Source organism: Paractinoplanes bogorensis, assembly GCF_018829635.1.
GTDB lineage: Bacteria > Actinomycetota > Actinomycetes > Mycobacteriales > Micromonosporaceae > Actinoplanes > Actinoplanes bogorensis.
The window spans coordinates 397,781-453,196 of record NZ_JAHKKG010000005.1; the positions used below are offsets into that span (position 1 = coordinate 397,781).

Annotated in this window: 56 protein-coding genes and 2 riboswitches (2 of these 58 only partly in view); of the genes, 30 read left to right on the plus strand and 26 right to left on the minus strand. The window is 70.9% G+C overall.

Features of this window, described 5'->3' with window-relative positions; genetic code table 11:
• The 5 genes from KOI35_RS17230 to KOI35_RS17250 form a co-directional block, all read right to left on the minus strand.
• Window positions 1–167, minus strand: partial view of a galactose oxidase early set domain-containing protein gene (locus KOI35_RS17230; protein WP_215788470.1) — the beginning only. It extends 1,933 nt beyond the left edge of the window; 167 of the gene's 2,100 nt are visible here — the first part of the coding sequence; its start codon is at window positions 165–167; its stop codon lies beyond the left edge, outside the window.
• The gene (locus KOI35_RS17235) at window positions 164–1,390 is read right to left on the minus strand and encodes a glycosyltransferase (protein ID WP_215788471.1); all 1,227 of its coding nucleotides are present in this window, start codon (window positions 1,388–1,390) and stop codon (window positions 164–166) included. Before KOI35_RS17235 ends, KOI35_RS17230 begins: the two co-directional genes overlap by 4 nt.
• Window positions 1,387–2,964 carry an ArnT family glycosyltransferase gene (locus KOI35_RS17240; protein WP_215788472.1) on the minus strand — a complete coding sequence of 526 codons (1,578 nt, stop codon included), beginning with the start codon at window positions 2,962–2,964 and terminating at the stop codon, window positions 1,387–1,389. The genes KOI35_RS17235 and KOI35_RS17240 overlap by 4 nt, the downstream gene beginning before the upstream one ends.
• Window positions 2,961–4,226 (minus strand): glycosyltransferase, encoded by a 1,266-nt coding sequence (locus tag KOI35_RS17245; protein ID WP_246613250.1) that lies wholly within the window; start codon window positions 4,224–4,226, stop codon window positions 2,961–2,963. The genes KOI35_RS17240 and KOI35_RS17245 overlap by 4 nt, the downstream gene beginning before the upstream one ends.
• Before the next feature lie 383 nt (window positions 4,227–4,609).
• A complete protein-coding gene (locus KOI35_RS17250) occupies window positions 4,610–5,569 on the minus strand; it encodes an N-acetylglucosamine kinase (protein WP_246613251.1) in 960 nt (319 codons plus the stop codon).
• A 96-nt stretch (window positions 5,570–5,665) separates the two neighbouring features.
• On the opposite strand from KOI35_RS17250, the gene KOI35_RS17255 reads away from it, so the two are divergent.
• From KOI35_RS17255 to KOI35_RS17295, 9 genes are all read left to right on the plus strand, one after another.
• Window positions 5,666–6,583, plus strand: coding sequence for a MurR/RpiR family transcriptional regulator (locus tag KOI35_RS17255; protein WP_308121043.1), 918 nt, complete (start codon window positions 5,666–5,668; stop codon window positions 6,581–6,583).
• Window positions 6,580–7,332 (plus strand): sugar isomerase domain-containing protein, encoded by a 753-nt coding sequence (locus tag KOI35_RS17260; RefSeq protein ID WP_215788474.1) that lies wholly within the window; start codon window positions 6,580–6,582, stop codon window positions 7,330–7,332. The genes KOI35_RS17255 and KOI35_RS17260 overlap by 4 nt, the downstream gene beginning before the upstream one ends.
• A gap of 15 nt (window positions 7,333–7,347) precedes the next feature.
• Window positions 7,348–8,766, plus strand: a complete 1,419-nt coding sequence (gene ngcE / locus KOI35_RS17265; protein WP_215788475.1) for an N-acetylglucosamine/diacetylchitobiose ABC transporter substrate-binding protein — start codon at window positions 7,348–7,350, stop codon at window positions 8,764–8,766.
• Window positions 8,766–9,656: a carbohydrate ABC transporter permease gene (locus tag KOI35_RS17270; protein ID WP_215788476.1), complete on the plus strand. Its 891-nt coding sequence runs from the start codon at window positions 8,766–8,768 to the stop codon at window positions 9,654–9,656. The genes ngcE and KOI35_RS17270 overlap by 1 nt, the downstream gene beginning before the upstream one ends.
• A gap of 28 nt (window positions 9,657–9,684) precedes the next feature.
• Window positions 9,685–10,566 (plus strand): carbohydrate ABC transporter permease, encoded by an 882-nt coding sequence (locus KOI35_RS17275; protein WP_215788477.1) that lies wholly within the window; start codon window positions 9,685–9,687, stop codon window positions 10,564–10,566.
• Between the two features lie 43 nt (window positions 10,567–10,609).
• Window positions 10,610–11,824, plus strand: coding sequence for a glycosyl hydrolase (locus tag KOI35_RS17280; RefSeq protein WP_215788478.1), 1,215 nt, complete (start codon window positions 10,610–10,612; stop codon window positions 11,822–11,824).
• A gap of 480 nt (window positions 11,825–12,304) precedes the next feature.
• A riboswitch (glycine riboswitch) is annotated at window positions 12,305–12,398 on the plus strand.
• Between the two features lie 3 nt (window positions 12,399–12,401).
• Window positions 12,402–12,490, plus strand: a riboswitch (glycine riboswitch).
• A gap of 122 nt (window positions 12,491–12,612) precedes the next feature.
• Window positions 12,613–14,145: an L-serine ammonia-lyase gene (locus tag KOI35_RS17285; RefSeq protein WP_215788479.1), complete on the plus strand. Its 1,533-nt coding sequence runs from the start codon at window positions 12,613–12,615 to the stop codon at window positions 14,143–14,145.
• A 68-nt stretch (window positions 14,146–14,213) separates the two neighbouring features.
• Window positions 14,214–15,380 (plus strand): lysylphosphatidylglycerol synthase transmembrane domain-containing protein, encoded by a 1,167-nt coding sequence (locus KOI35_RS17290; RefSeq protein ID WP_308121044.1) that lies wholly within the window; start codon window positions 14,214–14,216, stop codon window positions 15,378–15,380.
• Window positions 15,381–15,399: 19 nt separating this feature from the next.
• A complete protein-coding gene (locus KOI35_RS17295; RefSeq protein WP_215788480.1) occupies window positions 15,400–15,711 on the plus strand; it encodes a DUF2834 domain-containing protein in 312 nt (103 codons plus the stop codon).
• Here KOI35_RS17295 and KOI35_RS17300 read toward each other — a convergent pair.
• Window positions 15,708–16,559 (minus strand): tetratricopeptide repeat protein, encoded by an 852-nt coding sequence (locus tag KOI35_RS17300; protein WP_215788481.1) that lies wholly within the window; start codon window positions 16,557–16,559, stop codon window positions 15,708–15,710. The genes KOI35_RS17295 and KOI35_RS17300 overlap by 4 nt on opposite strands.
• Window positions 16,560–16,882: 323 nt before the next feature.
• Window positions 16,883–18,799, minus strand: a complete 1,917-nt coding sequence (locus KOI35_RS17305; protein ID WP_215788482.1) for a zinc metalloprotease — start codon at window positions 18,797–18,799, stop codon at window positions 16,883–16,885.
• Between the two features lie 219 nt (window positions 18,800–19,018).
• On the opposite strand from KOI35_RS17305, the gene KOI35_RS17310 reads away from it, so the two are divergent.
• The 10 genes from KOI35_RS17310 (at window position 19,019) to KOI35_RS17355 (ending at window position 28,099) form a co-directional block, all read left to right on the plus strand.
• Complete coding sequence (locus tag KOI35_RS17310; protein WP_215788483.1) at window positions 19,019–19,297, plus strand: MSMEG_0570 family nitrogen starvation response protein; 279 nt, start codon at window positions 19,019–19,021, stop codon at window positions 19,295–19,297.
• A complete protein-coding gene (locus KOI35_RS17315; protein WP_308121045.1) occupies window positions 19,294–20,565 on the plus strand; it encodes an MSMEG_0569 family flavin-dependent oxidoreductase in 1,272 nt (423 codons plus the stop codon). Before KOI35_RS17310 ends, KOI35_RS17315 begins: the two co-directional genes overlap by 4 nt.
• Window positions 20,565–21,365, plus strand: coding sequence for an amidohydrolase family protein (locus KOI35_RS17320; protein ID WP_215788484.1), 801 nt, complete (start codon window positions 20,565–20,567; stop codon window positions 21,363–21,365). The genes KOI35_RS17315 and KOI35_RS17320 overlap by 1 nt, the downstream gene beginning before the upstream one ends.
• Window positions 21,366–21,403: 38 nt before the next feature.
• Entirely contained in the window at window positions 21,404–21,916 is a 513-nt protein-coding gene (locus KOI35_RS17325; RefSeq protein ID WP_203376340.1) for an MSMEG_0572/Sll0783 family nitrogen starvation response protein, read from the plus strand.
• A gap of 5 nt (window positions 21,917–21,921) precedes the next feature.
• Window positions 21,922–22,974, plus strand: coding sequence for an MSMEG_0568 family radical SAM protein (locus KOI35_RS17330; RefSeq protein ID WP_215788485.1), 1,053 nt, complete (start codon window positions 21,922–21,924; stop codon window positions 22,972–22,974).
• Window positions 22,975–23,353: 379 nt separating this feature from the next.
• On the plus strand, window positions 23,354–24,715 hold the full coding sequence (locus KOI35_RS17335) for an MSMEG_0567/sll0787 family protein (RefSeq protein ID WP_308121046.1): 1,362 nt from the start codon (window positions 23,354–23,356) through the stop codon (window positions 24,713–24,715).
• On the plus strand, window positions 24,712–25,527 hold the full coding sequence (locus KOI35_RS17340; protein WP_246613253.1) for a carbon-nitrogen hydrolase family protein: 816 nt from the start codon (window positions 24,712–24,714) through the stop codon (window positions 25,525–25,527). Before KOI35_RS17335 ends, KOI35_RS17340 begins: the two co-directional genes overlap by 4 nt.
• Window positions 25,527–26,351 (plus strand): carbon-nitrogen hydrolase family protein, encoded by an 825-nt coding sequence (locus KOI35_RS17345; RefSeq protein WP_215788487.1) that lies wholly within the window; start codon window positions 25,527–25,529, stop codon window positions 26,349–26,351. Before KOI35_RS17340 ends, KOI35_RS17345 begins: the two co-directional genes overlap by 1 nt.
• On the plus strand, window positions 26,348–27,394 hold the full coding sequence (locus tag KOI35_RS17350; protein WP_215788488.1) for an MSMEG_0565 family glycosyltransferase: 1,047 nt from the start codon (window positions 26,348–26,350) through the stop codon (window positions 27,392–27,394). The genes KOI35_RS17345 and KOI35_RS17350 overlap by 4 nt, the downstream gene beginning before the upstream one ends.
• Before the next feature lie 513 nt (window positions 27,395–27,907).
• Complete coding sequence (locus KOI35_RS17355; protein WP_215788489.1) at window positions 27,908–28,099, plus strand: hypothetical protein; 192 nt, start codon at window positions 27,908–27,910, stop codon at window positions 28,097–28,099.
• Window positions 28,100–28,136: 37 nt separating this feature from the next.
• Here the strand turns inward: KOI35_RS17355 and KOI35_RS17360 are convergent, their stop codons facing one another.
• Entirely contained in the window at window positions 28,137–29,255 is a 1,119-nt protein-coding gene (locus KOI35_RS17360; protein WP_215788490.1) for an alpha/beta fold hydrolase, read from the minus strand.
• A 118-nt stretch (window positions 29,256–29,373) separates the two neighbouring features.
• On the opposite strand from KOI35_RS17360, the gene KOI35_RS17365 reads away from it, so the two are divergent.
• Window positions 29,374–30,327 (plus strand): LysR family transcriptional regulator, encoded by a 954-nt coding sequence (locus tag KOI35_RS17365; protein WP_215788491.1) that lies wholly within the window; start codon window positions 29,374–29,376, stop codon window positions 30,325–30,327.
• Here KOI35_RS17365 and KOI35_RS48955 read toward each other — a convergent pair.
• Window positions 30,312–30,974, minus strand: a complete 663-nt coding sequence (locus KOI35_RS48955) for a CPBP family intramembrane glutamic endopeptidase (protein ID WP_215788492.1) — start codon at window positions 30,972–30,974, stop codon at window positions 30,312–30,314. The two genes, KOI35_RS17365 and KOI35_RS48955, sit on opposite strands and share 16 nt — an antisense overlap.
• Window positions 30,975–31,025: 51 nt before the next feature.
• On the opposite strand from KOI35_RS48955, the gene KOI35_RS17375 reads away from it, so the two are divergent.
• Complete coding sequence (locus tag KOI35_RS17375; RefSeq protein WP_215788493.1) at window positions 31,026–31,736, plus strand: helix-turn-helix domain-containing protein; 711 nt, start codon at window positions 31,026–31,028, stop codon at window positions 31,734–31,736.
• On the opposite strand, the gene KOI35_RS17380 is transcribed toward KOI35_RS17375, so the two are convergent.
• Genes KOI35_RS17380 through KOI35_RS17395 form a run of 4 tightly spaced genes read right to left on the minus strand, consistent with a single transcriptional unit; the run spans window position 31,720 to window position 34,554 of the window.
• A complete protein-coding gene (locus KOI35_RS17380; protein ID WP_215788494.1) occupies window positions 31,720–32,160 on the minus strand; it encodes a globin domain-containing protein in 441 nt (146 codons plus the stop codon). The two genes, KOI35_RS17375 and KOI35_RS17380, sit on opposite strands and share 17 nt — an antisense overlap.
• Before the next feature lie 5 nt (window positions 32,161–32,165).
• Window positions 32,166–33,269 carry an o-succinylbenzoate synthase gene (gene menC / locus KOI35_RS17385; RefSeq protein WP_215788495.1) on the minus strand — a complete coding sequence of 368 codons (1,104 nt, stop codon included), beginning with the start codon at window positions 33,267–33,269 and terminating at the stop codon, window positions 32,166–32,168.
• Complete coding sequence (locus KOI35_RS17390) at window positions 33,266–33,895, minus strand: MurR/RpiR family transcriptional regulator (protein ID WP_215788496.1); 630 nt, start codon at window positions 33,893–33,895, stop codon at window positions 33,266–33,268. Before KOI35_RS17390 ends, menC begins: the two co-directional genes overlap by 4 nt.
• Window positions 33,892–34,554 (minus strand): GNAT family N-acetyltransferase, encoded by a 663-nt coding sequence (locus tag KOI35_RS17395; RefSeq protein WP_215788497.1) that lies wholly within the window; start codon window positions 34,552–34,554, stop codon window positions 33,892–33,894. Before KOI35_RS17395 ends, KOI35_RS17390 begins: the two co-directional genes overlap by 4 nt.
• 100 nt (window positions 34,555–34,654) lie before the next feature.
• On the opposite strand from KOI35_RS17395, the gene KOI35_RS17400 reads away from it, so the two are divergent.
• On the plus strand, window positions 34,655–35,731 hold the full coding sequence (locus KOI35_RS17400) for a M20/M25/M40 family metallo-hydrolase (RefSeq protein ID WP_215788498.1): 1,077 nt from the start codon (window positions 34,655–34,657) through the stop codon (window positions 35,729–35,731).
• On the opposite strand, the gene erm is transcribed toward KOI35_RS17400, so the two are convergent.
• Complete coding sequence (erm, locus tag KOI35_RS17405) at window positions 35,706–36,494, minus strand: 23S ribosomal RNA methyltransferase Erm (RefSeq protein WP_215788499.1); 789 nt, start codon at window positions 36,492–36,494, stop codon at window positions 35,706–35,708. The two genes, KOI35_RS17400 and erm, sit on opposite strands and share 26 nt — an antisense overlap.
• 228 nt (window positions 36,495–36,722) lie before the next feature.
• Between erm and KOI35_RS17410 the strand changes: the two genes are divergently transcribed.
• From KOI35_RS17410 to KOI35_RS17420, 3 genes are all read left to right on the plus strand, one after another.
• Window positions 36,723–37,004 (plus strand): hypothetical protein, encoded by a 282-nt coding sequence (locus tag KOI35_RS17410; RefSeq protein ID WP_215788500.1) that lies wholly within the window; start codon window positions 36,723–36,725, stop codon window positions 37,002–37,004.
• A 215-nt stretch (window positions 37,005–37,219) separates the two neighbouring features.
• Window positions 37,220–37,642 (plus strand): hypothetical protein, encoded by a 423-nt coding sequence (locus tag KOI35_RS17415; protein ID WP_215788501.1) that lies wholly within the window; start codon window positions 37,220–37,222, stop codon window positions 37,640–37,642.
• 114 nt (window positions 37,643–37,756) lie between these two features.
• The gene (locus tag KOI35_RS17420) at window positions 37,757–38,650 is read left to right on the plus strand and encodes a DUF5995 family protein (RefSeq protein ID WP_215788502.1); all 894 of its coding nucleotides are present in this window, start codon (window positions 37,757–37,759) and stop codon (window positions 38,648–38,650) included.
• Here the strand turns inward: KOI35_RS17420 and KOI35_RS17425 are convergent.
• Genes KOI35_RS17425 through KOI35_RS17435 form a run of 3 tightly spaced genes read right to left on the minus strand, consistent with a single transcriptional unit; the run spans window position 38,647 to window position 40,533 of the window.
• The gene (locus KOI35_RS17425; RefSeq protein WP_215788503.1) at window positions 38,647–39,282 is read right to left on the minus strand and encodes a PH domain-containing protein; all 636 of its coding nucleotides are present in this window, start codon (window positions 39,280–39,282) and stop codon (window positions 38,647–38,649) included. The two genes, KOI35_RS17420 and KOI35_RS17425, sit on opposite strands and share 4 nt — an antisense overlap.
• 14 nt (window positions 39,283–39,296) lie before the next feature.
• Window positions 39,297–39,725 (minus strand): MmcQ/YjbR family DNA-binding protein, encoded by a 429-nt coding sequence (locus KOI35_RS17430; RefSeq protein ID WP_215788504.1) that lies wholly within the window; start codon window positions 39,723–39,725, stop codon window positions 39,297–39,299.
• 22 nt (window positions 39,726–39,747) lie between these two features.
• A complete protein-coding gene (locus KOI35_RS17435) occupies window positions 39,748–40,533 on the minus strand; it encodes an SDR family NAD(P)-dependent oxidoreductase (RefSeq protein WP_215788505.1) in 786 nt (261 codons plus the stop codon).
• Window positions 40,534–40,615: 82 nt separating this feature from the next.
• Between KOI35_RS17435 and KOI35_RS17440 the strand changes: the two genes are divergently transcribed.
• A complete protein-coding gene (locus tag KOI35_RS17440) occupies window positions 40,616–41,224 on the plus strand; it encodes a TetR/AcrR family transcriptional regulator (protein WP_215788506.1) in 609 nt (202 codons plus the stop codon).
• Here KOI35_RS17440 and KOI35_RS17445 read toward each other — a convergent pair.
• A complete protein-coding gene (locus KOI35_RS17445) occupies window positions 41,221–42,156 on the minus strand; it encodes a DUF2332 domain-containing protein (RefSeq protein WP_215788507.1) in 936 nt (311 codons plus the stop codon). The two genes, KOI35_RS17440 and KOI35_RS17445, sit on opposite strands and share 4 nt — an antisense overlap.
• Before the next feature lie 127 nt (window positions 42,157–42,283).
• Between KOI35_RS17445 and KOI35_RS17450 the strand changes: the two genes are divergently transcribed.
• Window positions 42,284–42,742, plus strand: a complete 459-nt coding sequence (locus KOI35_RS17450; protein ID WP_215788508.1) for a MarR family winged helix-turn-helix transcriptional regulator — start codon at window positions 42,284–42,286, stop codon at window positions 42,740–42,742.
• Window positions 42,739–44,310, plus strand: coding sequence for an MDR family MFS transporter (locus KOI35_RS17455; RefSeq protein ID WP_215788509.1), 1,572 nt, complete (start codon window positions 42,739–42,741; stop codon window positions 44,308–44,310). Before KOI35_RS17450 ends, KOI35_RS17455 begins: the two co-directional genes overlap by 4 nt.
• A gap of 218 nt (window positions 44,311–44,528) precedes the next feature.
• Here KOI35_RS17455 and KOI35_RS17460 read toward each other — a convergent pair whose 3' ends face one another.
• Window positions 44,529–45,377 (minus strand): NAD(P)H-binding protein, encoded by an 849-nt coding sequence (locus tag KOI35_RS17460; RefSeq protein ID WP_215788510.1) that lies wholly within the window; start codon window positions 45,375–45,377, stop codon window positions 44,529–44,531.
• A gap of 365 nt (window positions 45,378–45,742) precedes the next feature.
• A complete protein-coding gene (locus KOI35_RS17465) occupies window positions 45,743–46,711 on the minus strand; it encodes an iron-containing redox enzyme family protein (RefSeq protein ID WP_438870607.1) in 969 nt (322 codons plus the stop codon).
• Window positions 46,712–46,811: 100 nt separating this feature from the next.
• Between KOI35_RS17465 and KOI35_RS17470 the strand changes: the two genes are divergently transcribed.
• Window positions 46,812–47,060: a CDGSH iron-sulfur domain-containing protein gene (locus tag KOI35_RS17470; RefSeq protein WP_215788512.1), complete on the plus strand. Its 249-nt coding sequence runs from the start codon at window positions 46,812–46,814 to the stop codon at window positions 47,058–47,060.
• Here KOI35_RS17470 and KOI35_RS17475 read toward each other — a convergent pair.
• The 5 genes from KOI35_RS17475 to KOI35_RS17495 all read right to left on the minus strand — a co-directional run bounded on the left by KOI35_RS17475 (window position 47,028) and on the right by KOI35_RS17495 (window position 53,037).
• Window positions 47,028–48,029 carry an aldo/keto reductase gene (locus tag KOI35_RS17475; protein WP_215788513.1) on the minus strand — a complete coding sequence of 334 codons (1,002 nt, stop codon included), beginning with the start codon at window positions 48,027–48,029 and terminating at the stop codon, window positions 47,028–47,030. The two genes, KOI35_RS17470 and KOI35_RS17475, sit on opposite strands and share 33 nt — an antisense overlap.
• Window positions 48,030–48,082: 53 nt before the next feature.
• The gene (locus tag KOI35_RS17480; protein WP_215788514.1) at window positions 48,083–49,564 is read right to left on the minus strand and encodes an AMP-binding protein; all 1,482 of its coding nucleotides are present in this window, start codon (window positions 49,562–49,564) and stop codon (window positions 48,083–48,085) included.
• Window positions 49,565–49,584: 20 nt separating this feature from the next.
• On the minus strand, window positions 49,585–50,796 hold the full coding sequence (locus KOI35_RS17485) for an acyl-CoA dehydrogenase family protein (RefSeq protein WP_215788515.1): 1,212 nt from the start codon (window positions 50,794–50,796) through the stop codon (window positions 49,585–49,587).
• 40 nt (window positions 50,797–50,836) lie between these two features.
• A complete protein-coding gene (locus KOI35_RS17490; protein WP_215788516.1) occupies window positions 50,837–51,652 on the minus strand; it encodes a MaoC family dehydratase in 816 nt (271 codons plus the stop codon).
• Window positions 51,653–51,714: 62 nt separating this feature from the next.
• Complete coding sequence (locus KOI35_RS17495; RefSeq protein ID WP_215788517.1) at window positions 51,715–53,037, minus strand: 3-oxoacyl-ACP reductase; 1,323 nt, start codon at window positions 53,035–53,037, stop codon at window positions 51,715–51,717.
• A 65-nt stretch (window positions 53,038–53,102) separates the two neighbouring features.
• Between KOI35_RS17495 and KOI35_RS17500 the strand changes: the two genes are divergently transcribed.
• A complete protein-coding gene (locus KOI35_RS17500; protein WP_215788518.1) occupies window positions 53,103–54,371 on the plus strand; it encodes an acetyl-CoA C-acetyltransferase in 1,269 nt (422 codons plus the stop codon).
• On the opposite strand, the gene KOI35_RS17505 is transcribed toward KOI35_RS17500, so the two are convergent.
• Window positions 54,291–55,416: the 3' portion of a putative bifunctional diguanylate cyclase/phosphodiesterase gene (locus KOI35_RS17505; protein WP_246613254.1), read on the minus strand. 1,166 nt of this gene lie beyond the right edge of the window; only the last 1,126 of its 2,292 coding nucleotides appear in the window; the start codon falls outside the window, past its right edge; the stop codon is at window positions 54,291–54,293. The genes KOI35_RS17500 and KOI35_RS17505 overlap by 81 nt on opposite strands.

The window sequence follows — 55,416 nt, forward strand, 5'->3', positions numbered from 1 at the left end:
CCGTCGGCGCCGATCGCCTCCAGGCCGCCGTTCGCGACCAGGTTGGCGCCGGCCCGCGCGGGCAGCGTGGGCGAGATCAGCACGAGAAGCAGAGCCAGGATCAGCGTGACACCGATGTCACGACGATTCCGGCGGCTCAGCCAGGGTTTGCTCTCCAACCGAATCATGGGCGCCGTGCCTTGTAGATCAGGCCGTCCAGGATCAGGAAGCGGACGACGAACGAGATCAGCAGAGTGAGCAGGTTGGCGATCAGGACGCCGATGTGCAGACCCGAGACGAGCAGGGCCAGCAGAGGTACGCGCAGCAGAAGATCGGCATTTCCCAGGACGAAGAAGCGACTGAACCGGCCGGCGAAACTGCGATGCTGACGCCGGTCGCGGTAGAGCAGCGTGTCGGTCAGCGCGAAGTTCCAGCCGACCGCGACCAGGTTGGCCACGATCGCCGCGGGGACGTAGTGCACCCCGAGCACCGCGTGCAGGAACCACAACGCGGCCTGGTTGGGCAGCAGACCGGAGACGCCGATCATCGCGAAGACCAGCATCCGGGCCCGCTTGGCGCCGAACCGCAGGATCGCCAGGTGCTTGAGGAAGCGGAAGCCCTCGGACAGGCTCGACTTGGACTCGCCGGCGTGGCGCGGCTGGAACGCGTACGGGACCTCGACGATCCGGCCCGGACGGTTGCGCACGATCAGCTCGAGCAGGATCTTGTAGCCGAGCGGGCGCAGTTCCTCGGTCTCGAGCGAGCTCGTGCGGATCGCGAACAGACCGCTCATCGGGTCGCTGACCTGGATCAGGTTGTTCCGGAAGATCACCTTGGTGAACAGGGTGGAACCGCCGGAGACCAGGCGCCGGTAGCCGCCGTCAAGGCCGGCCCGGCTGCTGCCGCCGCCCGCGTAGCGGCTGCCGACGACCAGGTCGGCGCCGTCGCGGCGGCCGGCCGCGATCAGGGTGGGCACGACCGAGGGCGGGTGCTGCAGGTCGGCGTCCATGACGACGATCCACTCGCCGCGGGCGGCCCGCATGCCCTCGACGACCGCGCCGCCGAGGCCGCCGGTCGCGTGCTCGCGATGCAGCACGGTGACCGGGATCGGGCAGGTCTCCTGCAACGACGCGATGACGGCCGGCGTGTCGTCGGTGCTGTCGTCGACGAAGATGATCTCGGTGTCGTCGGCGGGCAGGGCGGCCGCGAGCCGTTCCAGCAGGGCTTCGACGTTGTCGCGCTCGTTGTAGGTGGGCACGACCACGGTCTGGCGCAGCGTGGTGCCGACCGGCAGCTCGCCGATGGTGCCGCGCAGTGCCGCCCGTACGGGAGCCGGCGCGACCGAGGCCGTGACGGTGGCGGTCGGTTCGGCTGAGCTTGGTTCGGCGACCGTGATATCGGTGATCGTCATGCGGACTCCTTGTTGACGCGGCGGATCTCGATGAGGCCGTCGGCCGGGCCGAACGACGCGATCACGGTGGAGTTTCGGAGCAGAGCCGTCACGGTCGGCAGGGTGCCGGGATCCTGCCGGACAGCCGGGGTGGAGACGATGTAGTCGACGTCGCGCCACCCGCCGGGCAGGCGGGCCGCCACCTCGGAGTCGAGGTCGAGCTTGTAGAACCAGATGACCCGGTCGGACGGGTAGCCGGCATTGACGCAGTCGAGCCAGAGCACGTCGTCGACGACCACGGTCGAGGGTGGCTGCGCTCGCAGATAGTGGGCGGCTTCCACGTACGCCGCATTGTCGTTCGCGGTCAGCGCTCGCCGGTCGCCGATGTACCAGCGCGGGGCGACCACGACCGCCACCAGCACCAAGGCCAGCGCGGCGGCGGCCGGCGTGGCCCAGCGCCGGGCCCGGGCCCCGGTCGAGCCGGTCGCGTCGGGCGCCGGCTTCCCCCAGGCCGAGATCCGGGCGAAGACGAACGCCAGCACGCCGGCGATGGCGATCGCGAAGAACGGCAGCACCTGCACCACGTACATGGCGGGCAGATAGCCCCCGGGCCGCAGCGCGACGGCGATCAGGATCGCCCCGGCCACGGTGACCGGCCGCAGCCGGCGCAGGAACAACCCGGCCACCGTGGCCACCGAGCCCGCGACCAGGAGCACGCTGTCGTAGTAGAGCCACGAGTGCAGCAGCTCGTTGGCGCCCGAGCCGGCCGCGAAGATGCTGCCCGAACCGGACCGCGAGCCGAGCTGGAACTGGATGGCGCCGAACAGCGACACGTGCCCCTCACCGGGGAACAACTCGCCGCGCAGCAGTGCGTAGAGCGGATAGAAGCAGCCGACCAGGACGAGACCGCTGGCGAAGGCGCCGAACGCCCACGGGCGGGTCGTGCTGCGGGCCGTGTTCTGCCACATCGCGACCAGCACGGCGGGCAGGATGACCAGGATCGTCTCCTTGGACAGCACCCCGATCGCGGCGGCCGCCCCGGCCGCTGCGTAGTGCCACAGGTGTTTGCGCGGCGACAGGGCCAGGGCCAGGGCGGCCAGGATCCAGACGACCGCGAAGCTGTCCAGGTAGATCTGCCGGCCCATGGTCAGGAAGAGCGGCGACAGCCCGTACGTGAGCAGACCCACCGCGGCGGCCCAGCGCGGCAGTCCGATGCGCCGGCCGACGACGTAGACGAGCAGCAGACCGGCCGCCTGCAGGGGCAGCATGGCGATCCGGCCCGCGGCCACGGCGAGCAGGCTCGGGGCGACCCAGGCGGGCAGCCACGAGAACGCGGCCAGCTGGATCCAGGCGAGCGGCGGATGGTCGTACCAGTAGGTGTAGTGGGCCAGGCCCTGACCGTTCTGCACCGCCCACGCCTGGGCGAGGTAGGTGCCCTCGTCGTCGCTGGCCGTCGGGAACCCGGTGATGTTCCAGGCCAGCAGCGCCAGGACCAGCGTGGTCAGGCCGACGGCGATGGTGAAGTCGGTGCGGTCCTTGCGCGGCGGGGTGACGACCGGCGGCGGCGTTTCGCGGACGAGCTCGAGGACGGTCATGCGGCGACCTTCTGGGGAGCGGCGGGAAGGTGAGCGCCGACGTGCGCCGTCAGCTCCCAGTTGCGGCGACCGGTGTACTCCCGCCACACGGCCCGTAGTGCGGCTGTGGACAGCACCAGGGCGTACGGGAAGGAACCGAGGACGAGTTTGAGGTAGTGGTGCCAGCGGATGCGCAGGTCGTACTGCTGCCCGAAGTCGTGCAGGCCGACGATCTGGAACATCAGCGTGGCCGCCATCGGCAGCACCGGCAGGAACGTGATCAGCGCGACGAAGACCGGCAGTTGCGCCCAGATCGCGATGGCCACACCGACCGGGATGACCACGCCCGAGAACGCCTGAAGGAACGGGCTGGTCAGCGTGTAACGGGCCAGCATGCGTGCCCGCCAGGTGGGCAGCCGGCGCCACTCGCCCTTGCGCAGCACCTGCAGGAAGCCCTGGTGCCAGCGGGTGCGCTGCTTGAGCAACGCGCCGACCGAGTGCGGCGTCTCCTCGCGGGTGACGATCGTGGAGTCGTACGCGACGATGACCTTCTTGCCCCGGCTGGACAGCCGCACGCCGAGATCGCAGTCCTCGGCCAGGCACGTGCCGTCCCAGCCGTTGGCCTCGCGCAGCACGTCGGCGCGCACGAAGACGGTGTTGCCGCCGAGCGGGATGAAGCCCTTCTTGGCGTGCAGGTGCAGCCGGCTGCGGAACCAGAAGAAGTACTCCAGGCAGTTGTGCAGGCTGTACCAGCTGGAGTGGAAGTTGATCAGCTGGACGCCGCCCTGCACCACGTCGGCGCCGGTGGCCCGGAACGCGTGGTCGACGTGTTCGAGCAGCAGCGGATGCACCTGGTCCTCGGCATCGAAGACCCCGACCACATCCCCCCGTACGTACGGAAGCGCGGTGTTCAGGGCCCGGGGCTTGTTCTTCTGCTCGTTGTGGTCGGTGACGACGAGGATCCGCGCCGGTGCGGTGGCCGCGACGCGGTGCGCCACCTCGGCCGTCTCGGGGTCGTCGTGCCCGACGATGATGATGATCTCGAACGCCTCGTGGGTGGAGCGCAGCAGCCGCTCGACCGTGTGCTCGAGGACCGCCTTCTCGTGGCGGGCCGGCAGCAGCAGCGAGAACGTCAGGTGCTGTTCCCCGTCGGGCGGGGCGAATCGGGTGCCCGCCAGGGTTTCCGGCGTGCGCCAGGCGTGCATGGTCCACCACAGCGTGACCGCGGCGAAGACCGCGAGCACCAGCGACACGAGAATCATGATGACGGCAGCCAATGCCATGGCTTCTTCCTCGGATTGTCAGGCCGGCCCACACCACCGGACGGAAAGACCCTAACCGGATTCGCCTCGTACCTATCAAGTGGACTGTCGGCCCTTTTACAGCTCGATGGAGAGCGTTTTCCGGCCGGAAATAAAGGCGCAACATCAATTCCGGCATGTCCACCTGATCCCGGCCGATCGCCCCGCTGTGACGTGCGTCAACGCCATAGCGCACAACGGAATCCGGGCGCAACGAGCCGTTCCGCCGAATCATTGGGTCCGATGTGTTACGAGCGTGAGTCCACAGGCGACTCACAGTTCCGGGCCGGAAACGTCACCGGGAATGGCAGTAATGCGGGCCACAAATAAAGCGAACGTCCGGGGAAATCGCGGTGCCGGGCAATTCAGGACAGCAGTGACCGGTGCAGGGAAACCGGTGGAAGATCGGCGACCGGGCGGGCGGCGAGCCAGGCCGCCCCCGCGGCCGGGTCGCGGCTGGGAACACAGTCGACACCTCGGCCGCGCAGGATCGCCCGCACACCGTCCCGGACCGGGGTCCCGGCCGCCAGAAGTCCGCCGGCAAGCACGACCGGGCCGCCGGCGCCGAGCTCGTCGAGCGTCCGGACCAGCTCGGCCGCGGCGGTGGAGGTGATCGCTCGCGCGTCCGGGTCGGCGTCGCGGGCGAGCGCGCACACCAGCGGGGCCAGCGCGTCGATCTCGGCGAACGGCAGCGCCTGGGCCCAGCCGATCAGCGCGTCCGATGTGGAGACCCCGACCCGGGCGGCGATCGCGGCGGCCAGGGGTGATGACCACTTCCGGACAGCGCAGCGCAGGGCCGCCAGCCCGATCCAGCGCCCCGAACCGAGATCGCCGAGCAGCCAGCCGTGGCCGTCGACCGTCCGCACCACCTCTTCGCCCCGCACCTGAGCGGCGATCGCGCCCGTCCCGGCGATCAGCACCGCGCCCTCGGCGGCCGGGCTCCCCGCGGCGAAAGCGGTCACCACGTCGCCGACCACCACCATCGGGCAATCAAGATCAAGAGCTTTCCAGGCTTTCCCGTACGCGGTGAGCCCGTCCCCGTTCGTCAAGGCACTCGTTCCGGCCACGCCGAGCACACCTCGCGCCACCCGTTGCGGCGGTAGTTCGCCGAGCGCCGCCCGCACCGCCTCGCCCATCGCGGCGGCCGCCCTCGACGGTCCCGTCGTCAGTGGATTGCCCGCTCCCGCCTGTCCACGCCCGACGATCTCGCCGTCCACCGTGGCCACGACGGCCTTCGTCGCCGTGCCGCCGGCGTCCACACCCACCACGAGGTTCATGCCCGCTCGCATGCCGGCTCCCATGTCGGCTCCCGTGTCGGCTCCCATGCCAAGAAATCGAAACATAGGTAACAGTTATTGACTAGAGCCATCGGCGGTCGTAATTTTCATCGACAACAGCACTCGATGAAAAGGATGTCCGACGTGACCGGTGAGAGTGGAGGCCTGCTCGGCCGCCTGCGCATGGAGGGCCCGCAGATGCCCGAGGCCCTGGCGCGCATCGCCGAGACCATCCTGGCCGACCCCGAGACGGCCGCCCACGCCAGCATCGTCGACCTGGCCGAACGATCCGGCACGTCGACCGCCACGGTCACCCGGTTCAGCCGCACGCTCGGCTTCAAGGGCTACGCCAACCTGCGGGTCGCGATCGCCACCGAGACCGGCCGGGCCGAGCAGGCCCGCTGGGAGACCGACATCAGCGGCGACATCGCCCCCGACGACCCCCTCGCGGACGTGCTCGGAGTGGTGACCGCGGCCGACACCCGGGCCATCCAGGGCACCGCGGCCGGGCTCGACGTCACCGCGGTCGAGCGGGTGGCCGAAGCCATCGCCGGGGCCGGGCGGGTGGAGATCTTCGGGCTCGGGTCGAGCGGCACGTCGGCCCGCGAGATGGCGTTCCGGCTCGAGCGGATCCGGGTGCCGGTGTGGCACCGCACCGATTCGCACACGGCGCTCACCAATGCGGCCCTGCTGCTGCCGGGAGACGTCGCGATCGGGTTGAGCCACTCCGGGCGTACGCGGGAAGTCATCGAAACGCTCGCCGAGGCGGCCGACCACGGCGCGCTCACCGTGGCCGTCACCAGTTTCGGCCGGTCACCGCTGGCCGAGATCGCCGACGTCGTGTTCACCACGGCGGTGCAGGAGACGACGTTCCGGCTGGCCGCGCTGTCCGCGTTGCACTCGCAGCTGCTGGTGCTCGACCTGATCTACGTGGCGGTCGCGCAGCGCACCTACGAGCGGACGGCCGACGCACTCGAGCTGACCGTGCGCGCGGTCGACGCCCACCGCCTCCCCGAGAAGATCCCCTCGCGCAAGCGCGGGCGTGCGAAAGGACAACCGTGAGCGTCACCAGCAGCGAGTATCTGTCGAGAATCCAGGCCGCCGTCGCCCACGTCGGCGGCGGCCAGGACCCGGAGAAACGGGCCGCCGCCGAGATCCTGACCGAGGCCGTACGGAACGGGGGAGTGATCCAGGCCTTCGGCTGCGGGCACTCCGAGGCCCTGGCCATGGAGATCGCCGGCCGGGCCGGGGGACTGGTCCCGACCAACCGGATCGCCCTGCGCGACATCGTCCTCTACGGCGGCTCGCCGATGTCGGAGCTCGCCGACCCGATGGTCGAACGCGGCACCGAAATCGCGCACCGGCTCTACGAGCTGGCCCCGATCAAGCCGGACGACGCGTTCGTCATCGCCTCCAACTCCGGCATCAACGGCGCCGTCGTCGAGATGGCGCTGCTGGTCAAGGAGCGCGGGCACAAGCTCGTCGCGATCACCTCGGCCGAGCACTCGGCCGGTGTCGCGTCGCGGCACCCGAGCGGCCGCAAGCTCGGCGAGATCGCCGACGTGGTGCTCGACAACGGCGCCCCCTACGGCGACGCCACGATCCCGCTGCCCGGCGGCGGGGCGGTCGGCGCCGTCTCGTCGATCACCGCGGCCCTGCTGGCTCAGCAGATCGTCACCGAGGTGGTCGCCCGCCTGATCGACGCGGGGATCACCCCGCCCGTCTACCTGTCGGACAACGTGCCCGGCGGCAAGGAACACAACGCAGAGATCGAGGCGCGGTACGCCGGGCGCATCCGGCGCACCGCATAGGAAGAGAGCCCTGTGATGAACCCTGAATCCCAGCTCAGACCTTATCCCACCCGACGAACCCTCCTTCGTACGGCCGTCACCGCGGCGGTCGCCGTCCCGGCCCTGGCCGGGTGCGTGACGTCCAGCTCCGACTCCCCGTCCGCAGTTTCCGAGGGAGCCGAGAAGACCGCCGACAACCCGCTCGGCGTGAAGGCCGACGCGCCCCTGGAAGTCGTCGTGTTCAAGGGCGGTTACGGCGACGACTACGCGGTGCAGGCCGAGAAGGCGTACACCGGGAAATATCCGCAGGCCAAGGTCGACCACAAAGGTCTGCAGAAGGTCGGCGAGGCGATGCAGCCCCGCTTCGTGGCCGGCACCCCGCCCGACGTCGTCGACAACACCGGCGCCGGACGGCTCGACATCGCCACCCTGGTCGGCGCCTCGCAGGTGAACGACCTGGCCGACCTGCTCGACGCCCCCAGCCTCGACCAGCCCGGCAAGAAGGTCCGCGACACGCTGCTGCCCGGCGTGGTCGAGGACGGCACCTTCGCCGGCCGGACCGTCGCGCTCAACTTCACGTACACGGTCTGGGGTGTCTGGTATTCGAAGTCGTTCTTCGCCTCGCGTGGCTGGACCTTTCCGACCTCGTGGGCGGAGATGCTGACCCTGTCGGCCGAGATCAGGAAGGCCGGCGTCGCACCCTGGACCTACCAGGGCAAATACCCGGAGTACATCAATGACCCGCTGCTCTCCATGGCGGCCAAGGCGGGCGGGACCGACCTGATCAAGGCGGTCGACAACCTGCAGCCGGGTGCCTGGAAGCAGGAGGGGCTCGTGCAGGCGGCGACCGCGTTCGCCGAGCTGGCCGGGCGCGGTTTCCTGATGAGCGGGTCCGAGGCGCTGTCGCACACCGAGGCCCAAGCCGCGTGGTGCCAGAGGAAGGCCGCCTTCATCCCGTGCGGGTCGTGGCTGGAGAGCGAGCAGAAGGGCGTCGCGCCGGCCGGCTTCGACATGGTGATGGGCGCGGTCCCGGCACTGGGCCCGGGCAAACTGCCGGTGAGCGCGGTGCAGGCCGCCAGCAGCGAGTCGTTCCTGGTGCCGGCCAAGGCCAAGAACGCGGCCGGCGGCAAGGAGTACCTGCGCCTGCTGTTCTCCAAGGGCTCGGCCACGGCCTTCGCCAAGGCCAACAGCACGCTGCCGTCGGTGGCCGGGGCGACCGACGGGCTCACCCTCTCGTCCGGGCTGGGCTCGGTCCGCGACGCGGTCACGGCGGCCGGCACCGACACCTTCACCTACCGATTCCGTACGTGGTACGCCCCGCTCGCCAAAGCAGTCGACGACGCCACCGGCGAACTGGTGAACAAGCGCCTCTCGCCGGCCGACTGGTCCACGCGCATCCAGAAGGCGGCCGACGCCCTCGCGAAGGACTCGACGATCACGAAGTACGAACGCTGATGCGGCACGGCCGCTGGCGGTTCCTGCTCGGCGCGCTGGTGCCGGCCCTGGTGCTGCACGTCGTCTTCGTGCTGTCGCCGTACGCGCAGGCGTTCTACCTGTCGCTGACCGACTGGACCGGGGTGGCCGGCCAGGCGTCGTTCGTCGGGGCGGACAACTACGTCCGCCTCGGCGGCGACACCCTGTTCCTCGACGCCGTCCGCAACAACCTCGTCCTGCTGGCGGTCTTCCCGCTGGTGACGATCGCGATCGGGCTGTTCCTGGCGTCGATGCTGCGCCAGTCGTCGTCGCGGCTCGGGGCGGGCTACCGGATCGTCTACTTCTTCCCGCAGCTCCTGTCCCTGGTCGTCGTCGCGGTGTTGTGGAGCTTCGTCTACAACCCCAACACCGGCTTGCTCAATTCGGGACTGCGGGCGGTCGGCCTCGGTGGACTGGCCCGGTCGTGGCTGGCCGAGCCGTCGTTCGCACTGCTGTCGGTGGCGGCCGTATTGGTGTGGTCGTCGGTCGGGTTCTATGTGGTGCTGTTCAGTGCGGCCATCGAGGGTATTCCGGCGGAACTCTTCGAAGCGGCGAAGCTCGACGGGGCCGGGCGGTGGGCGATGTTCTTCCGAGTGACGTTGCCGTTGGTCCGCGAATCGGTGCAGGTCGCCTTCGTCTATCTGGGAATCGCGGCGCTGGACGCCTTTGCCGTCGTGCAGATCATGACGGTGGGGCCGGGCGGGCCGGACGGTGCCACCGAAGTCATCGGATTGTCGCTCTACCGGACCGCTTTCTCGTACGGGAAATTCGGCTACGCCTCGGCCATGGGGGTGGCGCTGTTCTTCGCCACACTCACGCTCGCGGTGCTCGCCCTCCGTTCCGGCCGCCGCGAACGGTTGGAGCTGGCATGACACTTCTCCGGTCTCTTGGCGGCGCGGCATGACTCTTCTTCGTTCGCCGTCCGCGTCCGCCACCTCAATCCCGTCCGCCCCGCCCGCGCGGACAAACCCCAATCCACTCCCGCACATCGCGATGTTCTGCTGGGCCGTGGTGACCGCGTTGCCGCTGCTCTGGGCCGTGGTGAGCTCGTTCAAGACCGACGACGAGATCCTCAATACCCCGTGGTCGCTGCCGTCTTCTTTAGAGGTGGACAATTGGGTTCGCGCGTGGACGGCGGCCAGCATCGGGCGCTATTTCCTGAACAGCCTGATCGTGGTCGGGGGAGCGCTGATCCTCACCATGCTTCTGGGTTCACTGGTGGCGTACGCGCTGGCCCGTTATGAATTTCGCGGCAACCGGCTGATCTATTACGTGTTCGTCGCCGCCATGTTCTTCCCCGTGTTCCTGGCACTCGTCCCGCTGTTTTTCGTCGTGCAACAACTGGGCCTGCTCGGCACCTATCCCGGACTGATCCTCGTCTACACGGCGTACGCGGTGCCTTTCACGGTTTTCTTCCTGCATTCGTTCTTCCGCACGCTGCCCAGCGAGATCGCCGAGGCCGCCTTCCTCGACGGCTGCTCGCACGGCGCGGTGTTCTTCCGCGTCATGCTGCCGCTGGCCCGGCCGGGCCTGTTCGCGGTCGGCATCTTCAATTTCCTCGGGCTCTGGAACCAGTATCTGCTCCCGCTGGTTCTCAATCCCGACCCGGACCGGTACGTCCTGGCGCAGGGTCTGGCCGCCCTGTCGGTCAGCCAGGGGTATCGCAGCGACTGGAGCGGCCTGTTCGCCGGCTTGACGATCGCCATGCTGCCGGTGCTCATCGCCTACGTCGCGTTCCAACGGCACATCCGAGCCGGAATGACCGCCGGCGCGGTCAAGTAGTCCCCTCTTTCCCCGTTCCTCTTCATATCGGAGGAGTCTGTCCATGAAGATCGACAAGCGTCGATTCGCTTTACTCGCGGTGCCGATCCTGGTCGCCGCCGGGGTGGTCGCGGTGTCGGCCGCCCCCGCCTCGGCCGCCGACTGCGGCTACCTGTTCGACGACTTCCACTACAACTCTTCAGCCGACCCGGCGCTGACCGCCAACGGCTGGACCCCGCGCAGCTACCAGGGCGGACCGGGCGTGCCCGGCGCAAACTGGTCGCCCAACAACATCACCTTCCCGAGCAGCGGCGGCCAGAAGGTGCTGCAGCTGACCGCCTCCACCGACGGCACCGGGGCCGGCACCAACCACGCTGAGCTCTACTCGACCCAGAAGCGCTACCTGGAGGGCACGTACGCCAGCCGGGTCCGCTTCACCGACACGCCGGTCAGCGGCAACGACGGCGACCACATCAACCAGACGTTCTTCACGATCAGCCCGCTCAACGGCGACCTCGACCCGACCTACAGCGAGCTCGACATCAGCGAGTACCTGCCCAACGGCGGCTGGGGCGAGCAGGGCCCGATCAACTACCAGACCACGTGGTACACCTATCGGAACGAGCCCTGGTACGCCGACAACGTGCACTCCGAACAGCGCAGCAGCCTGGACGGGTGGCACGACCTGGTGGCGCAGGTGGCCAACGGTCACGTCATCTACTACATCGACGGCGTGCAGGTGGGCGACCACTCGGGCAAGTTCTTCCCGCGCCAGACGATGACGATCAACTGGAACCTGTGGTTCATCGACACGGCCACCCACTCCGGCGGCCTGTCGACCTACATCGAACAGGTCGACTGGGTGCTGTTCGCCAAGAACCAGGTGATGTCGCCGGCCCAGGTCACTTCGGCAACCTCGGGCTACCGCACGGCCGGCCGCACGTTCGTGGACACCGTCGCCTCAACTGGCGGCTGCACCACCACTCCGCCGACCACTCCGCCCACGACGCCGCCGACCACTCCGCCCACCACGCCGCCGACCACTCCGCCCACCACGCCCCCGACGACCCCGCCCGGCACGACCTGTGCGAACTCGCCGAACTGGGCGTTCAGCTCGGTCTACCTGGGCGGCAACGTGGTGAAGCACGAGAAGAGCAAGTACGGCGATCCGAACGGCCCCAAGTCCGGCGAGGGCGTCCACCTGTGGCGGGCCCGCTACTGGACCCAGGGCTCCGAACCGGGTTGGACCGAGCAGTGGCAGGACTTGGGCCGCTGCTGACCCCAGCCCGCGGGTTCAACCCCCATCGTGTTGAGTGAGCACTCACATACGCCGGCTCGGGCCGTGGGGAGTGAGTACTCGCAAACGCCGGCTCGGCCGTGGGGAGTGAGTACTCACATACCCTCGGCTCGGCCGTGTTGAGTGAGCACTCACATACGCCGGCTCGGCCGTGGGGAGTGAGTACTCACATACCCTCGGCTCGGCCGTGGGGAGTGAGTACTCACATACCCTCGGCTCGGCCGTGGGGAGTGAGTACTCACAAACCTCGGCTCGGCCGTGGGGAGTGAGTACTCACAAACCTCGGCTCGGCCGTGGGGAGTGAGTACTCACAAACGTTGGCCGGTCGTAGAGAGTGAGCACTCACTAACCGGTGGGGGCGGTTAACCTGGAGGAAGCGGGGTGTTGTCCGCCCCGCTTCCTCACAAGCTGTTGACCCGTTCCCGGCGGCGTCGATAGCTTGCGGAGACAACTGCAGACGCCTTGGCCACGTCGGGAGAGTCCCCTTCGAGATGGGGGCGCCGAAGGAGCAACTTCTCCCTCAGAATCTCTCAGGCACCCAGACCGCCGTGGCCGGCAACTCTGGAAAGCCGGGCTGCCCCTGAGCCCGCGCCCACGGTGCAAACCGCCCATCCGTGGCGGTGAAGCTCTCAGGCCCCCATGACAGAGCGAGGGAGAGCGTCCCGGCCCGTCGGCCGGTTCGTTCGCTTCACCCCGACGCCCCCGCGTGCTGCCTGCCGCCTGTGCTGGCAGCTCGCACCTCGCCGCTCGTCATGAAGGAGGCCGCTCTGATGGCCGTGTCCGTGTTCGACCTGTTCTCGGTGGGCATCGGCCCGTCCAGCTCCCACACGGTCGGCCCGATGCGCGCCGCCCGCATGTTCGCCGACCTGCTCGGCACCCACACATCAGCGCATGACGCCTCGTCGGGCGACGCCGAAGCGCATGACGCGTCGTCGGGCCACGCCGGAGCGCACGGCGCCTCGTTGGGCGACGCTGGAGCGCACGACGCGTCGTCGGGGCACGCCGGATCGCATGACGCGTCGTCGGGCGACGCTGGAGGGCATGACGCCACCTCGGGCACCGGGGCGGCAGCGACGGCGGGACGTGTGGTGCTGGTGCGGGCTGAGTTGTTCGGGTCGTTGGGGGCCACCGGGCACGGGCACGGCACGCCCAAGGCGGTGCTGCTCGGCCTCGAAGGCTCGGATCCCGAGACGGTCGATGTGGGCACCGCGGATGCGCGCGCCGCGGCCATTCACAGCCGTGGCGCGCTTACTCTGCCGTCGGGTGGGGACGTTGCCGTTGACCTGGTGTTGCACCGTCGGCGGACGCTTCCGGGGCATCCCAACGGCATGTCCTTCACCGCGTACGACTCGGCGGGCGCGGAAGTTCTGCAGAAGACGTACTACTCCGTGGGTGGCGGGTTCGTGCTCGACGAGACGGGGTCGATCACGGCCGACACCACCGTGCTGGCGCATCCGTTCTCTACAGGGGCCGACCTGCTGGCCCTGACCAAGGAGACCGGGCTGTCGATCTCGCGGCTCATGCTCGAGAACGAGACCGCGTGGCGTCCGTCGGCCGAGATCCGTACCGGATTGCTGGAGATCTGGCGGGTCATGCGGGAGTGCGTGGCCGCGGGGCTCGAGGCCGAAGGCGTGCTGCCGGGCGGCCTCAAGGTGCGCCGGCGGGCCGCGGCCACCGCCCGGCAACTGCGCGCCGCGGGTTCGCCCTCGGAGCACGCGATGGAGTGGCTCACCGCGTACGCGATGGCCGTCAATGAGGAGAACGCGGCCGGCGGCCGGGTCGTCACCGCGCCCACGAACGGCGCGGCCGGGATCATTCCGGCGGTTCTGCACTACTACGTGAGCTTCGTCCCCGGGGCCGACGACGAGGGCGTGGTGCGGTTCCTGCTCGCGGCCGCGGCGACCGGACTGCTTTTCAAGGAGAACGCCTCCATCTCCGGCGCCGAGGTCGGCTGCCAGGGCGAGGTGGGCAGCGCCTGCGCGATGGCCGCGGCGGGCCTGGCCGAGGTGCTCGGCGGCACCCCGGAGCAGGTGGAGAACGCGGCCGAGATCGGCATGGAGCACAACCTGGGCCTGACCTGCGACCCGGTCGGCGGGCTGGTGCAGATCCCGTGCATCGAGCGCAACGGCATGGCCGCCGTCAAGGCGGTCACGGCGGCCCGGATGGCGCTGCGCGGCGACGGCCGGCATCACGTCTCCCTCGACAAGGTCATCAAGACCATGAAGGAGACCGGGGCCGACATGAAGGTCAAGTACAAGGAGACGGCCCGCGGCGGTCTGGCCGTCAATGTCATCGAATGCTGACCGAAAGTTCGTGACTCGCACATCACAACGGGTGGCCAGGGGTTGATCCCGTTTGCCAGGATCACCGAGTGCCTCGTACCCGGTCTGAGCTGCGGCCGCCCCCGCGCGAACCCGGCGTGCCCGGCACCGCTCGGCGCCGCCGCTTCTTCCCCGCGATCCCGGCCCAGCGAAAGCCCACGACCCCGGCCCAGCAGAAGACCCCGACCCGGCGACAGCTGTGGTGGTCGCGGCTCCGGTTGCCGCTGCTCGTCGTCGTGGGTCTCGGCCTGGCCGCGTACGGGCTGCAGGGCCGCTTCCCCGACCCGCGCGAGTTCCTGCGCGCGCTGACCGGCGCCGACTACTGGTGGGTGACCGCCGCGCTGGCGCTGCAGTTCGTGTCTCTGGCCGCGTTCGCCTGGCAGCAGCGGCAGATTCTGCGAGCTTTCGGCGTACGCGTCGGCCTCCGTTACGCCTTCGCGGTGACCCTGGCCCGCACCGCGGTGTCGATCTCGATGCCGGTCGGGTCCGCCGTGTCGGCCGGATACGCCGTCCGGCAGTACCTGCGCGCCGGCGCCTCGAAGGAGATCGCCGCCGCCCAGATGATCGTCTCGGGGCTGGCCTCGATCGGCGGCCTGGCCCTGCTCTACGTGGTCGGGGGCGCGGCCGTGCTGACCCGCGACCCGCACCTGCTGGCCGGCCCGCAGCCGCTGATCGTGGTGGGCGTCCTGGCCGTCCTGACCGGTGTCGCGGTGGTCGGCGGGCGCCGCCTGATGCGCCGTCCGGCCGGTCCGGCGCGTCCGGTCGGCGGCAACCGGGTGGCCGCGTTCGTCCGCCGGGTCCTCACCTCGGCCCGGGAGGCCTGGCAGGCCGGCGCCTCGCTACGGGCCCGTGAGTGGATCACCGGCACGCTCTACTACGCCGTCAACTGGCTCACCGACCTGCTGTGCCTGGTCGCCACCTGCCACGCCGTGGGCCTGCCGGTCGGACTGACCACCCTGGCCGGCATCTATCTGGGCGTACAGATCGTCCGGCAGATCCCGCTCACCCCGGGCGGCGTCGGCGTGATCGACACCGCCCTGGTCGCGGGCCTGACCGCCGCCGGGGCAACCGCCGTGACGGCCGCCGCCGCCGTGGTCATCTACCGCGTCATCTCCTGCTGGCTGCTCCTGCCGGCCGGCGGCATCGCCGCCCTCTGGCTGCGCCGCGACCAGCCCCCGGTGCGGCCTGGTCCGGGGCGGCACGAGCCCGCCTCGTAGCGGCGACGATGATGTCCCGATGAAGTTCGTCTACGGGCTGCTCGCCCTCGTCGGCCTGGTCGGCACCTGGTATTTCAACCTCAGCTACACCGGCGGGGCGTACGTCAGCGACTGGTTCGCCAACGACGCGAGCTCGTCGGCCGCGGTCGACATCCTGGTGGTGTTCGTCGTCTGCACGTTCTTCTACTTCCGCGAGTCGCACCGGCTCGGCTGGCGCTGGTGGGTCCCGGTGGTCTTCACCGTCGGGTCCCTGGCCATCGCGGTCGCCTTCGCGTTCCCGCTTTTCCTGGCGGTGCGCGAGCACGTCCGGTCGAAGCGGGCGGCGATCTAAGGCTTACGACGGCGGTGGGCGGCCCGCGAGGCGTCCGGGCGGGGCATCCCACCCATGCGCAGCAGGACGCCCCGGCGGGTCTCGGCGGCCACCCGGGTCTGCGGGTGACTGTTGCCGAGCGAGCCGACCAGCCGCTCGACCGTGTCGTCGAGCAGCTTGCGGGCCGGCAGCAGCGCGCCCGCGGCGATCAGTGAGCGGGCCAATTCGTGGGCGCCGCGCAGGGTGTCCGGGTGGTCGGGGCCGAGCGTCTCGCGCCACCCCGAGTGCAGTTCGGCGGCGATCGTCCGGGCCGGGCGCGCCTTCCCGCGGTGGAGCAGGCTGACCACCAGCCGGCAGGCGGCGGCCCGGAGCGCGGGGTCGGTGCTGTGGGCGGCGTCCGAGGCGATCAGATGCGGGGCCAGGGCGGCCCAGCGCGGCCAGCTGACCGGCTCGTCGACCACGTCGGGCACGGCCGCGGCGACGAGCATTCCCGCGTACGCCCGGCACACCCCGGCCGCCTCGTCGCCGAGATCGCGCCGCACGGCTTCCCGCACCGGCTCGGACGTCCGCAGCCCGTGCCCGCCGCGCTCGACCAGACGTGGTTCGACCAGCGCCGCGACCACGCTGTTGAACTGCAGCGGCGCGATCCCGCCGAGCGGTTCGGGCAGCCGGCCGAGCGACCGGGTGAACACGTCGACCGGCACCGGGGCCGCGTGCAGCACCGAGCACAGGCACAGCAGTTGCGCCGCGGCCGGATTGTGCTCGCCGAGCACCTCGATCGCCGCGCCGATGTCGCCGGACACGGGTTCGGCGTCGCGCTGCCGGGGGACGGCGGTTCGGGTGGCCGGATCGGACTGGGGCGCCTTCATGACGGCGACCTCCTCGGGCGCGACGGGCGTACGCAAGCGTTATAGCCCGCCCGAGGCCGCCGAGCTGCCCCCGCCCGTACGGGAAAATCGGGGTAAAGCCGGGCCTGCGCAGGTGAGAAGCCGGGACGCCGGCGAGCACAAAGGAGCGTCTTCCCCCGTACGGGTGAAGGGTCGTTCCGCCGGATCGAGGCCGCAGGCGCGGCGCCGGGAACGTGCAACTGCCCGACGCGCGGCCGGGGACCGACGGCGCTGCGGGCGCGGATCGTGCTGTTGTAGGGGACCGCCGCGCCGGGCGTGTGAACCGGCGCGGCGGTACCTGACTGTTACGGCTGGGCGCGGGGGCCCTGCGGGTCGAGCGTGTCGATGAACTCGTGCGGGCTCTTCACGTCGGGCTTCGCCCGCTCGGACTTGGCCTCGGCGGCCATGGTCCGGGCGGCCGAGGACGGGTCGACGCCCGACTTCTTGGCGGCCGAGTAGACCTTGTAGTAGGCGGTCTCGGACAGGGCGTACGCGGCCCGGTAGTCGTGCTTGGCGAAGGCGAGCTTGGCCAGGCCGAGCAGCGCGTCGGCGGCGGCCAGGTCACCGCGGGCCTTGCCGGCCGGGATGGTGGCGGCCAGCCGGTTCGCGCCCTCCCAGTAGGCGGCGGTCAGGAACCGGTCGCTGTTGTCCCGGTCGAACTGCGAGAAGTCCCAGTTGACGTCGATGTAGCTCATCATCGAGTTGTTCTCGTCGCCGGCCCAGGCGTAGAAGAACTCGCCGCTCGGGCCGTAGCCGACCCCGGTCTCGCTGTCGTAGCCGTCGTGCGGGTGCGACATGCCCAGGTGGTGGCCGACCTCGTGGATCGTCGTGGTGGTCAGGCCGTAGCCGCTCTCGACGATGCTCTGCGACAGGAAGTTGAACACGTACGACTGGGTGCCGGTCTCCCAGTCGTCGTCGGCGAAGCCGAGCAGCGGCGGGTCGACGTCGGGCGGCAGCACGTAGTTGAAGACGGGCAGCTCGTAGTCGACCTTGTTGCCGTCGTCCTTGGTCCGGGCCAGGTTCTCCTTGTTGTAGAGGAAGAGGTTGGCGTCGGCGGGCAGGCCGCTCTCCGGGTAGCAGGCCTCACCGGTGACGGCGAAACCGTCGTAGCAGGCCCGGTTCTTGGCGTCGAAATTGAAGTCCTGGTTGTCGTAGTCGACCCGGTTGCGCCAGCGCAGCTCGGACAGCTCCTTCACGACCAGGTCGGGCTTGGTGTACTGGGCCGACGCGTCGACACCGGGCCAGCCCTCGTACGTGTTGCTGTCGATGTTGATCGATCGCGGTGGCTCGGCCGTCGGCAGCTCGACCGGGTACAGCGGCGACGTCGTCATCAGCAGGTTCATCGCGACGTAGCGGGTCAGCTTGCCCAGGTCGCCGGCCAGTGCGGCCGGGGAGCGGAAGCCGTTGGCCGCGTACTCCCAGATCGGCGGCATCCGGTAGTCGGCCTCGCCGTCCCCGTCGACGTCGGCGTTGGTCACGTCGTAGTTCGCGGTCCACGACTCGGGGCCGGCCGACAGGTCGTGGAACCACACGCGGCGGGTGGCGCCGAGACCGGTCTCCTCGTCGTCGGCGGTGGTGCCGCCCCACGCGATCATCTTGCGGCTGTCGCGGTTGGCGCCGAAGTCGTAGCCGGTGTCCGGGTCGGGCTCGCCGGTCTTGCTGTAGACGTGGAACTTGAAGTCGGACCGGCCGTACCAGTTGATGAAGAACACGGTGTTGCGCCGCGTGTCCACACCGGACGGCGGATTGAAGGCCAGCCACTTCTCGACGCTCGGCGCGTCGATCAGGTTGTTCTCGGTGATCGTCCGGGTCTTGCCGGCCTGCGCGTTGTAAGCCGTCTGGTACTGCGTCAGCGGCGCCGGCTTGGCCAGCTTGCCGAGCTGCTTGAAGAACTTGTTCTCGTACGCGGTATCGGCGTACTTGAGGCGGTAGTCGTACTTGTAGGTGATGCCGAGCTTCTCGGTCACGCCGTAGGAGAGGCGGGAGCGTACGACGGGCTCGTACTTCTTGGCCAGCTCACCCTTGAAGGCGGCGGCACCGGCCTGGGCCGGCTCGTAGCCGACGAAGACCACGTTGACCGGCACGGTCTCGGTGAGCTTCGGTTGCCCGCCGGGCGTGAGGAACTGATAGCGGTAGCTTGGCGCCGCCGCGCCGGCCGGGGTCGCGGACGCCCCGACCAGGGCGGCGACCAGCAGTGCGATGAACGCGCCTCTCCGTTTCATCCGCACACATAACCATCTACACATGACGATGTGAAGACCGGCGTCGAATTCCCGGTGATCGCAGCACACTCGTAACCGGCCCGTCATACGCCGCCGCCGTGAGGACTATCTAACGGTTGCTTGTTCCGGACGAAACCTCGGCGAAACCCGGGATTCCTTGACTGGGCCCCATCACCAGCCGCCCGACCTGGGCGGACGGGCCGGTGGAGGGGTTACGCCATGCCGGAACGCTTTGTGTTGGTGCGCTGGCCGGACGGCGTGGCGCAACGGATCTACTCACCCTCGACAGTGGTCGAGGACTTCTTCTCGGCGGGGCAGCGGATGCCGGTCGGCGAGTTCGTCGCCACCAGCCGGCAGGCCCTGACCGAGGCCTCGGAGCGTGTGCGGCAGGCGTACGGGTTCCCGTGCGGGAACGCCGCCCGCAGCCTCGCCGCGGTCGAGGCGCGCGCCGCCACCCAGCCGGCCGGCGACGTGCTCGTCGAAGGGATCGAGCCGTGATCGCCGTCGTCGGGGGTGGGCAGGCCGGGCTCAGCATGAGCTGGCACCTGCGGCAGCGCGGCCTCGAGCACGTGGTGTTCGAGCGCGACCGCGTCGGGCACGAGTGGCGGGACCGCCGGTGGGACTCGTTCTGCCTGGTCACGCCGAACTGGCAGTGCCGCCTGCCGGGGTACGCCTACAGCGGCGACGACCCGGACGGGTTCATGCCGGGCTCCGAGGTGGTCACGTTTCTGGAGAAGTACGCGGCCAGCTTCGACCCGCCGTTGCGCGAAGGCGTGGAGGTCCAGCGCTTACGGCGTACGGGAAACGTGTTTGAACTCCGCACGAGTGACGGGGTTGTCACCGCGGACCAGGTGGTCATCGCGACCGGCGGCTATCACCGGCCGGCGATGCCGCGGCTGGCCGAGAAGTTCCCGGGGAGCGTCCCGCAGGTGCACTCGTCGCAGTACCGCAGCGCGGACCATCTGCCCGCCGGGGAGGTGCTCGTCGTCGGGACCGGGCAGTCCGGCTGCCAGATCGCCGAGGACCTGCACCTGTCCGGGCGCACGGTGCACCTCGCGGTGGGGAGCGCGCCCCGGGCCGCCCGCCGCTACCGGGGTCGCGACACCCTCGCGTGGCTCGAGGAGATGGGCCACTACGACAAGAACGTGCACGAGTTCGGCGACGCGGACGAGGTGCGGTTGCGGGCCAACCACTACATGACCGGGCGTGGTGGCGGGCGCGACATCGACCTGCGCCGGTTCGCGACCGAGGGGATGAGCCTGTACGGGCGGCTGCTCGACGTGGCCGGCGGCGAGGTCACCTTCGCCGGCGACCTCGCGCGCAACCTCGACAACGCCGACGCGGTGGCCGAGGGGATCAAGGACGCGATCGACGCGTACGTGCTCCGGGCCGGACTGACGGCACCGGAGGAGACGCGGTACGAGCCGGTGTGGACGCCCGGCGTACCGCCGTCCTCCTTGCCGGTGGCCCGGATCAGCGCCGTCGTGTGGGCGACCGGCTTCCACCGTGATCACCGTTGGATCGAGGTGCCGGTCTTCGACGGCCGTGGCTATCCGACGCACGACCGCGGGGTCACGAGCTGCCCGGGGCTCTATTTTCTCGGGTTGCCGTGGCAGCACACCTGGGGGTCGGGGCGGTTCGCGGGAGTGGCGCGTGACGCCGAGCATCTCGTACGGCAGATCGGCCGGGCCCAGGTTGCCGACGGCGTGAGCTGGCTCGCCGGGACGCCGACCGAGACCTATCCGGATCTGGAATGGGCGGCCTGATGTACGACGCTCACCGGCACCTCGGCGTGCTGCCGGCCTATCCGTTCTACGGCGGGCCGCCGGTGCATCCGGACGTCACCGCGCGGGCCACCATCGATGACCTGATCAAGGATCTCGACCGGGAGGGGACCGCGCGTGCCCTCGTCCTGCCCAACTACGGGGTGCCCGATCCCGCGGTGGCGTTCGGGTTCAACTCGCTGGTGGTCGAGGCGGCGCAGAAGGACGACCGTCTCCGTTGCGGGCTCTGGGTCTCCGCTCTGTCTCGAGACGCTTCCCTGACCGCTGAGGCGTTGCGTCTGGCCGGCGAACCGGGCGTCCGGGCCCTCAAGATCAGCTTCCTGCTCGGCGGGAACATCGACGACCCCGGGCTGGAACCGATCTTCGCCGCGGCCCGGGCGCATGACCTGGTCGTCCACGTGCACACCTCGCCCGGGGCGGCGTCCGACATCGACCAGGTCGGGCAGCTCGTCGACCGGTACGGCGACGACGTGAAGATCCACCTCGTGCACTTCGGCGGGGGGATGAGCGGCCACATCAAGCTCATCGGGGGTCGTTTCTTCGACTGGATCGCCGCCGGGAAGCAGGTCTACACCGACCTGTCGTGGGCGATCGGGTTCGCGCCTCGGTGGCTGGCCGACGAGATCGACCGGCGGGGGATCGGGCACGACCGGGTGCTGTTCGCCTCGGACGAGCCCTGGGGGGACCACGCGGGGGAGTTCGCCCGCCTGCACGCGGCGGCGGCCGGTTCCGAGCTGCGCTCACACGTTTTCCGGACCAATTTCGAGTCGCTCTACACCTGACCAGTTTCGAGTCGCTTCACACCTGACAGGGAGAAACCATGACCGACCTGACCGATCTCGAGCAGAAGAGCCTCAACGAGATCCCGCACCCGGCCCTGGCCGAGGGATCGAGCATCTACGGCGGCACCAAGGTCTTCCCCGACTACAAGGCCGAGGAGGGGCAGAGCTACTTCACCCTCGTGCACGGCATCGCGCACGAGTCGTCGGTCAGCTTCGTCGCCGTCCTGCAGGCCACCCGCGCGCTGCGCAAGGGCTTCGAGTCGGCGATCTACTTCTACGGTCCGGGCTCGCTCAACTGCCTGGCCACCCGGGGCTTCCCGACCACCGGCAACTCGGCCTTCCCGGGCGAGCACAACATCAACAACTCGCTCAAGACGTTCATGGCCGAGGGCGGCAAGGTGTACTGCTGCCGGTTCGGGCTGTCGCTGCACGGCGCCCGCGAGGAGGACCTGATCGAAGGCGTCATCCCGACGCACCCGCTCGACGTGCAGGACGCGCTCATCCACTACGCACGCAAGGGCGCGATCATCAACTCGACGTACATGTTCTGATCACGATGTCTCTCGACGTTCGAGCCGACCTGGCCGTGCGCGGCGTGCGGGTGCCCACACCCGTGCGCCGGCCGGCCGGGGCCGGTCCCAGCGACGACGGGCACCTGGTGGTGGACGGGGGCAACGCGGCCCTGCCGATCAACCCCCAGAGCCCTTATTCCGTACGCGATGACAAGCTCTGGCTCGGCGAACAGGACACCGGGCTGTCGCTGTCGGTGGTGCACCGTCCCCGGTTCTACGACCTGTCCACGGCGGACGGTATTCCGTACGAGAAAATTGCGCGTCTGCACGGTAAGGACGTTCTGGCGACCACGGTCGTGCAGACGTGCATCCGTTACGCCGAGGACCAGCGGTGCCGGTTCTGCACGATCGAGGAGTCGCTGCGGTCCGGGGCCACGGTCGCGGCGAAGACACCGGCCCAGCTGGCCGAGGTCGCGGCGGCCGCCGTCGAGCTGGACGGCATCCGGCAGATGGTGATGACGACGGGCACGACGGCCGGGCCCGACCGCGGTGCGCGCAATCTTGTCCGTTCGGTGCGCGCGGTGCTCGAGCGCGTGCCCGGGCTGCCGATCCAGGTGCAGATCGAGCCGCCGGGTGATCTGGCCGTGATCCGGGAGCTGCGGGACGCCGGGGCGGTGTCGATCGGCATCCACGCCGAGTCGCTGGACGACGCGGTCCGGCTGCGCTGGATGCCCGGCAAGGGCGCGGTGCCGATGGCCGAGTACGAGGAGGCCTGGGACTACGCGGTCTCGGTGTTCGGGCGCAACCAGGTGTCGACGTACCTGCTGATCGGCCTCGGCGAGGACCCGGACGAACTGGTCGAGGGTTGCCGGCGTCTGATCGCGCGTGGGGTCTATCCGTTCGTGGTGCCGTTCCGTCCGATGAACGGCACGCTCGCCCGCCGGGACGGCGTTCCCGGTCCGGCGCCGTCGCTCGTGCGCGACGTGTCCGCGCGGGTGGCCGCGTTGCTGCGCGAGGCGGGCATGCTCGGCGCCGACCAGGCCGCCGGCTGCGCGGCGTGCGGCGCGTGCGGCGTACTCCAGGCGGCCGGCGGATGAGCGAGCGTGCGCGGATGCGCAGTCGCCGTGCGGTTCGTGGTCCGGGTGGCGGGCGGATGAGCGGGTGTGCGCGGATGCGCAGTTGCCGTGCGGTTCGTGGTCCGGGTGGCGGGCGGATGAGCGGGTGTGCGCGGATGCGCAGTTGCCGTGCGGTTCGTGCTTCGGGTGGCGGGCGGATGAGCGGGTGTGCGCGGATGCGCAGTTGCCGTGCGGTTCGTGCTTCGGGTGGCGGGCGGATGAGCGGGTGTGCGCGGATGCGCAGTCGCCGTGCGGTTCGTGGTCCGGGTGGCGGGCGGATGAGCGGTTGTGCGCGATTGAGCGGTCAGTGGGCTGTGTGCGGATGCTCGAAGGTGAGCGCTGCGGTCAGTGGGGGTGTGCGGTGACTGATCTCGTGCCGGCGTTGCTCGGCGCGCCGCGGTTTCTGATCGAACCTGCGCGTTCGCTCACCGACTATCACCGGCTGCGCCGGAAAGTGTTCGTGGACGAACAGGGGCTGTTCGCGGGCAGCGACCTGGACGATCGGGACGGCGATGCGCGCACGATAGTGCTCGAGGCGCGCAGTTCCGACGGTGCGTTGCTCGGCGGGGTGCGGCTCGGGCCGGTGAGCGACGGACCGGACATCGGCTGGTGGCAGGGCGGCCGACTGGTGGTCGACCCGGCTGTCCGGGGCGCTCAGCGGATCGGGCCCGCGCTCGTGCAAGCCGCGTGTGCGGCGGCGGAACAGGCCGGTGCGCTGCGGTTCGACGCGACGGTGCAGAGCCGGTTCCGGCGGATGTTCGAGCGGCTGGGCTGGCAACCCGTGCGGGCGGTGACCGTCGCGGGGCGGCCGCACCACCTGATGCGCTGGCCGGTCGGGCGGATCGCGGGATTGGCGGCGGCGACCAAGAATCCGCTCGGTGGGCTGCTCGACGGGCTCAACCCGGGTGGCGCGGGCTTTGTCGGGGACGACGGAGCGCCCGTACCGGGGTCGGACCTGATCGCGGCGTGCGATGCGATCCTGCCGTCGATGGTCGAGCGGGACCCGGACTGGGCCGGATGGTGCGCGGTTCTGGTCAACCTGAACGACCTGGCGGCCATGGGGGCCGAGCCGGTGGGACTGCTCAACGCGGTCGGGGCGCGGGATGCCACGGCCGCGGCGAAGGTGCTGGGCGGGCTGCGGCGGGCGGCCGAGGCGTACGGGATCCCGATCCTGGGCGGTCACACCCAACTCGGAGTGCCGGCGGCACTGTCGGCGACCGCGCTCGGGCGGGCCGCCGCGCCGGTGCCGGGCGGCGGCGGGCGGGTCGGGCATCGGGTCCGGCTTACGGTCGACCTCGGCGGTGGATGGCGGCCGGGCTACCAGGGGCGGCAATGGGACTCGACATCGTGGCGGGAACCGGGCGAGCTCCGGCAGATGCAGGGGTTCGTGGCGGCGGCCCGACCGGCGGCGGCCAAGGACGTGTCCATGGCCGGGATCGCCGGGACGCTCGGCATGCTGGCCGAGGCGAGCGGGTGCGGGGCGGTGCTCGACGTGGACGCGGTGCCCCGGCCGGCCGCGGCGACGATGGGGGACTGGCTCACCTGTTTCCCCGGGTTCGCGATGCTCACGACCGGGCCGCAGCGCCCGGCACCGACCGGACCGGCGGTCACCGCCGAGTGCGGCGAACTGATCGCCGGCACCGGAGTCAGTCTGCGCTGGCCGGACGGAGAAACCACGACAGCGGTTCCGGGTGGCGTCACAGGAATGGGGGCAGCGGCATGATCACAGTGGCGGCGGTCGCGGAGGCGTTCGACCGCGACCTCGACGAGGACTTCCACCGCATCGAGAAGCTCGTCGCGGCGGCGCGGGCCGACGGCGTACAGCTGCTGGCTCTGCCCGAGGCATGTCTCGGGGGCTATCTGGCCGACCTGAACGGGAGGGCCGAACTGCCCCCGGCGCTGCGCCTGGACGGGCCGGAGATCGGGCGGCTGATCGCGCTGGCCGGTGACATGGTGGTGTGCGCGGGCTACTGCGAGGACGGCGGCGACGGGGCCCGCTACAACAGCGTCGTGTGCGTCGGCGACGGCCGGGTGCTCGGCAACCACCGCAAGGTGCACCAGCCGCTGCGCGAGGACGCCAGTTATTCGTCCGGCGAATCGTTCACCGCGTTCGACACGCCGGTCGGCCGGATCGGGCTGATGATCTGCTACGACAAGGCCTTCCCGGAATCGGCGCGCTCGCTCGCCCTGGACGGCGCGGACATCATCGTGTGCGTCTCGGCCTGGCCTGGTTCCCGTACGAACGCACCCGCTCGCCTCGAGGACGACCGGTGGACCCGGCGGTTCGACCTGTTCGACCGGGCCCGCGCGCTCGAGAACCAGGTCGTGTGGCTGTCGGCCAACCAGTCGGGCACGTTCGGGTCGCTGCGGTTCGTGTGCAGCGCGAAGATCGTCGACCCGGGCGGGGACGTCCTGGCCACCACGGGATGCGCGCCCGGGATGGCGGTGGCCACCGTCGACGTGGCCGAGTCGCTGACCGCCGCCCGCCGTTACATGGGACACCTGCGCGACCGCCGGCCGGCGGCGTACGCCTGATGGCCGTCACCCGCATCGCGGCCGCGGCGGCCCACTTCGGGCGGGACCTCGGGCACGACGTCGGCCGGATCTCCAAGCTGATCGGTGATGCGCGCGCCGCCGGGGCCGGCCTGCTCGTGCTGCCCGACGCCGCGCTCGGCGGATACCTGGCCGACCTGCGCCACCCCGACCCGGCCGCGTTCCCGCCCGCCCTCAAACCGGACGACCCGATCTTCGAGCAGATCGCCGCGGCCGCCCGCGACATGGTCGTCTGCGTCGGTTTCTGCGAGGCCGACGGCGACGAGCGCTACAACGCCGCGGTCTGCCTGTCCGGCGACGGCGTGCTCGGCCGGCACCGCAAGGTGCACCTGCCCGCGGCCGAGGGGATCGCCTACCGGGCCGGTGACACGTTCGCCGCCTTCGACACACCGGTCGGGCGGGTCGGCATGCTCATCGACTACGACAAGACGTTCCCGGAGTCGGCGCGCACCCTGGCCCGCGACGGCGCCCAGATCGTGGCCTGCCTGTCCGCGTGGCCGGCCAGCATCACCAACGCCGCCCCGAAGATGTCGCAGGACCGCCAGTCCCGCCTGTTCGACCTGTACGACTGCGCCCGCGCGGCCGAGAACCAGGTCGTCGTGGTGTCGTCCAACCAGACCGGCGCCGCGGGCGGGATGCGCTTCCTGGGCCAGGCCAAGGTGGTCGGCCCGGCCGGCAACGTGCTCGCCCGCACCTGGGCCAAGGCCGGGCTGGCGGTGGCCGAGCTGGATGTCGCGCTCGAGATCGCCCACGCCCGCCGCGTGCTGAGCCACCTCGACGAGCTGCGCCCCGGAGCCTACCGATGAGGATCGCGCTGCTCACGTATTCGACCCGGCCGCGCGGTGGAGTCGTGCACACGCTGGCGCTCGCCGAGGCCCTCGCCGCTCTCGGGCACGACGTCACGGTGTGGACGCTCGGGCGCGGCGGCGGGTTCTTCCGGCCGGTCGACCCGCGCGTGCGCCTCGCCGTGGTGCCGTTCCCCGACGAGGCGGGCGAGACCGTCGGCGCGCGCATTCTGCGATCGATCGCTGTGTTGCGAGAGGCTTTCACCCCTTCCGCGTACGACGTCGTGCACGCCCAGGACTGCATCAGCGCCAACGCCGTGGACCGTTGTGTCCGCACCGTGCACCACATCGACCAGTTCACGACCCCGGAGCTGGTCGCCTGCCACGAACGCGCAATAACCCGTCCGCACGCGCACATCTGCGTGTCCGCGGCCGTGGCCACCGAACTGCGCACCGGCTGGGGACTGAGCGCTACGGTCATCCCGAACGGCGTCGACCATGCGCGTTTCGCCGCGGCGCCGCCCCTCGTCCGGGAAAGCCCCTATCTCCTGTCCGTGGGCGGCATCGAACCGCGCAAGGGATCGCTCGACCTGCTGCGTGCCTATGCGCGAATGCGCACTTCGTTGCCCGCGCTGCAACTGGTGATCGCGGGCGGGGAGACGTTGTTCGACTACCGCTCGTACCGCGCGGAGTGGGACAGCCTGGCGGCAACGCTCGAGGTGCGTCCGGAGGTGCTCGGCCCGGTCGACGACGCCGAACTGCCGTCCCTGATGGCCGGCGCGGCCGCGTTCGCGTTCCCGTCGACCAAGGAGGGCTTCGGGCTGGCCGCCATGGAGGCGCTCGCCGCGGGCGTGCCGGTGGTGGTGCGTGACCTGCCGGTGTTGCGCGAAGTGTTCGGGGAAGCTGTCCGCTACGGACAAGGCCCGGACACGTTCGCGCAGTCCCTGATCGAGGCCGTCAAAGAGCCCGACCCCGTACGCCGTGACGCCGGCCGTTTGTTGTCCGCCTCGCACACGTGGGAGTCGGCCGCCCGCCGCCACGTCGAGTTCTACGCCTCGCTCTGAGCTTGGGCGGCCGTACACAACACGATCGTGCGGAGCTCGACGCGGCACAGGCGAGGTACACACCGTTGGCACTCAGTGCCAAGTTGAACCGGGCGAGCCCCTTCCGACGCCCTGGCCGGCCTGCCCGACGACACCGTCCGCACGGCCTGGACCGGCGAGGCGGGCGACCTCACGATCTCCTTCGCCAGCGGCACCGTCCTGCTGATCTGCCCCGACCCCGACGTCGTGCCGGATCAGCGCGGACTGATACGTCGGAGCGTGCTGCAGTGCTCCCCTGATCGGGGCGCGCACGTTCGAGCGGCTGGGAGAGTCGCTGCCTGGAAGGAGTCGATGAGCACCTCACAACCCTCAACCTCAACGTGAGGTAGATGTTGAGGTCGAGGGTTGAGGGTTGGCGCGTTTCCGCAGTTCAGGACGGTCAGCGAGCGGTTCAGGCGAAGCGCTGGTCGCAGTTCAGGACGGTCGGCGAGTGGGTCGGGTGAAGCGCTGGTCGCAGTTCAGGACGGTCGGCGAGTGGGTCGGGTGAAGCGCTGGTCGCAGTTCAGGACGGTCGGCGAGTGGGTCGGGTGGAGCGCTGGTCTGCGGTTCGGGACGGTCGGCGAGCGGGTCGGGTGGAGCGCTGGTCTGCGGTTCGGGACGGTCGGCGAGCGGGTCGGGTGGAGCGCTGGTCTGCGGTTCGGGACGGTCGGCGAGCGGGTCGGGTGAAGCGCTGGTCTGCAGTTCAGGACGGTCGGCGAGCGGGTCAGGCGAAGCGCTGGTCGATCCAGGAGGCGACCCGGTTGGTCGAGTCGATCACGGCCTGGTCGTGGCTGCGGCCGGGCAGCTTGTCGTAGCGGACCGGTGCTCCCTTGAGCTGGTCCTCGACCAGGATGTCGGTGAAGGCGGCCGGCACGATCTCGTCGGCCGTGCCCTGCACGATGAACGCGGGCGCGGTCAGCGGCGTCCGGCCCGGCTCGACGTACTGGTAGAGCTTGTCGACCCACGAGTCCGGCAGGGCACCGCCCTTGAGGAGTTTGAGCGGCGGGGCGAAGGCGGTCAGCACCTCGTTGAGGCAGCCGCGGCGGAGCACCGGCTCCTTGTCCTGGGCGGCGGCGGTGAGCACCGTCTCAGGACGGAACGAGGGCTCGACCGCGTTCAGGCCGTAGAGGGCCATCGCCATGAAACCCTGCCCGGCGGTGTCGGGGATGGCGGCCGCCAGGGCGCGGGTCTGGCTGGTCGGGGCGATGCTGACCGTGCCGCGCAGCTGGAGGTCGCCGTCGTAGGCCGAGGCCAGCTGGTTGGCGAACAGGGTGCCCTGGCCGCCCTGCGAGTGGCCGTCGACGACGTACTGCTTGGACAGGTAGTCGTCGAGTTCGCGGGCGGCGCGCACGCTGTCGATGATTGATCGGGCCTCGCTCGCGCCGATCAGGTAGGGGTGCGGGCCGGGCGTGCCGAGTCCGGGGTAGTCGGGGGCGGCGACCGTCCAGCCGCGCTCGAGCAGCGACGCGATCGCGATCCGGGCCTCGGGCCAGAACACGTCGTCGTTGGACGACGGCGCGCACTTGTCGCTGATGCCGGTGGTGCCGTGGGCCCACACGACAGTCTTGTTCTTGCGGTTCCGCAGCGGCGTGAGCACCATTCCCGTGGCGGTGACGGCGTGCCCGCGTACGTCCGTGGTCGCGTACTTGATCTGCTTGGCCCGGGCCAGCCGGTCGAGCCCGTCGGGCAGGTCGCGCGGGGTCGAGCTGAGGACCGTGCCGGGTTCGGAGAAGCCGGTGTTCCACACGAAGACCGGCGCGGGCTCGAGCGAGGCGGCCAGCGCGGGGGCCGGCGTCGCGAACGACAGCACCACGCCCGTGACGGCGAGAAGTCGAATGATCACGGCACAGGTTTATCCAGACAAAGCGGACGGTTCGCGCGGCGCTCCGGGCCCGATCGGGTGATCATGAAGCACGCAGGATGCATCGCGGGGGAATCGAGAAGCCTCTATTGTCGGGGCGGTGGAGCTGGAACTGCGCCACCTGCGACTGATCCTCGCGATCGCCGACGCCGGCAGTGTCACCAAGGCCGCCGCGGTCCTTGGTGTCGCCCAGCCCGCGCTCGCCACGCAGCTGCGGCGGGTGGAGCGGCTGCTGGGCGGGGCGCTGTTCGTGCGGGGGAGCCGCGGGGTGCGGCCGACCGAGCTCGGCGACCTGGTGCTGAGCCGGGCCCGGCTGCTGCTGCCCGCGGTGAGCGACCTCCACGACGAGGCCGGGGTGCTGCTCACGGCCGGCGACGCGGCCCGCTTCCGGATCGGCGCGACCAACGGGCCGATCGTGGGCGGGCTGGTCGAGCGGCTGTCCGACGCCTATCCGGGGCGGCCGGTGAGTGTGCACGCGACCTGGTCGGAGAACGAGATCGTCCGGCTCGTGCAGGCCGGGAAGCTGGACTTCGCGCTGGTCGGGGCGTGCGCGACCGGCCAGCCGGGCACCGACGGGGCGGCCGGGCTCGAGTGGCGGACCGTCTGCGCCGACCCGGTGTGGGTGCTGCTCGAGGCTGGTCATCCGCTGGCCGGCCGGGACGAGGTGGCGCTGGCCGAGCTGTCGGCCGAGCGCTGGGTCAGCGCGCCGGGCGACGGGTGTTTCAACGAGTGCTTCGCGGCGGCCTGTGCCCGGGCCGGTTTCACACCGCGTTTCCCGTACGAGCTGGACGCGGGCGCCGTGTTCGACCTCGTGATCTCGGGGCGGGCGGTGGCGCTCTGCCAGGCCACGGTCCGCGATGTGCCGGGTGCCGTGGCCGTCCCGCTGCGTGGTTCGCCGCTGACCTGGCGCCACCTGATCGGCTGGGACCCGGCCGGCCCGGCTGCCCGGTCCGCCCCCGACGTGCTGGCCCTGGCCGCCGCCTCCTATCGCGACATCGTCGGCCGCCGTCCGCGTTACCGGCGCTGGCTGGCCGCCCGTCAGCCCGCCGAATAGATGATCAGGAAGGTCGTGTTGTAGACGACGTGCAGCACGACCCCGGGCCAGACCGACCGGGTGCGGACCAGCAGCCACCCGTTGACCAGGCCGACCAGGAACGCCGACGGGAAGACCAGGTTGATCCCGTGCCACAGGGCGAAGACGAACGCGCTCACCAGAACCGCGACCCACGGCCCCCACCGCTCGAGGAAGCGGGTCAGCACGCCACGGAACAGCAACTCCTCGCCGAGCGGGGTGAGCAGCCCGCCGAGCGCGATGGTGGCCAGCAGATAGCCGATGCCCGCGCTCGAGGCCGCCCGCAGATCGCCCTGCGAGTCGTCGATGCCCGGGAAGAGCGCCGCCACGACGTGGTCGAAGGTCAGGATCACGGCCAGGCAGGCGGCCGCCAGCAGTACCGCGCGGAGCAGCCATTTGCGCTCCACCCGGCGTAGACCGAACGCGCGGACGTCCCGGATGCGGACCAGCACCACCACGGCGAAGACGGCCAGCGGCGCCAGGCCGGAGAACGCCAGTTGCAGCACGCCTTCGAGTCCCGGGTGGTCGACCGGGAAGGCGACGAGCAGCGTGATGCCGCCGCCGTAGAACACCAGGGCGGCGATCAGCGCCACGACGATTTCGAGCGGACCAGGGGCTTTTCTCTCCACACCGGAAGTGAAGACTGTGGCCCTGGGGCAGGGTCAAGTTAGGGTTCGGCCATGGCGTGGAGCACCCAGCAACTGGCCGATCTGGCCGGTACCACCGTCAAGGCGGTGCGGCACTACCACCGGATCGGGCTGCTCGAGGAGCCGGTGCGCACGTCGAACGGCTACAAGCAGTACCAGGCGACGCACCTGGTCCGGCTGCTGCAGATCAAGCGGGTCAGCGACCTCGGCGTCCCGCTGGCCGGCATCGACGCGGCGATCCGGGCCGAGAAGCCCCGCGAGACGATCGAGGCGCTGGACGCCGAGCTGGCCGCCACCGTCGAGCGGCTGCAGCGGATCCGGGCCGAGCTGGCCGTCCTGCTCGAGCACGATGCCCCGCTCGACGTGCCGGCCGTCTTCGGGCCGGTCGCGGGCGACCTCACCGAGCGGGACCGCGCCCTGGTCACCGTGTATTCCCAGGTGCTCGACGACGATCAGCTGGACGACCTGCGCACGCTGGTCGCCGATCCGGACGAGAGCCTCGCCGGGTTCGAGGCGCTCACCGACGACGCCGACGACGCGACGATCGACCAGGTCGTCGGTCAGCTGGTCGTGGCCATGCGCCGGCACGCCGAACAGTTCCCGTGGATGGCCGACATCACCGCCGCCTCGGCCCGCGGCAAGGAGTTCACCGAGGCCGTGGTGGTGCCCGCGGTGATCGAGTACTACAGCCAGGCCCAGCTCACGGCCCTGGCCCGGGCCCACGCGATCATGACGGCGGAGTGAGCCCGTCCCACGACCAGCGCGGGATCGGCAGGCCGGCCGGGACGTCGTCGGCCGAGTGGTGATAGCGGTTCATCGTCGTCGTGGTGGCCCACGCGAAGTAGTCGTGCAGCGTCGTCCGCAACGGCTCCTCGGTCAGCCCGGCGTCGGTCAGCGCCTGGTCGAAGCAGGCGATCGCCCGCTGGTCCATGTCGTCGTGCGGGCCGTTGCCGCTGTGCATGCGGACGACGTCGGACTCGGCGATCCCCGACGCTGGTCCGCCCAGCGCCTCACCCCAGTAGACGGCCAGCCGCTCGGTGTGGTCGTCGCGGTAGCCGTGACTGAACGCGTGGCTGACCACCTCGTCGGCCAGCACCCGGTGGTGCCAGGCCCCCGCCAGCCGCATCAGTCCGTCGTGGCCACCCGCCGACTCGTACACGCTCTGCATGAGTGCTAAGACTGCCACCGGTCCGTGGTGCTGTCTTGGACGAAAGCGAAGTCGAGCGCGCGCCCGAGACCGGCCACGGCAGGCACCTCGACCTGCCCGTCGACCGAGACGATGGGCTGGGTGGTGATGTCGCGGGCGTAGTACTTGTCCGAGCCCGACACGTCCGAGGGCAGGGTGAAACCGGGCAGCGCGCTCAGGGCCACGTTGGCCGCCCGCCCGATCCCGAACTCGTGCATGCCGCCGCACCACACCGGCATCCCGTGCTCGACGGCGAGGTCGTGCGCGCGGACGGCCGGGGTCAGCCCACCCATCCGGGACACCTTGATGTTGAGGATCCGCCCGGAGCCGAGCCGCAGCGCGGTCGCCAGATCGTCCACCTCCTCGATCGACTCGTCGAGGCAGATCGGCGTCTCGAGCCGGTCCTGCAGCGCCGCCAGCGGGATCAGGGCGCGCGGCGCATAAGGCTGTTCGATCATCAGCAATCCGCACCGGTCCAGCGCCCTCATGACATTCACGTGCGTTTCCCCGTACGCCCCGTTGGCGTCCACATGCAGCGGCACGCTCGGAAAGGCTTCCCGTACGGCCCGTACGGGCTCGACGTCCCACCCCGGTGCGATCTTCAGTTTGACCCGGCGGTAGCCCTCGCCGACCTTGCCGGCCACCTGTTCGAGCAGGTCGTCGATGGTCGGCTCGATGCCCAGCGACACGCCCGCCTCGACGTGGCCGCGGGTGCCGCCGAGTGCCTTGGACAGCGGCACGCCCCGCTCGGTGGTCCACAGCGACCAGGCCGCCACGTCGAAGCCGGCCTTGGCGAACTGGTTGCCGCGCACCTTGGCCATCGCCGTGGCGAGGTCGGCCGGGTGGTCCCAGTCGGTGGCGAGCACGATCGGAGCCAGGTGGTCGCGAGCCACGGCCCAGCAACTGTCGACGGTCTCGGCCGCGAAGAACGGCCCGCTCGGCGACGCGATCTCGCCCCAGCCCACGGTGCCGTCGGCGGTGGTCAGCCCGACCAGGATGTGCTCGAGGTGGCGCTTGGCGTGCGAGCTGGTCCGGAACTGGTGCACCAGGGGGAGGCGTACGCGCCGCAGCTCGATGTTCTTGATCTTCATGTCGGGTCCACGTAGAGGTCGAGCTCGGCGGCGAGGGCGTCCCGGTCGTGCAGGCGGCGGCCCGCGCCCTTCGAGCTGGCGATGGTCAGGGTGGCCAGCAGGTGCAGGGCCAGCACGACCGAGGTGGGGGAGTTCGCGTACGAGGCGGTGTCGGTCCCGATGACGATGCGGGTCGACGCCAATGCGGTGAGAGGCGCGTCGTCCGCGTCGGTGATGAGAACCAGTTCGCCGCCGTGGGCCACGTAGGCCTCGGCCACCGACACGGTCTCGCGCCGGTAGCGGGACATCACGATCGCCACCATCAGGTCGCCCTGCCGGATGTCGGCCAGCACGTCGAGCGGGCGCACGGCCGCGCCGTCGACCAGGTGGACGCCGGACAGGCCCGCGCTGAGGTCGGTCGCCAGCAGCGCCGCGTAGGTCCGCGACTTGCCGTTGCCGAGCAGATAGCGGCGGCGGGCCGAGACTATGCGGGCGGCGGCCCGCTCGATCGCGTCGTGCTCGGCGGCCCAGGCGAGAGCCTTCTCGAACTCGACGCGCTGCTGGTCGAGGACGCGCTGCTTGAGCACGTTGGCCGAGCGGCGCTGGACGTTGCGCTCGAACCGCTCGGACGGACTCGACGCGCTCATGCCGGTCCACTCACAAAGGTGTAGGTGGCGGCGTCGTCCTCTTTCTCCACGGCGACCAGGCGGCGGCCGGCCGCGAACTGGTCGATCAGGCGGCAGCGCAGGTCGGCCCGGTCGGCGGGCGCGGGCGCGGCGAAACGGTCACCGGCGGTCGTGACGACCTGGGCCTCCACGTGCGCGGTCGACGTCGGCGCGGCGAGATCCCACGACGCGAGCAGGCGATCCGAGCTCTCGCCGTAGTAGTCGGGGAGGAAGCGGATCGCGGTCGCGCCCAGCACGGCGAAGTTGAAGTGGGCGTTGCGCAGCGCATAGGGGTCGAAGGTCCACCGCATGGTCCGCGCGCCGGTGCGCCGGGCCACCTCGGCCTGCGCGAACTTGAGTCGCCGCCCCACCCCGGCCCCCTGCAGGCGGGCGTCGACCGCGGCGGCCTGCGACCAGTGGTAGATCTCGCCGTTCTCGACCGCGGTGAACCCGTAACAGAAGCCGACCAGCTCCTCGCCCTCGAACGCGCCGATCACCGAGCCCGCGTTCTCCCGCAGCGCGGCCAGCAGGCGCGGGCTGACCCCGAACTCCGGCTGCTCGTACCCGAACACGGCCCGGTAGAGCGCCGACGCCGCCGTCAGCTCGCCGAGCCCGGCCAGGTCACGCACCTCGATCCCCATCGCCGTCCTCCTCAGCGCCACAGATACGAACCGTATCTTCGTCATCCTGCACCGATGAGCGTGCGTTGACAACGTCGGATGGCGAACTTAGCGTTCGTATATGTCGCTCGACACGCTACGCCGCTACACGCTGCTCGAATCGCCGACCGGAGACGCGCGGGCCCTCGCCGCGCTGGCCGAGGTGCTGGAGGCCGATGCCGCGCGGGCCGGCTTCGCGACGGCGCGCGAGGGCGGTCACCTTGTGTGGACGCTCCCGGCCCGCGGCGTGCGGGGCGGCGGACTGCTGATGCTGAGCCACTACGACACGGTGTGGCCGGTCGGAACCCTCGAGACGATGCCGTGGCGGGTCGACGGGGACGTGGTCCGGGGGCCGGGGGTCTACGACACCAAGGCCGGCCTGGTTGCGCTGCTGGCTGCGGCGGCCCGGATCGGCGGGCAGGACCATCCGGAGATCCGGGTGATCGTGGTGGCCGACGAGGAGATCGGGTCACCCACGGCCGGCGATCTCGTGCGCGCCGAAGCGGCCCGGGCCACTGCCGTGCTCGGTCTCGAGCCCCCGCACCCGGGCGGCGACCTCAAGACGGGACGGCGCGGCAGCACCCGGGCCCGGCTGTCGGTGACCGGCGTCGAGGCCCATGCCGCGCTGGACCCCGGCGCCGGTGCGAACGCCATCGACGAGCTGGTCGATCAGCTGGTCCGGATCCGGGCGCTGGTGGCCGGACGCCCGGTGCTGCTCAACACCGGCACGATCGCCGGCGGCGGGCGCACCAACGTGGTGGCCGGGCACGCCCACGCCGACCTGGGACTGCGTTTCGTGTCCGGCGACGACGAACGGGTTGTCCTGGACGGACTGGGCGGGCTGACCGCCGTACGGGAAAACGCTGTTCTCGCCTTTGATCTGCTCGCGCACCGGCCGACGTGGCGGGCCGGCGACGACGATCTGCTGCCTCGCATCGCGCGGATCGCCGCCGGGCTCGGCCAGACCCTCGACGGCCGGCCCGCCGACGGCGCGGCCGACACCAACACGACGGGTGCGATGGGCGTCGCCACCGTGGACGGCCTGGCCCCGCCCGGCGGAGGCGCCCATGCCCGCAGCGAATGGGTGTCGGCCCAGGGCATCACTTCACGTACGGATCTGCTGGAAGCCCTGCTCACCGGCCTGCACCGAGCAGCCTGAACAGCGTCAGCCACTGCTCGGGCCACACCTCGCCAACGGGCACGTCCGGATTGATACGCATGGCGCGGCAAACGGACGCGGCTCGACGGTTTCCGTATCGACGGCCGAGCGATGCCTGGAGCGAGCCGCCGACACCGGTGAAACCACACTCGACGAGCGCCTGGTAGCGGGGGAGCAGGTCCGGGCGTACGAGGGGAACCGCTCTTCTCCGCAGGGTCAGGATCCCGCCGTCGACGCGCGGGATCGGGCGGAACGCCGTCCGGGGGATGCGGCCGGCCAGCTCCCACGTGATGTCGGGCCAGGTCAGCACGGTCAGCTTGGACCAGCGGCCGTAGTCGCCGGTGCGTTTGCGCGCGTACTCCCACTGCGTCAGCAGCGTGGCCCGCCGCAGTGTGCGCGCCCGCAGACACCAGTCGACGACGGCCGACGTCAGCGCGTACGGGATGTTGCCGACCACGCCGAACGGCTCGCGCGGCGGTTCGGCCAAAAGAAAATCGCCGGTGCGCACGGTCAGACCGGGGGCGCCGGGCAGGGCGGCGGCCAGGCCGGGGTCGATCTCGTACGCGACCACACGCGCCCGCCGTCGCAGCAGCTCGGTGGTGAGGCGGCCGCGGCCCGCACCGACCTCGTAGACGAGATCGCCCGGTTCGATGCGGGCGGCGTCCATGACATCGTGGACGGCGGTGGGGTCGATGAGCAGGTTCTGTCCGAGAATCCGCCGGGCGCGGGAATGCTCGCGCCGGCGGTAGGAGGATGACGACAAAGCCGGGAGTCCCGTCTGAACGCGGGCAGCATCGAGCCACCCGCTGACGATCAAGGGCGCAGCGGGCCCCGGCGGTGATGTGGGCGCGTTCCAGGGCGATGACCCGGAACGACCCTGACGAGTGCGGCCTAGACGGCGGCGCGGGCCGGGGCGGAGTGCCCGGCGCGCAGGCGAACGGCGTACTCGGATCCTCGCGAGGCCAAGGCCCCGGCGAGGAGAGCGTGCGTCGTGATCATGCGCGCGACGCTAGTCGGTCATTCTCGCGACGGCATCCGAATTACCGGACTGCGTCAGCCGATCATCCTCATCTGCGCACCGATGAACCGAGCCACCCTTCCCGGCCGGTCGGCGCCCGTCGCAGAGTTATTCCATGGACGCCGTCACTGGCACACCCGGCCCGCCGGTCAAGCCCGCGACCCCTGGCCGTACATCCTGGTCGGCATCGGAGTCGTGCTCGGCCTGGCCGCCCTGATCTTCGAGGGCATCATCGGACCCGCATCCGCCGTGTAACACGGACTAGGTCCGCCGATCATTCAATCGCGCGCGGCGATCATCCGGTTACTTGCCCACGCGGTCGCGTACTGCCGGCCGTGTGCCTCAGCCTGTGATCCGACAGCGACGCCGTCAGCGAGGAAACGCCGATGAGCTACCAGCGGTACATACCCGCCGATCACAATCCGCCCCCGCCGCACCGGCGGAACATCGTGCCCTTGGTAGTGGTCAGCGTGCTGGTGCTCTTCGCCGTGGTGGCCGGCCTCGGCTGGATGTGGGCGTCGTCCAACCGCGGCACGCCGATGGCCGACACGAAGCCGACTACAGCTGTGGCCGAGCCCGGTGTCGCCCAGGGCGGCGATGCCGCGCCGGAGCTGTCCAGTATCAAGCTCACGCCGAAAGTGATCGACCGCGAGTGCTTCGGGGACGCGGGCTGCAACGTGACGCTGCGAGTCGACATGGAACTCACTGCCGGGGTCCCGGCGCCGTCGACGACCTGGCTGGTGGTGTACGAGATCCACGGTATCGAGGACGGGCCGCAGATCGGGAGCTTGGAGCTGACCGGGTCGAGTTACACCGGGGATGAGGAGTCGGTGTCGACCACCTCGTCGAAGGCGAAGGTCACGGTGAGGGCGGTCAGCGTCGAGAGGGCGTAGCCCGGGTGCCCGTCGTCGATCTGTGAGCGGCGACCGCAGGGCCGGGCCGAAATACCGGACGGTTTGCCGACAAGTCGATGGTGGAGCGGGGGTGCAGGCGCGAGCATGTCTCGCATGACGACCACGGGGTTTGATCGTGAGCTCGCGCGGGGGAGCGCCGAGCTGCTGCGGACCAAGCGTGTCGAGTTGTCCGCGCTCGAGATTCCGGCCGGCCGCGGGTGGCATCCGCTGCGCGAGAAGGTGGGCGAGGTGCTCGGCGAGCACCCGTCCGGCATCGGTGGCGTCATCGCCAAGCTGGTCACGATCCAGGGCATCCTCGACGAGCTGCCGCCGGGGCCGTCCACGAACCGGGTGGCGGCGTTCAACTCGCTCTACCTGAAGATCACCCGGCGGGTCGACCACGCCATCCGGACCGGGGTCAACGAGCCCGACTTTCTCGAGCTGCTCGACGTCGAGTTCGCGAAGCGCTACTTCGACGCGCTCAACCGCTGGAACGACGACGACGAGGAGACGCCCGACGTCTGGGAGGTGCTGTTCAAGCGGGCCGGCGACACCCGGATGAGCCGGCTGACCGCGGCCATGCTCGGCGTCAACGCGCACATCAACCACGACCTGGCGCTGGCCTTGATCGGCACCTGGAACGAGACCGGGGCGCCGCTCGACGACGGCATCCACCCCGACTACCTGCTGGTCAACGAGATCTTCTTCGAGGAGATCCCGCCGCTGCGCCGGGGCTTCTCGACGAAGTGGCAGCTGGAGCTGGACGAGTTCGTCGGCCCGCTCGACGACTGGAGTCAGCGTGTGCTGGTCACCGTGACCCGGGCCCGGGCCTGGGACCAGGCGCGCGACCTGTGGCTGCTGCGCAACGACGCCGACGACTTCGAACAGGCCCGCCACAGCATGGACCGCGCCGCCTCGCTGGTGGCCGAGTGGGCCATCGTCGGCGACCGCCTGATCACCGACGCGGGCGACAGCTGGCGTAAGTTCCGCCAGCTTTTCGCGGCTTAAACCCGGTTTGCCGTACGCGTGTTGATCAGCGAAGCCACGTAGGCGGCGTCGGACTGGGGGGCCAGGAAACGTGGCCCGATGCCGCGCCGGATCACCCGTGCCGGGTCGGTGACGTTGAAGTAGACGCGGTTCTGCCGCCCGGGCCGCGCCCCGGTCACGGCGTCCCACGGCACGAACTGGGAGCCGAGCGGGTTCCGCTGCAGGATGCCCTCGGGGGTCAGCCGGACGCCGAACGGGCCGAGGGCCAGGTACCACCAGTACGCGAGCAGGGCCACCCACAGGAACTGGGTCGCCTGCCCGGGCCACCACTCGCCGCGGAACAGGTCGCCCACCCCGTCGGCGATCAGGTTGGCGCCCAGAACGGTGTATCCGCCCGCGAACAGCACCATGCCCGGATTGGGAACCGACATCAGGTCGGGTGAACCGGGTTTCTGCAGCATGGTCGCGGGACGGTAGTTCAGCATGGCGGCTATCCCGAGAAAGATCGGTCCCATGCTGAACACGATGCCGAGGAGGAAGAACGGGCCGTCGATCACGCGGGTCTCGAGCCCGGTCGCCAGGACTACGGCGACCACCAGGAACCCGACGAGTATCTGGACTCGCCATCTCGCAACCGCGGCGTAGATCGACACGCCCGGGATAGTAGTCAGTCCGCGCTCGTGGCGCGCCACGCGGCGGCGGCCCGCTTCGGTGCCCGGGCCAGCCACGCGTCCTGCACGATCTCGGCCAGCTCGGACCGGCTGAGCCGCCCGATGTCGCGGGCGAGCAGCAGCACGGCCCGGTAACCGTTCCAGTGCGGTGTGGTGAAGAACGGCGTGCTCTCGTCCTGGACGAGGGCCTGCTTGTCCGCCTCCGACTCGACGTGGAAGGCGATCACGTCGGTGTACGGTTCGCCGGTCTCCGGGTCGGCCGCGTCCTTGCGGGGGCCCCGGAAGAAGACGAACGTCTTGCCCTTGACCGCGAACCCGGGCCGCACGTCGTCCCCGCCCACGACGACGTCGGGCATCGCGGTGGCCAGTTCGCGTACGTCCGCAACTGTCGCCGGCCGGTCGTTCTCGCCGGTATCCGTTCCCATGCCGCCATTGTGCCGCGCGCGGTCAGGCCACCTTGATCGAACCGGCGTCGACCGGCCAGTTCGCGCCGATCGCGCTCGGCATGGTCGGCGAGGCGAGCAGCAGCACAGCCCGGGCGATCTCGGCCGGATCGATCAGCGTGTCGGTGAGCATGCCGCTCTGCTTGGGCATGGCGGCCAGCAACGTCGCGTGGTCGACCCCCATCGCTGCCGACACCTGCGCGCCGTAGCTGCCGGGACCCTCCAGCAGGCTGGTGCGGGTGGCCGACGGCGAGACCGTGTTGACCCGGACGCCGTGCGCGGCCGCCTTCTCGGCCAGCCCGCGGGAGAACGCGTTGAGCGCGGCCTTGGCCACCGCGTACGGGAGCGGGGAAACCGGACGGCGGGCGCTGTCCGAACTGATGTTGACGACGGCGCCGCGCGCCTCGATCAGGGCGGGAAGCGCGGCGCGGGTGGTGCGGACGGCGGCATCGAGGTTCAGGGCGAAGACGGCCGTCCAGTCGTCGTCGGTGCCGTCCAGCGGGTCGCCGAACGACTCCTCGCTCGCCACGCCGCCGCCGGCGTTGTTGACCAGGATGTCGAGGTGGGAGTCGATCGCGAGGGCGGCCTCGACCATGCGGCGCGGGCCGTCGGGGGACGACAGATCGGCCGGTACGAACGGGACGCCGGTCGCTTCGAGCTCGGGTGTGGTGCGCCGGGACGTGGCGGTGACGGTGGCGCCCTCGTCGAGGAAGGCCCGCACGATCGCCAGGCCGATGCCGCGGCTCGCGCCGGTGACGAGGACGCGCTTACCGGTGAGTTTGAGATCCATGCATCAAATGCACCACACCAACCTCCGTACGGTCAATAACTGTGTCATCCCTGTCCCATTTAGCGACCGATATGATGGCCGAGTGAGCACCGAAAGCAGACCACGGCGGATCCGGGCCGACGCCGAGCGCAGCACCGCCCGAATCCTCGAGGCCGCCCTCGTCGTGCTGGCCGCTGACCCGGCCGCGCCGATGGAGCGCATCGCCGACGCGGCCGGGTTGGCGCGGGCCACCGTGCACCGGCGTTTCCCCACGCGGCGGGCGCTGCTCGAGGCGCTGGCGGCCCAGCTCAACGACCGCTATCTGCTCGGGTTGAAGCAGGCCCGGGTCGAGACGGCGCCGCCCGTGGTCGCCCTCTACCGGCTGGCCGAGACGGTCTTCGAGCTCAAGATCAGTCACCGGTTCGCGATCGAGCAGTCGTCCGACCGGGAGCGGGCCCGGCCGCTGCTCACGGCCGAGGTCGTCGCCGGTCTCGACCTGCTGTTCACGCGCCTGCACGCGGAGGGGGCGATCACGGCCGCCGGGCCGGCCTGGTGCCGGCAGGTGTTCCTGGCCCTGCTGCAGGAGGTCGACCAGTTGCCCGCCGATGCGCCCGAACTGGGTGGCGCCGAGCCGGACGCCGTCCTCGGCGCCCGGGTCGAGCTGCTGGTCGCCTCAGTGCTCGGCGCCCTGGGTGGCCGTCCGGCGAGCTAAGCGCCGCCGAACCAGGACATGCGGCGGCCGTGGCCCTCGGTCCAGGCCAGCGGCTCGCCGTCGAGGCACAGGACGTTCTTGTGCAAGCCGTCGGTGGGCCGGTCGGGGTGTCCCATGGTCTCCGGGTCCTCGACGGCGACCCAATGGCCGGGCAGGGTGCCGACCAGGGCCTTGAACGTCTCCCGCCGATCGGCCGGCACCTGGTACAGCACCGAGCTGTGGAAGACGACCAGGGTGGCCTCGGGGGGCGCCGACGCGGCCAGGACGGGCAGGTCGTCGACCAGGTCGCCGCGGATCAGGTGCGGCGGGTCGGCGGCGGCGATCTCCCCGGCCGCCCGCAGCCGCTGCCGGCGGTCGTCGTGCTCGGGCCAGATCAGCGCCTCGAGCCAGGCGCGGTCGGCCGGCGCGGTGATGTCGAGCGGGTTCAGGTCGAGGCCCGCCCGCCACACCACCTCGGGGAGCTTGCCGGGCGGCGTCCGGCCGGTCAGCTCGCAGGTGAGCACCGGGCCGGTCGAGCCGAGCCGCCCGGCGCCGTAGTCGTACGAGAAACGGTCGGGGAACAGGTTGAGCCCGGCCGACGCGCCGACCTCGAGCAGGGCCAGAGGCTGGGGGAGCGCGGCCAGCACCGGCAGCAGCAGCGCGCACCGGCCGATCTCGTTGGTCTGTGTCGCCCGGCGCAGGAGCTCGGGCTCGATGGCCGGCCAGTTGCCGAGCACGAACCGCCGGAAGTCCGGGTAGTCGCCGACCGGCCCGCCGAGCAGCCGCACCACGCCGAACAGCAGGTTGGTCTGCCGTTTGGCCGGGGGAACGGTGTCGATCAGCGTGAGCACCGCCTGGTCGGTCGCGACGCCCCGGGCCAGCCGCTCGTAGGTGGGGGAGGAGCCGCGCGCCTGGCGCTCGGCGAAGTCGAGGAACCACTCGGCCGTCGTCACTGCCGCATCGTACGCAATCCCGTCGCTCGCCCGGCCTAAAGATTCTCGACAGGCAAACTTGCTCACTGGGAAGAATTGTTGGATGCTTGCGGCACCCATCGATCGTCGACGAACCGGGCAGGCCCAGATGGAAGACGTCCTGGCGACGCAGCTCCTCGAGTTGTCCCAGCTCGTTCGCAAGGCGCGGCAGCAGTGGCTGCGGGAACGCCCGGACGTGCCGATCGGCACGATCGGCCTGCTCAAGCACATCGACGACATCGGGACCGGCGACGACCGGTGCTGCCACGCCAAGGATCTGGCCGGCCGCTCCGGGCTCGACCCGTCCACGGTCAGCCGCGCCGTCGCCGCCGCGGTCGGACAGAGCCTGGTCGAACGCCGCGTCGACGACACCGACCGGCGGGCCGCCGCGCTCGCCCTCACCCCCGCGGGCCGGGAACTGATCGTCGCCGCCCACGCCTGGTTCGGCGACCTGCTCGAGCATGCCCTCGCCGACTGGGAACCGATGGAGGTGCGGCGCCTCAGTCTCGGGCTCGGCAGCTTCATCGGCGCGCTGTCCGGCGTACTGGAAAAGGAGAACGCGCGATGAGCGCACCCACCACCTCGACGGCGGTTCCCGCGGCCGAGGACATGAGCCACCGGCAGATCCTGGAGGCCCTCAGCGGCCTGCTGCTGGTGCTCTTCGTCGCGCTGCTGAGCAGCACCGTCGTCTCGACCGCGCTGCCGAAGATCATCGGATCCCTGAACGGCAGCCAGACCCAGTACACCTGGGTGGTCACGGCGACCCTGCTCACCGCCACCGCCACCACACCGATCTGGGGCAAGCTGGCCGACCTGTTCAGCAAGAAGCTGCTCGTCCAGATCGCCATCGTCGTCTTCGTGCTCGGCTCGGTGATCGCCGGCTTCAGCCAGACCGCCGGGCAACTGATCGCGGCCCGCGCGTTCCAGGGCATCGGCGTCGGCGGCCTGCAGGCCCTCGTCCAGGTGGTGATCGCCGCGATGATCCCGCCGCGCGAGCGGGGCCGATACAACGGCTACCTGGGCGGCGTGATGGCCCTGGCCACCGTGGGCGGCCCGCTGCTCGGCGGCCTGATCGTCGACACGTCGTGGCTCGGCTGGCGCTGGTGCTTCTTCGTCGGGGTGCCGTTCGCGGTCGTCGCGCTGATCCTGCTGCAGCTCACCCTGCACGTGCACACTGAACGCCGGTCCAACGTGAAGATCGACTACCTGGGCGCGGCACTGATCGCGGCCGGGGTGAGCGTGCTGCTGATCTGGGTGTCGTTCGTGGACGGCTCGTTCGCGTGGGCGTCGTGGCAGACGTACACGATGGTCGGCGGATCGCTCGTGCTGCTCGCCCTGGCCGTAGTCGTGGAGAAGCGCGCGGCCGAGCCGGTGGTGCCGCTCGAGATCGTACGGGAACGCACTACTGCTCTTTCGATTGTGGCCAGCCTGGCCGTGGGCATGGCGATGTTCGGCGGCGCGGTCTTCCTGGGCCAGTACTTCCAGATCGGCCGCGGCTACAGCCCGACCGAGGCCGGCCTGCTGACCATCCCGCTGATGGCCGGGGTGCTGCTGTCCTCGATCATCGTCGGACGCATCATCACGAAGACCGGCCAGATCAAGCCGTACATCATCGGTGGTCTGGTCGTGCTGTTCGCCGGATTCGCCCTGCTCGGCACGATCGACCACCAGACGTCGCTGGTGTTCGTCGGTTTCGGCATGCTGCTGGTCGGCCTGGGCGTCGGCGCGAGCATGCAGAACCTGGTGCTGGCCGTCCAGAACACGGTCCCGCTGCGCAACATCGGCGCCGCCTCGTCGACGGTCGCGTTCTTCCGTTCGATGGGCGGCGCGATCGGCGTGTCGGTGCTGGGGGCGGTGCTGGCCCGCCGCGTCACCGACCAGATCACCCACGATCTGGCCGCGGCCGGGGTGCCCGCCTCGGGCGACGGCGGGGGCAGCAGCAGCCTCAACCTGGCCGCCCTGCCCGAGGCGGTGCAGCACATCGTGCGGGCGGCCTACGGCGACGCGACCGGGCACATCTTCCTGATCAGTGCCGCGATCGCGGTGCTGGGGCTGGTGGCCGCGATCTTCCTGCCCCGGTCCACGCTGCGCACCAGCCTCGACCTGCCCGAGAAGCCGGTCGAGACCGAGGCCTGACACTTCCTTCCCGTACGCGGTGCCGGCCCGCGCCCGTGCTCCTGATCCCGGAACGACGCCGTGCCGGCCCCGTTCGTGCAGCTGATGCGTGGGTGCGGCAGGACGTCGTGACGGGCCCCGGCTCGTGCACCTGATCCGTTAGTGCGGCAGGACGCCGCCGTACCGGCCGCCGCTCGTGCTCCTGATCCCCAGGGGCGCGGGTGGCGGCCGGACCCGTCTCAGGCGAAGTCGGTGGCGTGGTCGGCGGCCCAGGTTCCGAAGGGGAGCGCGGGCCGGCCGAGGATCTGCTCGACCGCGCCGGTCGCGGGTGAGTTCTCCGCGGCGGCGTCGTCGAGGAAACTGATCACGGCTCCGGCTTCCTCCGCCGGCATGAAACGGGAGAAGTGCGCGAGCGCATCGGCCCGTGTGAGGGCGGTGACGGCGAGCTCCCGGCCGAGTGCGGCACCGATCGTCGCGACCTGGTCCCGCTGGCTCATCCGGGCCGGACCGGTGAGCATGCCGGTCGTGGCGTCGTCGCCGGTGAGGGCGGCGACGGTCACGGCGGCGATGTCGCGTTCGTGGATCGGCGCGGTCAGCGCGTCCGGCCGGTACAACGGCACGACGCCGCTTGCCTTGATCGGATAGGCCCAGCCCAGCGTGTTCGTGGCCAGCACCAGGGGCCGGATCGGGACGACGGTCAGGTCGGCCGCCGCCGCAAAGGCTTCCTCGACCTCCCGGTGCTCCTCGGTGATCGGGTTGCCCTTCGACGACGGGTGGATGACGCTGCCCGACGACATGAGCACGATCCGGCGCACACCGGCGGACCGGGCAGTCTCGACGACGTCCTCGACGCCCTGGTGGTTGGCGTAGAGGAACACCTGCTCGACGCCGTCGAAGGCGGGACCGAGACTGGCCGGATCGGTGAGGTCGGCGGCGTAGACGTCGACGTCCTCGGGGAACTGGCCCGGCTCCGGACGGCGGGCCGACGCTCGAACCGGGACGCCGCGAGCGATCAGCTCGTGGAGGACGTGCTTTCCGACGCTTCCGCGGGCACCCATGACGAGGGTCGTACCGGCGATGACGGCCATGACAGGCTCCAGACGTGTGCGGAACACGCGTCAACGGGCCATGGCGGCAACGAGGCGTTCCGACGCTTCACCTCGCTGCCGCAAAGGTAGCACCCGCCGGCGTCCGTTATATCTGCAGATCAGGGTCATTTCGGTCACTTCCAGTCCGGCGGGAGCCTCGCGCGGCGGCGTGTCCGGCGGGGGCGGGGCGCACGGCGGCGTGTCCGGCGGGGCGAGGCGCACGCGACGGCGTGTCCGGTGGGGGGCGAGGCTTACGCGGCGTCCGCGGCGGCGTGTCCGGTGGGGCGAGGCGCACGCGACGGCGTGTCCGGTGGGGGGCGAGGCTCACGCGGCGTCCGCGACGGCGTGTCCGGCGGAGGTGAGCGTCAGGCGGCGCCGGCACCGGCGACGGCGTGGGACGGGCGGAGCGACGAGCGGCCGCTGTCCCAGGCGCGCATGATCGAGCCGGCCCAGTGCGCGTCGACGGCCAGTGCGCATCGAGCGCCGAACAGAATGTCGCCCGCCAGCGCCGGTTCGGCCGCGGCGAACGAACCGCACAGGTCATGGGCGGCGATCTGCTCGTGCACCGCGTCCGCCTCCACGTGCTCGTCGTAGAAGGCGGTCGCCGCGTCATCCCCGCCCAGGCGCCGCAGACCGTTCGCATAGGCGCGGTTGGGCAGCGACGACGTCATCTCGTACGCGGCCAGGTGTCCGAGAATCATGCCGCGGCGCGACCGGTGCAGTCCGAAGAGCGACATCAGGTTGTTCACCGCGAGCGTTTCCGCGCAAACCGAGCCGACGTAGGCGCCGTACGCAGGATCGAGACCGAACCAGCGCATCGTCTGCGTGAACAGTTCCTGGTGCATCCGCGGTTCGGCCCCACCGCCGTACTCGTCGATCTGGATCTCGAGCAGCGCCGCCTTGGGCCGCCCGGCCAGCCGGGGGATCGCCCACGTGTGCGGGTCGGCCTCGCGCCGATGGTAGATCGAGCGGTGCGTCACGAACTCCCGGAACTGTTCGTGGGTTGCGCGTCCGCGCAGAAACTTGGACATCGGCGGACCGTCGTCGGCCGCCACGATGTCCACCAGCCGGGCCGGCACGGTCGCCGGATCGACGTCGCGGTCGACCGGACCGGCCAATTCGCTCAGGAACGCGCAGAATCGATGCTCGGCCGCCGTCCGTAACCGGATCAGCGCCGGATCCCACTCCCACCGGTCGTCCACGCCGTCCCAGCCGCGGTAGGCCAGCTCGTAGCAGACGAACAACGTGAGGTGCAGATCCTCGTCGTCGCTCGGGGCGAAGACCGGCAGTTTTCCCGTACGCCCCCGGAGCGCGTCGATCAGAGCGGCGGACACGGGCCCACGGGCCGCAGGTAGTTGCATGACAGCAAGCTTCCCCGCCCGGCGCCGGGTAAACGAACCGTTTCAACCCCAGCTCAGCGGGCATCCCGGCGCCATGACCTCGACGATCGTTCCCTACCCGGACGGCCCGCTCATCGTGCGCGGCGACTTCGAGATGCGCACTCCCGACGGCGAGCCGATCGACCCCGGGCGCGGCACGATCGCGCTCTGCCGGTGCGGCCGATCAGCTGTCAAGCCGTTCTGCGACGGCACCCACAAGGTGGTGAACTTCCACGCCGGCGCCGCCCGCGAGACCCCCGCCCCGCGACCCTCAGACGTCGGCGGCTCCGAACACCCAGGGTGACGTCTCGGCGATGAAGTCGTGCGGGAAGCCGAGGGTGAAGCCGGTCGTCGCCTCGAGCCGCTTGCACTCCTCGTCGGTGAGGGTGACGTCGAGCGCGCCCAGGTTGTCCGCCAGTTGCGCGGCCGACCGTGCACCCAGAATCGGCAGCACGGCCTCCGACCGCGCCCGGGTCCACGCGATCGCCACCGCCGCCGAGCTCACGCCGCGCTCGGCGGCGACCGCCCCCACCTCACGGGCCACCCGATGTGACCGCTCGTCCACACTGCCCGGGTCGAGCCGGCTGCCCGCCGCGGCTGGTCCGGCTCCGCTGTATTTGCCCGACAGCACCCCGCCGCCGAGCGGGCTCCACGCGGTCACGCCCAGCCCGAGCGCCTCCGCCATCGGCAGCAGTTCCCGCTCGGCGTCGCGCTGCAGCAGGCTGTACGGCACCTGCAACCCGACGAACGGACTCCACCCGTGGAACGAGGCCAGGGTGTTCGCGCGCGCGGCAACCCAGGCCGGCGCGTCCGAGATGCCGACATAGAGCACCTTTCCCGCCCGTACGGCATCATCCAGCGCCCGCATCGTCTCCTCGATCGGGGTGGCGCGGTCCCACATGTGCACCCAGTAGACGTCGAGATAGTCGGTGCGCAGCCGGCGCAGGCTGATCTCGAGCGAGGCCCGCAGATTCTTGCGCGCGTTCCCCGCCGCGTTCGGATCGTTCCGGTCCCGCGTCACCGTGTACTTGCTGCCTACCACGAACGATTCCCGCCGCCCGGCGAGCAGCTCGCCGAGAATTTCTTCGCTCAGCCCGCCCCGATAGTTGACAGCGGTGTCGATCGTGTTGCCACCGGCCTCGGCATACGCGTCGAGAATCCGCCGGCACTCCGCGATCGGCGCCCCGACGCCGCCCTGCTCGCCGAAGGTCATGGCGCCGAGAACCACTTCGGAGACGCGCAGCCCGCTGGCGCCCAGAGTCCGGTATCGCATGCCGCCCACCCTAGGACGATCGCGCCGCCCGGTGTGCCCACGGCCGTGTCGGCTCAGTCCGGGTCGGTGATCGGGGGCAGGTCGCGCTTGAGGATCTTGCCGGTCGCGTTGCGGGGGAGCTCGTCCAGGAAGATCACGTCGCGGGGGATCGAGAAGCGGGCCAGATGGTCGCGCACATGATCGCGTACGGCGGAAGGCTCCAGCACTGCGCCGTCGTGCAGGACGACATAGGCGGCCAGCCGCTGGCCGTAGGCGGCGTCGGGCACCCCGACCACCGCGCACTCGCGGATGGCCGGATGGTCGGCCAGCAGGTTTTCCACCGAGGAGGGGAAGACGTTCTCGCCGCCGGAGACGATCATGTCGTCGTCTCGGCCGTCGACGAAGATGCGGCCGTCGGTGTCCACGTGGCCTACGTCGCCGGTGGCCAGAAGGCCGTCCTGCAAAGACCGTGACGTGCCGTTGGTGTAGCCCTCGAACAGCATCTCGTTGCCCACGTGCAGGCTCCCGGGCGTGCCGGCCGGAACCGGCTGCCCGGATGGGTCCAGCACGGCCACCACCGTTCCGTGCGGCGGCCGCCCGGCGGTGTTCGGGGCGGCGCGCAAGTCGGCCGGCGTGGCGATCGACGCCCACGACGCCTCGGTCGAGCCGTACAGGTTGTAGATGACGTCGCCGTAGCGGTCCATGAAGCGGGTCGCCAGGCCGCCGGGCAGGGCCGACCCGCTGACCGCGGCGATCCGCAGCGGCACCGGACGGTAGGGCGCTTCCAGGATGCGTTGCAGCATCACCGGCACGGCGATCAGCGCCGGGCAGTTCTCTTCCTCCAGGACGGAGAGAACGGCCGACGGCTCGAAACGGGACCGCAGCACGATGGTGGCCCGCAGCGCGAGCCCGATCTGCAGCCCGCCGAAACCCCAGGCGTGGAACAGCGGCGCCGCGATCATCATGCGTACCCCGGCGGTGAGCGGGATCCGGTCGATGATCGAGCACAGCGGACTGAACCCGCCCGGTGTCGGCCGCCGTGCGCCCTTGGGCACGCCGGTCGTTCCCGAGGTGAGGATGATCGTGCGGCCGGGCCGGGCCGGCGGGGTGGTCAGCGGTGCACCCAGCGGGATCTCGTCGAAGAGCACCCCGGTCGGGGGACTGAACGAGGAGTCGTGGAGGAGAAGCCTCAGGTCCTGGGCCTGCGTCACCGCGTCGAGCTGAGCCGCGGACAGCCCGGTGTTCATCAGCACCGGATCAGCGCCCAGCGTCGCGACCCCGATCATTGCCGTGACCATCGCGGTCGAGTTCCGGCCGAGGATCCCCACCCGGTCACCGGGCTTGACGGGCAGGGCCGCGGCCAGCCGGGAGGAGCGGTCGAGCAGTTCCCCGTACGTGGTCGGCCCGCTCTCGTCGATCACGGCGACCCGGGACGGCGAGCGGGCGGCAGCCTGGCGCAACTCGCCGGCCAGCCCGAACTTCCACCGGTGCAGTTCGGCGAACTGCCGCGCGACGCGGTGCGGCGGCCCGGGGGTCAGCAACCCCCGTCGGGCCATGGTCCGCACCACGAAGGCGTTCACCGGATCTGCCGTCCCGTGATGGCTCTCGAGATCACCAGCCGCTGGATCTCGGACGTGCCCTCGAAGATGGTGTAGATCTTGGCGTCCCGGAACATCCGCTCGACCGGATGCTCGCGCAGGTAGCCCGCGCCGCCGAGGATCTGCACGGCCTTCTCGGTCACGGCCACCGCCACCTCACCGGCTTTCAGCTTGGACATCGAGCCCTCGCCGGCCGTGAACGGCTTGTCGTTGCGGCCCATCCAGGCGGCCCGCCACACCAGCAGCCGGGCGGCGTCGATCTCGGTGCGCATGTCGGCCAGCGCGAACGCGATCGCCTGGTTCTCGACGATCGGCCGGCCGAACTGCACCCGGTCCTGGGCGTAGCCGAGCGCGTATTCGTACGCGGCCCGCGCGATGCCGAGCGCCTGCGCGCCGACGGCGGGGCGGGACAGTTCGAACGTCCGCATCGAGGCCTGTCCGGAGGACCGCTGTCCCGAGCGGGCCCGGGCGAGCCGCTCGTCCAGCTTCTCCTTGCCGCCGAGCAGGCAGCGGCCGGGCACCCGCACGTCGTCCAGGAAGACGTCGGCCGTGTGCGAGGCGCGCAGCCCGAGCTTCTTGAGCTTGCGGGTCGCGGCCAGGCCGGGCGTGCCGGGCGGCACCACGAAGGCGGCCTGCCCGCGCGAGCCGAGTTCCGGGTCGACCGACGCGGTCACCACGTGCACGTTGGCGATGCCGCCGTTGGTCGCGTACGCCTTCTGCCCGTTGAGCACCCACTCGTCGGTGGCCTCGTCGTAGACCGCCCGGGTGCGCATCGCGGCCACGTCGGAACCGGCCTCGGGCTCGGTCGAGCAGAACGCGCCCACCTTCGGATCGGCCTCGTCACCGAAGCACTGCGGCACCCATTCGACCATCTGGTCGGGTGTCCCGCTGCCGTAGATCGCGGCCACGGCCAGAGACGTGCCGGACAGCGCCATGCCGATGCCGCCGTCGCCCCAGAACAGCTCCTCGTTGACGATCGGCAGCGACAGCCCGCTCATGTCCGACCAGGTGTTGACGAGGAACTCGAACCCGTACAGGCCGATCTTGGCCGCCTCCTGCAGGACCGGCCAGGGGGTCTCCTCGCGTTCGTCCCACTCGGACGCGGCGGGCCGGATCACGCCCTCGGCGAAGCCGTGCACCCAGTCGCGGAGCTCGGTCTGCTCCTCGTTGAGGTCGAGCCAGAACTCCATCGCGAACGCCCCTCCGAGCCGGGTTAACTGGCCGGTAACGTTACGCAGGCGTAACTTGCCCCGCAAGGTGCGGCCGCGTGCCGAACAGCTCGAATCGCCCGTCGCCGTAAGCGAATCGCACGGTCGAGGGCAGCAGGATCGGCTGCCGGAACTGAACGTCCACCGTGTACGCGCCGGGCAGCCGTCCCTCGAGCGCGGCCAGGCAGCGGGCCTTGCTCCACATGCCGTGGGCGATGCGCCGCGGGAAGCCGAACAGCCGGGCCACGACGCTCGACGTGTGGATCGGGTTGCGGTCACCCGACACGCCGGCGTAGGCGTTGCCGATCCGCGGTGGCACCCGCCATTCGGCCGTCGAGGCGGGAGGTTCCCATTTTCCCGTACGGGCGGAGGCCGGCCCCGACCGTGACAAGTAGGTCGACACGCTGGTCCACACCTCGTCACCGCCCGCGGATGCCGTCGCCAGGAGGTCGACCTGGCGGCCGCGGTCGTGCGGGCGCAGGTTCGCGGCGCGCACCGAGATGTCGAACGTCTCGCCCACGTCGAGCGGCCGCCGCAGCGTGATCGTGTTGCCGATGTGCACCAGGCCGACCGCCGGGAACGGGAAGTCGGACGCGGTGAGCAGCCGCATGCCGAGCGGGAACGCGAGCACGTGCGGATAGGTCGCCGGGAGCGTGTCGTTCAACCGGAAACCACAGATTTTCCCGTACGCCGCCAGGTGCTCGACGTCGACGGTGACGCCCCGCCGCACGAACTCCACGCCGGGCAGCTCGCCGGGCCGCGAACGCGGGATCAGCCCGAGGGCCGCGCGCCACGTGCTCGCCCCGCCGGAGCCGGGCCCGACCTCGATCGTGGCCATCAGCCGGCCGTCCCTCGATGCGTGACCATCTGACCCCCGTACGGGAAACCGGTTTTGATCTTCTAAGCGCCCAGGAGGCTCTGGCCGCAGACGCGCACGACGTTACCCGTGATGGTGGCCGAACCGGGCGACGCGAACCAGGCGATCGTCTCGGCCACGTCGATCGGGAGGCCGCCCTGGGCCATGCTGTTCATCCGGCGGCCGGCCTCGCGCAGCCCGACCGGCATCTTCGCCGTCATCGCGGTCTCGATGAAACCGGGCGCGACCGCGTTGATCGTGATGCCGCGTTCGAGCAGCCCGGGCGCGCTCGACTCGACCAGGCCGATCACGCCCGCCTTGGAGGTCGCGTAGTTGGTCTGGCCGCGGTTGCCGGCGATGCCCGCGATCGACGCCACGCCCACGATCCGCCCGCCCGCACCGATCAGCCCCTGGTCGAGCAGCGCCTCGTTGACCCGCTGGGGCGCGACCAGGTTGACCGCGAGCACCGAGTCCCAGCCGGCCGCGTCCATCTTGGCGATGGTCCGGTCGCGGGTGATCCCGGCGTTGTGCACGACGATGTCGAGCGGCCCGCTCAGGTAGGACGCCAGGCGTTCGCCCGCGCCGTCGGCGGTCAGGTCGAGCTGGAACGCCCGCCCGCGGATGTCGTTGGCCACCCCGGCCAGCGCGTCCCCGGCCGCGGGCACGTCGAGCGCGATCACCTCGGCGCCGTCGCGGGCCAGGACCCGGGCAATGGCCGCGCCGATGCCGCGGGCGGCCCCGGTCACCAGGGCGGTCCGGCCGGCCAGGGGCTTCAGCCAGTCGTCGGGTGCCGGCGCGCTACCGGCGCCGATCCGGACGACCTGGCCCGACACGTAGGCCGAGCGGCCGCTGAGCAGGAAACGCAGCGTCGACTCGAGCGCGCCCTCGCCGCCGGGCTCCACATAGACCAGCTGGGCCGTGATGCCGCGGCCGAACTCCTTGCCGATGCTGCGGGTCAGGCCCTCGAGGGCGCGCTGGGCGGTCGCCTCGTGCGGGCCGGCGGCCGACCCGGGCGGCGTTCCGAGCACGATGACCCGGCCCGAGCGCAGCACCGATCGCGCGACCGGGTGGAAGAACGCGTAGAGCTCGCCGAGCTTGGCCGGGTCGCTGATGCCGGTGGCGTCGAAGATCAGCGCACCGTGGCGGTCGGCCGGCTCGTCCAGGGTCTCGACCCCGGCCCCCGAGAGCGTTTTCCGTACGGGGTCGGCCAGTCGCCCGCCCGGCGCGGCGCCGACGAGCACCGGGCCCTCGGTGAGCGGATCGCCCGGCTCGTAGCGCCGGAGTCGCGGGGGATCGGGCAGGCCCAGCCGCTTGACCAAGCTGCGGCCCGGACCGGAGTTAGCGAAGCTCGCGTACCTGTCGCCCATGTGCCGCAGCCTACTCGGCTAAGCTACTGAGCGGTAATGAGTGCCCGACCCCGTGGGAGGCTGCCGTGCGTCGCGTCGCTGTGCTGGGTGGAAACCGGATCCCGTTCGCCCGCTCGAACGGCCGCTACGCCCAGGCCTCGAACCAGGACATGCTGACCGCCGCCCTCGACGGCCTGGTCGCCCGGTACGGCCTGGCCGGGCGCCGGCTGGGCGAGGTGGTCGCCGGGGCCGTGCTCAAGCACTCGCGCGACTTCAACCTCACCCGCGAGACCGTGCTCGGCTCGCGGCTCGACCCGCGCACCCCGGCCTACGACGTGCAGCAGGCCTGCGGCACCGGGCTCGAGACGGCCATCCTGGTCGGCAACAAGATCGCCCTGGGTCAGATCGACGTCGGGGTGGCCGGCGGCGTCGACACCACGTCGGACGCGCCGCTGCAGCTCAACGACGACATGCGCCGGGCCCTGCTCACCCTCAACCGGGCCCGGACGCTGCCCGAGCGGCTCCGCGCGGCGGCCAAGCTCAACCCGCTGCTCGCCTTCAAGCCGGACATCCCGCGCAACGCCGAGCCCCGCACCGGACTGTCCATGGGCGAGCACGCGGCACTGACCGCCCTGCGGTGGAGCATCGGCCGCCAGGCCCAGGACGAGCTCGCCCTGGCCTCACATCAGCGCCTGGCCGAGGCGTACGGGGAAGGCTTTTTCGATGATCTGGTGACGCCCTACCTGGGGCTGACCCGCGACCAGAACCTGCGGGCCGACACCAGCCTGGAGAAGCTGGCCAAGCTGAAGCCGGTCTTCGGCAGCACCGACGCCACCATGACGGCCGGCAACTCGTCGCCGCTGACCGACGGCGCGTCGACCGTGCTGCTGTCCTCCGAGGAGTGGGCCGACGCCAACCACCTGAAGGTCAAGGCGTTCCTGGTCGACAGCGAGACCGCCGCCGTCGACTACGTGCACGGCGACGAGGGACTGCTGATGGCGCCCGCGTACGCCGTACCGCGTCTTCTGGCTCGCAACGGCCTCACGCTGCAGGACTTCGACTACTACGAGATCCACGAGGCGTTCGCGTCGCAGGTGCTCGCCACCCTCGCGGCGTGGGAGTCACCCGAGTTCTGCAAGGAGAAGCTCGGGCTCGAAGCACCGCTCGGCTCGATCGACCGGGCCAAGCTCAACGTGCACGGCTCGTCGCTGGCCGCCGGTCACCCGTTCGCGGCGACCGGCGGGCGGATCGTGGCCACCCTGGCCAAGCTGCTGTCAGACAAGGGCTCCGGCCGTGGCCTGATCTCCATCTGTGCGGCCGGTGGCCAGGGTGTCGTGGCCATCCTGGAACGCTGACCAGAACTCCTCGGCCGGCTGGGGCCGGCCGAACAGGTAGCCCTGCGCCGACGGGCACTCGAGACCGCGCAAGGCCTGCCAGTCGGCCGGGTCCTCGACGCCCTCGGCGACCACCGACATGCCCAGCGAGCGGGCCAGCCACAGCACGGCCTGGATGATCGACGCCTTGCGCGGGTCGGCCGCCAGCCCGGCCACGAACGACCGGTCGAGCTTGACCACGTCCGCCGGCACCGACTGCAACCAGGTCAGCGAGCTGTATCCGGTGCCGAAGTCGTCGAGCGCGATCCGTACGCCCAGGCTCTTGATCATCTCGAGGCGCTCGCGGACGTCGAGCGACGAGCCGAGCAACGCGGTCTCGGTGATCTCGACGACCAGGCGGGACGGGTCCAGGCCGGCGTTGGCGGCCAGCAGGTTGGCCAGCATCGGCACGAAGTCGGCCTCGGCCAGCTGGCGCGGGCTGACGTTGACCGACACGTAGCCGAGCCGGTCGCCCCACTCGACCAGGTGCCGCACGGCCAGGCGCAGCACGTGCTCGCCGAGCGGCACGATCAGGCCGGTCTCCTCGGCGGCCGGGATGAAGTGGCCGGGCGCGAGGATCTGGCCGGACGCCGTCCGCATGCGCACCAGCGCCTCGGCCCCGGTGATCTCGCCGGTGGCGGCCGAGACGATCGGCTGGAACCAGATCGGCAGGGTCACGTCCCGGTCGCCGGCCAGGGCGTCGCGCAGGCGGGCCTCGGCGGCCAGCCGCTCGCGCACCTTGACCCGCATGTCGTCGCTGAAGATCTGCATACGGTTGCCGCCGCCGCGCTTGGCCGCGTACATCGCGGTGTCGGCGGCCAGCACGGCGTCGTCGGCGTCGGCCCGGGACGTGCCGGTGGCCAGGCCGAGGCTGAGCGAGACCTGCAGGTGGCCGTCGCCGAGCTCGAGCGGCTCGGCGAACGCGGCCAGGATGCCGTAGCCGGCCTGGGCCCCGGTCTCGGGCGCGGCGGCCAGCGCCACCACGAACTCGTCGCCGCCGAGACGGGCGACCAGCGAGCCGGCCGGC

Excerpts from the sequence above, each read along its gene's own strand:
- KOI35_RS17235 (WP_215788471.1), bottom strand. The coding sequence starts at position 1,390 with ATGACGATCACCGATATCACGGTCGCCGAACCAAGCTCAGCCGAACCG.
- KOI35_RS17240 (WP_215788472.1), bottom strand. The coding sequence starts at position 2,964 with ATGACCGTCCTCGAGCTCGTCCGCGAAACGCCGCCGCCGGTCGTCACC.
- KOI35_RS17245 (WP_246613250.1), bottom strand. The coding sequence starts at position 4,226 with ATGGCATTGGCTGCCGTCATCATGATTCTCGTGTCGCTGGTGCTCGCG.
- KOI35_RS17250 (WP_246613251.1), bottom strand. The coding sequence starts at position 5,569 with ATGGGAGCCGACACGGGAGCCGACATGGGAGCCGGCATGCGAGCGGGC.
- ngcE (WP_215788475.1), top strand. The coding sequence starts at position 7,348 with ATGAACCCTGAATCCCAGCTCAGACCTTATCCCACCCGACGAACCCTC.
- KOI35_RS17270 (WP_215788476.1), top strand. The coding sequence starts at position 8,766 with ATGCGGCACGGCCGCTGGCGGTTCCTGCTCGGCGCGCTGGTGCCGGCC.
- KOI35_RS17275 (WP_215788477.1), top strand. The coding sequence starts at position 9,685 with ATGACTCTTCTTCGTTCGCCGTCCGCGTCCGCCACCTCAATCCCGTCC.
- KOI35_RS17280 (WP_215788478.1), top strand. The coding sequence starts at position 10,610 with ATGAAGATCGACAAGCGTCGATTCGCTTTACTCGCGGTGCCGATCCTG.
- KOI35_RS17285 (WP_215788479.1), top strand. The coding sequence starts at position 12,613 with ATGGCCGTGTCCGTGTTCGACCTGTTCTCGGTGGGCATCGGCCCGTCC.
- KOI35_RS17295 (WP_215788480.1), top strand. The coding sequence starts at position 15,400 with ATGAAGTTCGTCTACGGGCTGCTCGCCCTCGTCGGCCTGGTCGGCACC.
- KOI35_RS17300 (WP_215788481.1), bottom strand. The coding sequence starts at position 16,559 with ATGAAGGCGCCCCAGTCCGATCCGGCCACCCGAACCGCCGTCCCCCGG.
- KOI35_RS17305 (WP_215788482.1), bottom strand. The coding sequence starts at position 18,799 with ATGAAACGGAGAGGCGCGTTCATCGCACTGCTGGTCGCCGCCCTGGTC.
- KOI35_RS17310 (WP_215788483.1), top strand. The coding sequence starts at position 19,019 with ATGCCGGAACGCTTTGTGTTGGTGCGCTGGCCGGACGGCGTGGCGCAA.
- KOI35_RS17320 (WP_215788484.1), top strand. The coding sequence starts at position 20,565 with ATGTACGACGCTCACCGGCACCTCGGCGTGCTGCCGGCCTATCCGTTC.
- KOI35_RS17325 (WP_203376340.1), top strand. The coding sequence starts at position 21,404 with ATGACCGACCTGACCGATCTCGAGCAGAAGAGCCTCAACGAGATCCCG.
- KOI35_RS17330 (WP_215788485.1), top strand. The coding sequence starts at position 21,922 with ATGTCTCTCGACGTTCGAGCCGACCTGGCCGTGCGCGGCGTGCGGGTG.
- KOI35_RS17340 (WP_246613253.1), top strand. The coding sequence starts at position 24,712 with ATGATCACAGTGGCGGCGGTCGCGGAGGCGTTCGACCGCGACCTCGAC.
- KOI35_RS17345 (WP_215788487.1), top strand. The coding sequence starts at position 25,527 with ATGGCCGTCACCCGCATCGCGGCCGCGGCGGCCCACTTCGGGCGGGAC.
- KOI35_RS17350 (WP_215788488.1), top strand. The coding sequence starts at position 26,348 with ATGAGGATCGCGCTGCTCACGTATTCGACCCGGCCGCGCGGTGGAGTC.
- KOI35_RS17375 (WP_215788493.1), top strand. The coding sequence starts at position 31,026 with ATGGCGTGGAGCACCCAGCAACTGGCCGATCTGGCCGGTACCACCGTC.
- KOI35_RS17380 (WP_215788494.1), bottom strand. The coding sequence starts at position 32,160 with ATGCAGAGCGTGTACGAGTCGGCGGGTGGCCACGACGGACTGATGCGG.
- menC (WP_215788495.1), bottom strand. The coding sequence starts at position 33,269 with ATGAAGATCAAGAACATCGAGCTGCGGCGCGTACGCCTCCCCCTGGTG.
- KOI35_RS17390 (WP_215788496.1), bottom strand. The coding sequence starts at position 33,895 with ATGAGCGCGTCGAGTCCGTCCGAGCGGTTCGAGCGCAACGTCCAGCGC.
- KOI35_RS17395 (WP_215788497.1), bottom strand. The coding sequence starts at position 34,554 with ATGGGGATCGAGGTGCGTGACCTGGCCGGGCTCGGCGAGCTGACGGCG.
- KOI35_RS17400 (WP_215788498.1), top strand. The coding sequence starts at position 34,655 with ATGTCGCTCGACACGCTACGCCGCTACACGCTGCTCGAATCGCCGACC.
- KOI35_RS17420 (WP_215788502.1), top strand. The coding sequence starts at position 37,757 with ATGACGACCACGGGGTTTGATCGTGAGCTCGCGCGGGGGAGCGCCGAG.
- KOI35_RS17430 (WP_215788504.1), bottom strand. The coding sequence starts at position 39,725 with ATGGGAACGGATACCGGCGAGAACGACCGGCCGGCGACAGTTGCGGAC.
- KOI35_RS17435 (WP_215788505.1), bottom strand. The coding sequence starts at position 40,533 with ATGGATCTCAAACTCACCGGTAAGCGCGTCCTCGTCACCGGCGCGAGC.
- KOI35_RS17450 (WP_215788508.1), top strand. The coding sequence starts at position 42,284 with ATGGAAGACGTCCTGGCGACGCAGCTCCTCGAGTTGTCCCAGCTCGTT.
- KOI35_RS17455 (WP_215788509.1), top strand. The coding sequence starts at position 42,739 with ATGAGCGCACCCACCACCTCGACGGCGGTTCCCGCGGCCGAGGACATG.
- KOI35_RS17460 (WP_215788510.1), bottom strand. The coding sequence starts at position 45,377 with ATGGCCGTCATCGCCGGTACGACCCTCGTCATGGGTGCCCGCGGAAGC.
- KOI35_RS17470 (WP_215788512.1), top strand. The coding sequence starts at position 46,812 with ATGACCTCGACGATCGTTCCCTACCCGGACGGCCCGCTCATCGTGCGC.
- KOI35_RS17475 (WP_215788513.1), bottom strand. The coding sequence starts at position 48,029 with ATGCGATACCGGACTCTGGGCGCCAGCGGGCTGCGCGTCTCCGAAGTG.
- KOI35_RS17480 (WP_215788514.1), bottom strand. The coding sequence starts at position 49,564 with ATGGCCCGACGGGGGTTGCTGACCCCCGGGCCGCCGCACCGCGTCGCG.
- KOI35_RS17485 (WP_215788515.1), bottom strand. The coding sequence starts at position 50,796 with ATGGAGTTCTGGCTCGACCTCAACGAGGAGCAGACCGAGCTCCGCGAC.
- KOI35_RS17490 (WP_215788516.1), bottom strand. The coding sequence starts at position 51,652 with ATGGCCACGATCGAGGTCGGGCCCGGCTCCGGCGGGGCGAGCACGTGG.
- KOI35_RS17495 (WP_215788517.1), bottom strand. The coding sequence starts at position 53,037 with ATGGGCGACAGGTACGCGAGCTTCGCTAACTCCGGTCCGGGCCGCAGC.